Source organism: Arthrobacter sp. B2060, assembly GCF_059090445.1.
In genome coordinates this window covers 1-54,187 of sequence record NZ_JBNHFR010000014.1, presented here as the reverse complement: position 1 = coordinate 54,187, position 54,187 = coordinate 1, and the positions used below count along the sequence as shown (strand labels likewise).

General features: G+C 64.7%; 59 protein-coding genes (1 of these 59 cut by a window edge). 34 read left to right on the top strand and 25 right to left on the bottom strand.

What is annotated here, in order from left to right; all coding sequences use genetic code 11:
- The 3 genes from AC5RUM_RS19810 to AC5RUM_RS19800 form a co-directional block, all read right to left on the bottom strand.
- Positions 1-149: the 5' end (the start) of a winged helix DNA-binding domain-containing protein gene (locus tag AC5RUM_RS19810; RefSeq protein ID WP_494036549.1), read on the bottom strand. The gene continues 1,042 nt to the left of window position 1, outside the view; the window shows 149 of its 1,191 coding nt (coding positions 1-149); the start codon lies at positions 147-149; its stop codon lies off the left edge, out of view.
- Between the two features lie 395 nt (positions 150-544).
- Complete coding sequence (locus tag AC5RUM_RS19805; RefSeq protein WP_494036548.1) at positions 545-889, bottom strand: DoxX family protein; 345 nt, start codon at positions 887-889, stop codon at positions 545-547.
- Between the two features lie 153 nt (positions 890-1,042).
- Positions 1,043-2,086 (bottom strand): Atu2307/SP_0267 family LLM class monooxygenase, encoded by a 1,044-nt coding sequence (locus tag AC5RUM_RS19800; RefSeq protein WP_494036547.1) that lies wholly within the window; start codon positions 2,084-2,086, stop codon positions 1,043-1,045.
- 97 nt (positions 2,087-2,183) lie between these two features.
- Here AC5RUM_RS19800 and AC5RUM_RS19795 point away from each other — a divergent pair, with 97 nt between their 5' ends.
- From AC5RUM_RS19795 to AC5RUM_RS19785, 3 genes are all read left to right on the top strand, one after another.
- Positions 2,184-2,900 carry a TetR/AcrR family transcriptional regulator gene (locus AC5RUM_RS19795; RefSeq protein ID WP_494036546.1) on the top strand — a complete coding sequence of 239 codons (717 nt, stop codon included), beginning with the start codon at positions 2,184-2,186 and terminating at the stop codon, positions 2,898-2,900.
- A 164-nt stretch (positions 2,901-3,064) separates the two neighbouring features.
- Complete coding sequence (locus AC5RUM_RS19790; RefSeq protein ID WP_494036545.1) at positions 3,065-3,406, top strand: hypothetical protein; 342 nt, start codon at positions 3,065-3,067, stop codon at positions 3,404-3,406.
- A 204-nt stretch (positions 3,407-3,610) separates the two neighbouring features.
- Positions 3,611-4,027, top strand: a complete 417-nt coding sequence (locus tag AC5RUM_RS19785; protein WP_494036544.1) for an OsmC family protein — start codon at positions 3,611-3,613, stop codon at positions 4,025-4,027.
- On the opposite strand, the gene AC5RUM_RS19780 is transcribed toward AC5RUM_RS19785, so the two are convergent.
- A complete protein-coding gene (locus AC5RUM_RS19780; protein WP_494036543.1) occupies positions 4,024-4,494 on the bottom strand; it encodes an NUDIX hydrolase in 471 nt (156 codons plus the stop codon). The two genes, AC5RUM_RS19785 and AC5RUM_RS19780, sit on opposite strands and share 4 nt — an antisense overlap.
- Before the next feature lie 139 nt (positions 4,495-4,633).
- Here AC5RUM_RS19780 and AC5RUM_RS19775 point away from each other — a divergent pair, with 139 nt between their 5' ends.
- Positions 4,634-5,035, top strand: coding sequence for a VOC family protein (locus tag AC5RUM_RS19775; RefSeq protein ID WP_494036542.1), 402 nt, complete (start codon positions 4,634-4,636; stop codon positions 5,033-5,035).
- Positions 5,036-5,052: 17 nt separating this feature from the next.
- On the opposite strand, the gene AC5RUM_RS19770 is transcribed toward AC5RUM_RS19775, so the two are convergent.
- The 3 genes from AC5RUM_RS19770 to AC5RUM_RS19760 all read right to left on the bottom strand — a co-directional run bounded on the left by AC5RUM_RS19770 (position 5,053) and on the right by AC5RUM_RS19760 (position 8,074).
- Entirely contained in the window at positions 5,053-5,535 is a 483-nt protein-coding gene (locus AC5RUM_RS19770) for a TspO/MBR family protein (RefSeq protein WP_494036541.1), read from the bottom strand.
- 92 nt (positions 5,536-5,627) lie between these two features.
- Positions 5,628-7,253 (bottom strand): 5-oxoprolinase subunit B/C family protein, encoded by a 1,626-nt coding sequence (locus AC5RUM_RS19765; protein WP_494036607.1) that lies wholly within the window; start codon positions 7,251-7,253, stop codon positions 5,628-5,630.
- Positions 7,254-7,315: 62 nt separating this feature from the next.
- Positions 7,316-8,074 carry a FadR/GntR family transcriptional regulator gene (locus AC5RUM_RS19760; RefSeq protein ID WP_494036540.1) on the bottom strand — a complete coding sequence of 253 codons (759 nt, stop codon included), beginning with the start codon at positions 8,072-8,074 and terminating at the stop codon, positions 7,316-7,318.
- A 234-nt stretch (positions 8,075-8,308) separates the two neighbouring features.
- Between AC5RUM_RS19760 and AC5RUM_RS19755 the strand changes: the two genes are divergently transcribed.
- The 8 genes from AC5RUM_RS19755 to AC5RUM_RS19720 all read left to right on the top strand — a co-directional run bounded on the left by AC5RUM_RS19755 (position 8,309) and on the right by AC5RUM_RS19720 (position 15,474).
- Complete coding sequence (locus AC5RUM_RS19755) at positions 8,309-9,658, top strand: MFS transporter (protein WP_494036606.1); 1,350 nt, start codon at positions 8,309-8,311, stop codon at positions 9,656-9,658.
- 93 nt (positions 9,659-9,751) lie between these two features.
- Positions 9,752-11,539, top strand: a complete 1,788-nt coding sequence (locus AC5RUM_RS19750) for a dihydroxyacetone kinase family protein (RefSeq protein ID WP_494036539.1) — start codon at positions 9,752-9,754, stop codon at positions 11,537-11,539.
- Entirely contained in the window at positions 11,536-12,006 is a 471-nt protein-coding gene (locus tag AC5RUM_RS19745; protein WP_494036538.1) for a ribose-5-phosphate isomerase, read from the top strand. Before AC5RUM_RS19750 ends, AC5RUM_RS19745 begins: the two co-directional genes overlap by 4 nt.
- The gene (locus AC5RUM_RS19740; RefSeq protein ID WP_494036537.1) at positions 11,990-12,838 is read left to right on the top strand and encodes a triose-phosphate isomerase family protein; all 849 of its coding nucleotides are present in this window, start codon (positions 11,990-11,992) and stop codon (positions 12,836-12,838) included. The genes AC5RUM_RS19745 and AC5RUM_RS19740 overlap by 17 nt, the downstream gene beginning before the upstream one ends.
- Positions 12,835-13,632 (top strand): sugar phosphate isomerase/epimerase family protein, encoded by a 798-nt coding sequence (locus AC5RUM_RS19735; protein WP_494036536.1) that lies wholly within the window; start codon positions 12,835-12,837, stop codon positions 13,630-13,632. The genes AC5RUM_RS19740 and AC5RUM_RS19735 overlap by 4 nt, the downstream gene beginning before the upstream one ends.
- 1 nt (position 13,633) lies before the next feature.
- Positions 13,634-14,494 carry a phosphogluconate dehydrogenase C-terminal domain-containing protein gene (locus tag AC5RUM_RS19730; protein ID WP_494036535.1) on the top strand — a complete coding sequence of 287 codons (861 nt, stop codon included), beginning with the start codon at positions 13,634-13,636 and terminating at the stop codon, positions 14,492-14,494.
- Positions 14,495-14,621: 127 nt separating this feature from the next.
- Entirely contained in the window at positions 14,622-14,963 is a 342-nt protein-coding gene (locus tag AC5RUM_RS19725; RefSeq protein WP_494036534.1) for an ArsR/SmtB family transcription factor, read from the top strand.
- Between the two features lie 13 nt (positions 14,964-14,976).
- On the top strand, positions 14,977-15,474 hold the full coding sequence (locus AC5RUM_RS19720; protein WP_494036533.1) for an SRPBCC family protein: 498 nt from the start codon (positions 14,977-14,979) through the stop codon (positions 15,472-15,474).
- 90 nt (positions 15,475-15,564) lie between these two features.
- On the opposite strand, the gene AC5RUM_RS19715 is transcribed toward AC5RUM_RS19720, so the two are convergent.
- The 7 genes from AC5RUM_RS19715 to AC5RUM_RS19685 all read right to left on the bottom strand — a co-directional run bounded on the left by AC5RUM_RS19715 (position 15,565) and on the right by AC5RUM_RS19685 (position 23,025).
- Entirely contained in the window at positions 15,565-16,902 is a 1,338-nt protein-coding gene (locus AC5RUM_RS19715; RefSeq protein ID WP_494036532.1) for an ATP-binding protein, read from the bottom strand.
- Between the two features lie 373 nt (positions 16,903-17,275).
- Complete coding sequence (locus AC5RUM_RS19710) at positions 17,276-17,479, bottom strand: hypothetical protein (protein ID WP_494036531.1); 204 nt, start codon at positions 17,477-17,479, stop codon at positions 17,276-17,278.
- A 436-nt stretch (positions 17,480-17,915) separates the two neighbouring features.
- Positions 17,916-19,196: a flavin-containing monooxygenase gene (locus AC5RUM_RS19705; RefSeq protein WP_494036530.1), complete on the bottom strand. Its 1,281-nt coding sequence runs from the start codon at positions 19,194-19,196 to the stop codon at positions 17,916-17,918.
- 94 nt (positions 19,197-19,290) lie between these two features.
- Complete coding sequence (locus AC5RUM_RS19700) at positions 19,291-20,709, bottom strand: aspartate ammonia-lyase (RefSeq protein WP_494036529.1); 1,419 nt, start codon at positions 20,707-20,709, stop codon at positions 19,291-19,293.
- Positions 20,710-20,742: 33 nt separating this feature from the next.
- Positions 20,743-21,906 (bottom strand): M20 family metallopeptidase, encoded by a 1,164-nt coding sequence (locus tag AC5RUM_RS19695; protein ID WP_494036528.1) that lies wholly within the window; start codon positions 21,904-21,906, stop codon positions 20,743-20,745.
- Positions 21,896-22,567, bottom strand: coding sequence for a DUF1028 domain-containing protein (locus AC5RUM_RS19690; RefSeq protein ID WP_494036527.1), 672 nt, complete (start codon positions 22,565-22,567; stop codon positions 21,896-21,898). Before AC5RUM_RS19690 ends, AC5RUM_RS19695 begins: the two co-directional genes overlap by 11 nt.
- Positions 22,564-23,025 carry a RidA family protein gene (locus tag AC5RUM_RS19685; protein ID WP_494036526.1) on the bottom strand — a complete coding sequence of 154 codons (462 nt, stop codon included), beginning with the start codon at positions 23,023-23,025 and terminating at the stop codon, positions 22,564-22,566. The genes AC5RUM_RS19690 and AC5RUM_RS19685 overlap by 4 nt, the downstream gene beginning before the upstream one ends.
- Before the next feature lie 108 nt (positions 23,026-23,133).
- Between AC5RUM_RS19685 and AC5RUM_RS19680 the strand changes: the two genes are divergently transcribed.
- Positions 23,134-24,066, top strand: a complete 933-nt coding sequence (locus tag AC5RUM_RS19680; RefSeq protein WP_494036525.1) for a LysR substrate-binding domain-containing protein — start codon at positions 23,134-23,136, stop codon at positions 24,064-24,066.
- A gap of 4 nt (positions 24,067-24,070) precedes the next feature.
- Here AC5RUM_RS19680 and AC5RUM_RS19675 read toward each other — a convergent pair whose 3' ends face one another.
- Positions 24,071-24,676, bottom strand: coding sequence for a TetR/AcrR family transcriptional regulator (locus tag AC5RUM_RS19675; protein WP_494036524.1), 606 nt, complete (start codon positions 24,674-24,676; stop codon positions 24,071-24,073).
- Between the two features lie 102 nt (positions 24,677-24,778).
- Complete coding sequence (locus tag AC5RUM_RS19670) at positions 24,779-26,776, bottom strand: primary-amine oxidase (protein WP_494036523.1); 1,998 nt, start codon at positions 26,774-26,776, stop codon at positions 24,779-24,781.
- Positions 26,777-26,892: 116 nt separating this feature from the next.
- Here AC5RUM_RS19670 and AC5RUM_RS19665 point away from each other — a divergent pair, with 116 nt between their 5' ends.
- From AC5RUM_RS19665 to AC5RUM_RS19645, 5 genes are all read left to right on the top strand, one after another.
- Positions 26,893-27,399, top strand: a complete 507-nt coding sequence (locus tag AC5RUM_RS19665; protein WP_494036522.1) for a hypothetical protein — start codon at positions 26,893-26,895, stop codon at positions 27,397-27,399.
- Positions 27,400-27,453: 54 nt separating this feature from the next.
- Entirely contained in the window at positions 27,454-28,947 is a 1,494-nt protein-coding gene (locus AC5RUM_RS19660) for an aldehyde dehydrogenase family protein (protein ID WP_494036521.1), read from the top strand.
- Between the two features lie 95 nt (positions 28,948-29,042).
- Positions 29,043-30,563 carry an APC family permease gene (locus tag AC5RUM_RS19655; RefSeq protein ID WP_494036520.1) on the top strand — a complete coding sequence of 507 codons (1,521 nt, stop codon included), beginning with the start codon at positions 29,043-29,045 and terminating at the stop codon, positions 30,561-30,563.
- 295 nt (positions 30,564-30,858) lie between these two features.
- The gene (locus AC5RUM_RS19650) at positions 30,859-32,235 is read left to right on the top strand and encodes an MFS transporter (protein ID WP_494036519.1); all 1,377 of its coding nucleotides are present in this window, start codon (positions 30,859-30,861) and stop codon (positions 32,233-32,235) included.
- Between the two features lie 163 nt (positions 32,236-32,398).
- Positions 32,399-33,190: a ZIP family metal transporter gene (locus AC5RUM_RS19645; protein ID WP_494036518.1), complete on the top strand. Its 792-nt coding sequence runs from the start codon at positions 32,399-32,401 to the stop codon at positions 33,188-33,190.
- A gap of 15 nt (positions 33,191-33,205) precedes the next feature.
- Here the strand turns inward: AC5RUM_RS19645 and AC5RUM_RS19640 are convergent, their stop codons facing one another.
- The gene (locus AC5RUM_RS19640; RefSeq protein WP_494036517.1) at positions 33,206-33,916 is read right to left on the bottom strand and encodes a TetR/AcrR family transcriptional regulator C-terminal domain-containing protein; all 711 of its coding nucleotides are present in this window, start codon (positions 33,914-33,916) and stop codon (positions 33,206-33,208) included.
- Positions 33,917-34,019: 103 nt separating this feature from the next.
- On the opposite strand from AC5RUM_RS19640, the gene AC5RUM_RS19635 reads away from it, so the two are divergent.
- A complete protein-coding gene (locus tag AC5RUM_RS19635) occupies positions 34,020-34,694 on the top strand; it encodes a DUF2306 domain-containing protein (protein ID WP_494036516.1) in 675 nt (224 codons plus the stop codon).
- Between the two features lie 348 nt (positions 34,695-35,042).
- Here AC5RUM_RS19635 and AC5RUM_RS19630 read toward each other — a convergent pair whose 3' ends face one another.
- Positions 35,043-35,330 carry a hypothetical protein gene (locus tag AC5RUM_RS19630; protein ID WP_494036515.1) on the bottom strand — a complete coding sequence of 96 codons (288 nt, stop codon included), beginning with the start codon at positions 35,328-35,330 and terminating at the stop codon, positions 35,043-35,045.
- Between the two features lie 583 nt (positions 35,331-35,913).
- On the opposite strand from AC5RUM_RS19630, the gene AC5RUM_RS19625 reads away from it, so the two are divergent.
- Positions 35,914-36,135: a hypothetical protein gene (locus AC5RUM_RS19625; protein ID WP_400580636.1), complete on the top strand. Its 222-nt coding sequence runs from the start codon at positions 35,914-35,916 to the stop codon at positions 36,133-36,135.
- A gap of 21 nt (positions 36,136-36,156) precedes the next feature.
- Here the strand turns inward: AC5RUM_RS19625 and AC5RUM_RS19620 are convergent, their stop codons facing one another.
- A complete protein-coding gene (locus AC5RUM_RS19620) occupies positions 36,157-36,954 on the bottom strand; it encodes a matrixin family metalloprotease (RefSeq protein WP_494036514.1) in 798 nt (265 codons plus the stop codon).
- Positions 36,955-37,413: 459 nt separating this feature from the next.
- Between AC5RUM_RS19620 and AC5RUM_RS19615 the strand changes: the two genes are divergently transcribed.
- Positions 37,414-37,698: a hypothetical protein gene (locus AC5RUM_RS19615; protein ID WP_494036513.1), complete on the top strand. Its 285-nt coding sequence runs from the start codon at positions 37,414-37,416 to the stop codon at positions 37,696-37,698.
- Positions 37,699-37,814: 116 nt separating this feature from the next.
- Complete coding sequence (locus tag AC5RUM_RS19610) at positions 37,815-38,414, top strand: DnaJ family domain-containing protein (protein WP_494036512.1); 600 nt, start codon at positions 37,815-37,817, stop codon at positions 38,412-38,414.
- Here the strand turns inward: AC5RUM_RS19610 and AC5RUM_RS19605 are convergent.
- Positions 38,411-38,740, bottom strand: a complete 330-nt coding sequence (locus AC5RUM_RS19605; RefSeq protein WP_494036511.1) for a DUF6221 family protein — start codon at positions 38,738-38,740, stop codon at positions 38,411-38,413. The genes AC5RUM_RS19610 and AC5RUM_RS19605 overlap by 4 nt on opposite strands.
- A gap of 136 nt (positions 38,741-38,876) precedes the next feature.
- On the opposite strand from AC5RUM_RS19605, the gene AC5RUM_RS19600 reads away from it, so the two are divergent.
- Positions 38,877-39,212 (top strand): hypothetical protein, encoded by a 336-nt coding sequence (locus AC5RUM_RS19600; RefSeq protein ID WP_494036510.1) that lies wholly within the window; start codon positions 38,877-38,879, stop codon positions 39,210-39,212.
- A gap of 150 nt (positions 39,213-39,362) precedes the next feature.
- On the opposite strand, the gene AC5RUM_RS19595 is transcribed toward AC5RUM_RS19600, so the two are convergent.
- Entirely contained in the window at positions 39,363-40,061 is a 699-nt protein-coding gene (locus tag AC5RUM_RS19595; RefSeq protein WP_494036509.1) for an FMN-dependent NADH-azoreductase, read from the bottom strand.
- Positions 40,062-40,319: 258 nt separating this feature from the next.
- Here AC5RUM_RS19595 and AC5RUM_RS19590 point away from each other — a divergent pair, with 258 nt between their 5' ends.
- Complete coding sequence (locus AC5RUM_RS19590; protein WP_494036508.1) at positions 40,320-40,730, top strand: winged helix-turn-helix transcriptional regulator; 411 nt, start codon at positions 40,320-40,322, stop codon at positions 40,728-40,730.
- A gap of 12 nt (positions 40,731-40,742) precedes the next feature.
- Here the strand turns inward: AC5RUM_RS19590 and AC5RUM_RS19585 are convergent, their stop codons facing one another.
- Positions 40,743-40,964 (bottom strand): hypothetical protein, encoded by a 222-nt coding sequence (locus AC5RUM_RS19585; protein ID WP_494036507.1) that lies wholly within the window; start codon positions 40,962-40,964, stop codon positions 40,743-40,745.
- 175 nt (positions 40,965-41,139) lie between these two features.
- Positions 41,140-41,271, bottom strand: a complete 132-nt coding sequence (locus AC5RUM_RS19580) for a hypothetical protein (RefSeq protein WP_494036506.1) — start codon at positions 41,269-41,271, stop codon at positions 41,140-41,142.
- A gap of 149 nt (positions 41,272-41,420) precedes the next feature.
- On the opposite strand from AC5RUM_RS19580, the gene AC5RUM_RS19575 reads away from it, so the two are divergent.
- From AC5RUM_RS19575 to AC5RUM_RS19565, 3 genes are all read left to right on the top strand, one after another.
- Positions 41,421-42,152: a glutamine amidotransferase gene (locus AC5RUM_RS19575; RefSeq protein WP_494036505.1), complete on the top strand. Its 732-nt coding sequence runs from the start codon at positions 41,421-41,423 to the stop codon at positions 42,150-42,152.
- A 312-nt stretch (positions 42,153-42,464) separates the two neighbouring features.
- Positions 42,465-42,863, top strand: coding sequence for a cupin domain-containing protein (locus AC5RUM_RS19570; RefSeq protein ID WP_494036504.1), 399 nt, complete (start codon positions 42,465-42,467; stop codon positions 42,861-42,863).
- Positions 42,864-43,459: 596 nt separating this feature from the next.
- A complete protein-coding gene (locus AC5RUM_RS19565) occupies positions 43,460-45,556 on the top strand; it encodes an Ig-like domain-containing protein (RefSeq protein ID WP_494036605.1) in 2,097 nt (698 codons plus the stop codon).
- A gap of 121 nt (positions 45,557-45,677) precedes the next feature.
- On the opposite strand, the gene AC5RUM_RS19560 is transcribed toward AC5RUM_RS19565, so the two are convergent.
- Both AC5RUM_RS19560 and AC5RUM_RS19555 read right to left on the bottom strand, forming a co-directional pair.
- On the bottom strand, positions 45,678-46,205 hold the full coding sequence (locus AC5RUM_RS19560; RefSeq protein WP_494036503.1) for a hypothetical protein: 528 nt from the start codon (positions 46,203-46,205) through the stop codon (positions 45,678-45,680).
- A 302-nt stretch (positions 46,206-46,507) separates the two neighbouring features.
- Positions 46,508-47,344, bottom strand: coding sequence for an alpha/beta fold hydrolase (locus AC5RUM_RS19555; protein WP_494036502.1), 837 nt, complete (start codon positions 47,342-47,344; stop codon positions 46,508-46,510).
- Positions 47,345-47,454: 110 nt separating this feature from the next.
- Here AC5RUM_RS19555 and AC5RUM_RS19550 point away from each other — a divergent pair, with 110 nt between their 5' ends.
- From AC5RUM_RS19550 to AC5RUM_RS19520, 7 genes are all read left to right on the top strand, one after another.
- Entirely contained in the window at positions 47,455-48,504 is a 1,050-nt protein-coding gene (locus AC5RUM_RS19550; protein WP_494036501.1) for an LLM class flavin-dependent oxidoreductase, read from the top strand.
- Between the two features lie 380 nt (positions 48,505-48,884).
- Entirely contained in the window at positions 48,885-49,580 is a 696-nt protein-coding gene (locus tag AC5RUM_RS19545; RefSeq protein ID WP_494036500.1) for a haloacid dehalogenase type II, read from the top strand.
- A gap of 17 nt (positions 49,581-49,597) precedes the next feature.
- Positions 49,598-50,083 carry a RidA family protein gene (locus AC5RUM_RS19540; protein ID WP_494036499.1) on the top strand — a complete coding sequence of 162 codons (486 nt, stop codon included), beginning with the start codon at positions 49,598-49,600 and terminating at the stop codon, positions 50,081-50,083.
- A gap of 120 nt (positions 50,084-50,203) precedes the next feature.
- Positions 50,204-51,307 (top strand): alanine racemase, encoded by a 1,104-nt coding sequence (locus AC5RUM_RS19535; protein ID WP_494036498.1) that lies wholly within the window; start codon positions 50,204-50,206, stop codon positions 51,305-51,307.
- Positions 51,308-51,391: 84 nt separating this feature from the next.
- Positions 51,392-52,126, top strand: coding sequence for an SDR family NAD(P)-dependent oxidoreductase (locus AC5RUM_RS19530; RefSeq protein WP_494036497.1), 735 nt, complete (start codon positions 51,392-51,394; stop codon positions 52,124-52,126).
- Between the two features lie 36 nt (positions 52,127-52,162).
- Positions 52,163-53,569 (top strand): NAD(P)/FAD-dependent oxidoreductase, encoded by a 1,407-nt coding sequence (locus AC5RUM_RS19525; RefSeq protein WP_494036496.1) that lies wholly within the window; start codon positions 52,163-52,165, stop codon positions 53,567-53,569.
- 47 nt (positions 53,570-53,616) lie between these two features.
- On the top strand, positions 53,617-54,187 hold a 571-nt coding region (locus AC5RUM_RS19520), incomplete at its 3' end, for a transporter substrate-binding domain-containing protein (RefSeq protein WP_494036495.1).

The following is a 54,187-nucleotide window of genomic DNA, read 5'->3' as shown; positions in this document are numbered from 1 at the left end:
AGGGCAAGCAACGCCGACCGGGGCGGGCTGTTCTGAATCCCGCACCGGCCGGCGGCCTCGAGCAGCCCGCCTTCGCCCAGCCGTTCGGCGAGATTATGGGCACCCAGACGAAACGCGATGACGTCGCCCGTCGAAACCCTGCCAGCCACTGGCACATACTATCGCTGCCCGCCGGCCGAACCGAGGGAGGTTCTCTGCAAAAATGGGGAACGCGGACGGATGGCCAGCGGCTCTGGTGCTCCTGGCAAGGTGTAGTCTCCCCTGTCAAATGGGGGGGTGGGCGCGTCCAAAGTCAGAACCTTCGGCGCTTCCCGCCTCCGCTCATGTGCCGGCCGAGGTGCGGAGGAGTATGCGCTTTCCGGCCCAGGAGCGCACGTGCGGCGGCGATCAGTCCCTGCCCGCAGCCGCTTAGCGCGACTCGACAGCTCTGACCTGATGGGGGGAGTGTCCCGCGCGAGTGTCCCACTTCTAAGGAAATGAGACACGTCGATCGCGCTGCAGTTGTTCGTGAGGGAGCGGTAGGGTTCCTCGCGCCGGCGCGAGGTTAGAGCGTCAGGGTCCTGAGAACTACCGCGGCGACGCTGACTCCGAGCATAACGGCAGAACCGGTCACGGCGCGATCCCCGACCCGCAGGTGCGCGACGATCGCCCCGGCGAAGTAAAGAACCGCACCGATGCCAGCTGCGATTCCGATGGGCCACCAGGCGAGACCGACGAGCAGACCGGCCGCTGCTGCGAGTTCGAGTGTGGCGAGCAGTGGTGCCGCTTTGGTCGCTTTCACAAGCTCCAGGACGACCATCTGGTGTGGGTCTTTGCGGATCTTGCCGACTGCGGAGAAAACGAGCAAGGCAGAGAAGAGGACGCTGAGGATGGATGCTGCAATGAACATTGGAGTTACCCGTTCTGACGATGGTGAGTGATTGGTTGTCGGTGGTGATGCAGGCGCACGGATTCGCCTTGTTCTGTGAGATTCCCTGAAGGGGGCCGGTCCTGGTCCCGCTTCGAAGGCTGTGACAGCGGCCGCGAAGCGGGTGGACGATCATCAGGCTGCGGCGACGAGCGATTCGGTGCGAACGATCGGGGCTACTCGGGTGCCCAGCAGTTCGATGGATCGCATGACCTCGTTGTGCGGCATCGTGCCGACGCTGATCTGCATGAGGAAGCGCTCGTTGCCGAAGATGCTCTGCTGGAACAGGATTTTCTCGGCCACTTCCTCGGGGGAACCGACCACGAGCGCTCCCTGCAGGGAGGCACCTGCGCCGTAGTGCTGCTTCGTGGGCAGTGCCGTGAAGGGCGCGTTCAGGAAGGCGCTCATCCCGGACTGGAAGTACGGGTAGCTGAGCTCCATGGCCTGCTTCTTACTGTCGGCGACATAGCCGTGAGCATTGATGCTGACCTTCACCGCGCTTTCCGGGTGACCGGCTTCACGTGCGGTCGCCTGGTAAAGCTCCACGAGAGGAGCGAACCGGCGGACGTCTCCGGCGATGATGCCAAGAGACAAAGGCAACCCAAGCTTCCCGGCGCGTACGGCCGACGAAGGGGACCCACCGACTCCTACCCAGACGGGCAGCTGATCCTGTGCCGGGCGCGGGTATACACCCTGATCCGACAGAGGCGCACGGAGGCGACCTGACCAGGTCACTTTCTCATTAGCGCGGATCTTGAGAAGAAGATCCAGCTTCTCCTCGAAAAGGGTGTCGTAATCGGACAGATCGAATCCGAACAGCGGGAACGACTCGGTGAACGCACCGCGGCCGGCCATGATCTCCGCGCGACCGGCCGACAGCAGATCGAGAGTCGCGAAATCCTGATGTACGCGCACCGGATCGGAGGAACTGAGGACTGTCACGGCACTGGTAAGGCGAATCTTCTCGGTTCGTGCGGCGGCTGCAGCAAGAACAACAGCTGGACTCGCAGCAGCAAAATCCTGACGGTGATGCTCTCCGAGCCCGTATACGTCGAGGCCGACCTGATCGGCCAGCTCAATTTCCTCGACGAGATCCTTCAGGCGTTCCTGAGGACTGATCCTGTTCCCGGTGTTCGGGTCCGCAACGGCCTCTGCAAAGGAATACACGCCCAATTCCATGGTAATCTCCCATTTTTAGTGTTGTGGAGAGGTGTCTCCGGTTAGTGTAATGCGTAGACCCATCTCCGTATTCCCGACGAAGGTGAGGGGTTGCATCATGCCGAGCGAGGATCCGGAAAGCAGGCCGGCACGCTCTCGTGCTCCGCGGAGGGACAGCCTTCGCAACCGCGAAGCGCTCATTGAGGCAGCACGGGTTGCGTTTGCGGCGGAGGGACTCAACGCGTCACTGGACGCCATTGCGGCGTCGGCCGGAGTTGGCGCCGGCACTCTCTACCGACACTTCCCCAGCCGGTCGGATTTGTGGGGCGCCGTCCTGGTCGAACCCTTGAACGAACAGTTGCGCCTTGTCGAAGAGGCCCTGCGGGACGAAGACAGGTGGGCGGGCCTCTCCGGCTACATCATGGCCAGTTGCGCCCTCGAGGCTGACAGCCGCGGCTATCTCAACCTCATGACGACCCGACTCGATGGATCGGACACATTGGTGGCGCTCCGCCGGCGAATTCAGGCACTCATCGAAGAACTCGTTCGCCAAGCACGTGAGGCCGCCGCGGTTCGTTCAGATTTCAGGGCCGAAGATCTCGTCTTCATCATGCTCGCCAACAGTCGCATCGTGGAGGCCACCAGAAATGTGGCCCCCAGCGCGTGGCGGCGCAATGTCGAGCTCTTCCTCGACGGCATTCGGCCAGACAGGGCCACATCCCTCACCGAGCCGCCGATGAAGCCCAGCCAAGTCGCACGCACGATGATGCGCCCGCGACTCCGGGAGCCGCGCCGTTCGGCAGGAACGACGAAGAAGGGCAACGAGAACATCTAAGAAGCTGGCTACCGCTACGAGTGGCAGCGTCTTAGGCATCATGATCAAGCCGCGTCGCGCTGCCCATCCCGGTACGGGCCTATGCTTTCTTAAGGCTTCATCAGTCGCCAGTTCGACGAATAGCCAGAAGGGAACGGAGTAGGGGTAGGCAAAGGAGCGCAACGATGACCAGAACGGGCGGAGATTTCCCAGAAGCGGTGGCATCCCACAGCCACCTGTTTCCAGGCGCCGTGCTGCGTGTGACTCCGCGTGGTTCCCTTGAGGACTTGGTTTCCAACCCATCAGCGCTGACGATCGTATTCTCTGATGGAGCGAAGTCTCATGCGGAAGTCCTTGTTGCCGTGGCCACCACTGTGAACCCGGGTGGGGAAACGGCGTTGATCGTGGATGGATACACGACCACTGCGGGTGCTGTTATTCCCCAAAAGATGTGGCGCCTAGCCGGGCAAATGTTTGACGGCGAGCAACTGACTCTCCGCATTGGGTCCCGGATGCCCCTGCTGTAGCTCGTGGCTCACCGTCGCGTGGCCTGCAGGGCATTTCTCCTCGTGACCGGGGGGTGTATTCTTGCCCGGTCCGAACCGGATCGTGTTGCGGAAGTGAGCACAAGCATGTCGCAGTCGGAAATAGCCCAAGCGATCAGTAGGTCCAGACAGTATCTAAGTGACAGTCCCGATAAGGCGCGCTCCCGCGACTCGAAGGCCACGGCCGTGCTGGAGGAGGGGCTGCGGGTGCGGGTGGACGGTCCCCGAGGCTGGTCCCTGGTGACTGACATGGCACCCGGCGTCGGCGGGAACGGTTCCGCGCCCACCCCCGGCTGGATGCTGCGGTCCGCAAGCGCCGCCTGCCTCGTCTCGCTCATTGCAATGCGGGCGGCGGAGAAGGGAGTGGATCTGTCCCTGCTGGAAGTCGAAGTCGACAGTGAATCTGATAACCGTGGCATGCTGGGACTCGGCGATCAAGTTCCCGCGGGGCCTCTTGGCCTGCGGACAGTGGTCCGTGTGGCGGCCACGGACGCCGACGAGACCGCACTTCGGGACATCGTCCAGTGGGCGGACGAGCATTCTCCCGTTGACGACGCGGTCCGCCGAGCAGTCCCGGTGGAGCTGGTCGTCGTGACTGGCTAAGCGGGCTCCAGGAGTTCAAGGAGCGCGTCCAGGATCGGTACCTGCCCCTTCACCAGCTTCGAGCGCGCTTCGGATGCTGTGAACCACCTGGCGGCATCGATCTCGGGATAGTCTCGAACTACCCCGGACCCTTTGGGCCATTCCAACGAAAACGTGTTGCTCACAATCTGCTCGGGCTCGAAATCCGCCTCGGCCGCGAACGCCGTGATGATCTTGCCTGAGGGCTGCCGGAAAGCGCCAAGCTCCGTGTAGTCGCCGGGCGGTGCAGGGGTGCCCATCTCCTCGAAAAATTCCCGCATGGCGGCTACGAGCGGATTCTCGTCTTCGAGGTACTCGCCCTTCGGAATGGACCAGGCATGGTCGTCCTTGCGGGCCCAGAACGGCCCGCCCATATGGGCTATCCAGACGTCCGGCTCCGATTCCGCCTTTTGCCGGTACAGCAGGATGCCTGCGCTTCGAACCGTCATGTGCCCTCCACCTCCCAAGGCTACCGCTGGGGCAGGCGGTAGCGCAGGCGCCCGGGCCGGAGTACAAGCACTGCACCATTGCGCCCGCGGAGCATCCGCCCTACGGTGAGTGCGTTCTCACCCAGGGCCAGGAGGAGCGATGTCCGGCGAGCCAGCATTCTTTGAGATCGGCGTGGAAGATCCCCAGCGGGGCAAGGCGTTCTACGGGGCATTGTTCGGCTGGGACTTTACGCCCGGCCCCTCCCAGGGAGGAGGATTCATCATCGGCACATCAGGGATCGCCGGCGGCATGCATGGAGGGGACCCCGGTGCTGTGCCCTACCTGTTCTTCCGAGTGGAGGACATGGATGCTGCCCTGGACAAAGTGCGGGCCCTCGGCGGCTCAGTCGATGAGACTGGTCTTGGGGACGAAACGGGTGCCGGGGAGTACGGCAGGTTCATGCTCTGCAAAGACGACCAGGGCTCGACGTTCGGCCTCCACGAGCCGCCCAAACCGCCCCAGCCGCCCGAAACGCCAGAGACGTCCAGGCCGGCAAGCTAACTGCGCCGCCCCACGACTCAGTTGTGCAGGGCTGCGTAAAGGTTCAGGCTTCCCGAGAACACGAGCCATGAAACGTACGGCAGCATCAGCAGCCCGGCAGCCTTGCTGATGGGTCCAAAGCGGAGGACGGTGAGAGTCACTGCCACGGTGAGGGCTCCAAGAATCATCAATGCCAGCCACAGGGCGGCGGTCCCCAGCATCGGGTACATGCCGAAAAACATCGGCGGCCACGCGAGGTTCAGTGCCAACTGGATCGCGTAGAGCCTGAGCGCGCCACCGCGGGGGACCCGCCGCTGCCGCCATACAAGCCAGGCAGCAACGGCCATCGCGGTGTACAGCGTCAACCACGTCATGGTGAACATCCATCCGGGCGGGGTCCACGGCGCCTTCTCGGCCGCGGCGTACCAGCCGTTGGCGTTCATCCTGATCGGCAGGGACCCCAGCATCGACACCGTCCACGACACCGCCAGAAAGCCGAGCAGCGCGGTGGTGTTCCGCACCCAGGGTTGCCTGCCCGGGTGTGGGGAGCCGGGGGCCCCATTTTTGACGTTTGACCGCACTGACCCACTGTGAGCAATTGCGGGCCCCCGCGTCAAACGACGGTTTTGTATTCGGGAGAGATGCGGAAGCGGATGCGTCCGCCGATGGGGACCTGGGCGGCCAGGTCAAGCTGGTGGTCCACCACGACGCCGATGACCGGGTAACCGCCGGTGATGGGATGGTCCGCGAGGAAAAGCACGGGCAGGCCCTCCGGCGGCATCTGGATAGCGCCGGCCACTGTTCCCTCGCTGGGGAGTTCACCGGCACGGCTGCGCTCCAGGGGTTTCCCTTGCAGCCTCATGCCCACCCGGTTGGATTCCGGTTTGACCGTCCAGTCCTGCCCGCACAGTGAATCCAGGGCAGCCTGGTCGAACCAGTCCGCGCGGGGGCCCGGGACGATGTCCAGCACGGTGACCCCGCGCGGGTAGTCGGGCTGAACCTCCGGGCTGCCCACGACGCCGGATTCAGTTTCAGCGCCGACGGGCAGCAGCTGTCCGGCGGCCAGGGGCGGGGGCCCGATTCCGGACATGGTGTCCGTGGAACGGCTGCCGAGCACCGGCTCGGAGGCGACGCCGCCACGAACGGCGAGGTAGCTCCGGAAGCCTGCTTCCGGAATCCCAATACTGAGGATTTCGCCGTCAAGGAGGGCGAAGGGCGCGGCCACCGGAACAGCGCGCCGCTGTTCGGCTTCTCCGGAGTCTGCGTCCGACGGCGTGAGGATTGAAAGCTCCGACGGCGCGCCGGCAACGGCCAGGACCTGGTCGCCGACGGCCTGCACTTTGAGTCCGCCGGACACGGTCTCGATGGCAGCTGCCGACGGGCTGTTTCCCACGAGTCGGTTGGCCCTGCGGAGCGAGGCCCGGTCGAGTGCCCCGGCCGCGGAGACACCCAAAGCGGAATGGCCCTGCCGGCCCAGGTCCTCGATCAGGCTCTGGATTCCCGGGGAAAGGACACGGAGCCCGGAGCTGGCCTGCGTGGCCGGCTGCTCCCCGCCAGGTGCAGCGGCGGGCTCCGGCGCCATCTGGACGACGTCGCGGACCGCGCGGAACCGCACCCGGTGGCCCGGGCTTGCCAGAGCGGGTTCGGGACGATGGAGGTCCCACATGCGGGCTCCGGTGCGGCCGATCAGCTGCCAGCCCCCGGGGGACCTGCGCGGATACACGGCGGAGTAGTTTCCGGCCAACGCGACCGACCCAGCGGGGACAGCGGTGCGCGGGGAACTCCGGCGGGGGACCTCGAGCGACGTGTTCTCTCCCACCATGTAGCCGAAGCCGGGGGCGAATCCGGCGAACGCCACGGTCCAGGTTTGGCCGCAGTGGGCGGCGATTACGCCCTCAACGCCGAGGCCGGTCAGTTTCCCGACTTCGGCGAGATCGTCGCCGTCGTACACCGTATCAATGACCACCAGCCCGCCGTCCTGCGGCGCCGGGGCCGAGAGGTCCAATTCCAGGAGGATCCTGCCAATGCGGCGGGCGGCTGCCGGCGACTCTGCCCTGACCATGACGGTTTCGGCCGCAGCCAGGACGTCCTGCTGTCCCGGAAGCGGCGACTCAAGGAGAGCGGCCTGCAGTGCGAGCACGTCCTGCAGTCCGGAAAGCTCCGCGAGTACTGTGCGAGTTCCCACCGGACGCACCGAGCGGACCCGGCCCGGGCGGTTCGTCGAGGCCGGATGGACCATCTGCGTGGGTTGGGCCGCCGAAGCGTCCGGAGTTTCACGTTCGGTCATTGCCATGGTTCGGGCTATTCGCCGGCCTCAAGGCGGTCGGCGTCGTAGCCCGCCAGCAGGCGTCTGGCCGCCGTGTTCATGTGGGAGCGCATGGCCGCTGTGACGGCGGCGTCATCCCGGGACTTCAGTGCCTGGAAGATTTCCGTGTGTTCAGCCAGTGCCGCGGCCGCGTGCCCTTCGTCCGTCAGGGCACGGTCCACCCAGATCCGCAGCAGCGAGCGGATGCTTTGCAGCAGTTCCTCGAGGACCTGGTTGCCTGAGCCGGCCGCAATTTCGCGGTGGAAGGCGGCATCCGCCTCTACGAAAGCCTTCAGGTCATCGAGATTTTGCCCCATGGTGTCCAGGTTGGCCTGCATGCGGTCCAATGCCTCATCGGTGATCCGCTGCGCCGCCAACTGGACTGCCTGCACCTCAAGCCCGCCGCGGAGTTCCACCAGTTCCCGGGTCCGGGGAGCACCCAGCATCATGCCCCAGCTGAGCGTGCGGGGGAGCAGTTCCGAGACGCCGTCGCGAAGGTATGTTCCGGAGCCGGGCCGGACAACCACAATCCCGAGGATCTCGAGGGCGGCCAGGGCCTCGCGGACGGCGGAACGGCCCACGCCCAACGATGCGGCCAGTGTGCGCTCGGCCGGCAGGCGCGTTCCTGGGGCGATCTCGCCGCTGGTGAAGTATGCCAGCAGCCGTTCCGCCACCTCGGACACCACCGAACCCTGCTCCATGGAGCCGAGGGCGGCACTGATTTTGGCCGTCGAAGCGGCGGAGTTTGCTGACACAGTCAAAGCGTAGCAACCGGAGCGGTGGCGCAAAGGCGCGCAGTCGGCTTAGAAGCGAATATGTCAACCGGTTGACCAATTTTGGAATTGGACCTATGGTGTTAATCACGCGCCTAGCCCGGAACCCGGCCAGCTTCCCGCAACTAGGCACCGAGACACATCCCACAGCATCCAGCGCAGGAAGCTCCCGGGAGCCAACATCTAGGAGTCAATGTGGACACCACCACCCAATCAGTGGTCGAAAGATCTGCAATCAGGAAAGTGGCAATCCGGCTGGTGCCGTTTGTCGCCCTCATGTTCTTCATCAACTATCTGGACCGCACGGCCATCTCGTTTGCCGGCCCCAACGGCATGAACACCGACCTGGCGCTGTCCGCGGCACAGTTCGGATTCGCGTCCGGTGTCTTCTTCATCGGCTACATCCTGCTGGAAGTCCCCAGCAACCTCGCCCTGCATAAGTTCGGCGCACGGCGCTGGCTCGCCCGCATCATGGTCAGCTGGGGCATCGTCTCCCTGCTGTTCACCTGGGTGGGCAACGTGGAGCAGCTCTACATCCTCCGTTTCATCCTCGGCGTGGCCGAAGCCGGCTTCTTCCCCGGCGCCATCCTGTTCCTCAGCCTCTGGGTTCCGTCCAAGCACCGCAGCAAGATCCTGGCTCTCTTCTACCTTGCCCAGCCGCTGACCACGGTCATCGGTGCTCCGCTGGCTGGCCTCCTCATCCAGCAGGAAGGCGTCTTCTTCGGCCTTGAAGGCTGGCGGTTCATGTTCTTCGGAGTGGCCATTCCCGCCATCGTGGTCGGCATCATTGCCTGGTTCTACCTCGCCGATTCTCCCGCCAAGGCCAAGTGGCTGACCGCGGAGGAGAAGACCTGGCTGACCGGCGCCCTGGAGACGGAAAAGAAGGCAACCGCTGCCAGCAACAAGCACGTCAGCGTCCGCACAGTCTTCGGCAACGGCAGGGTCTGGATGCTTTCCGCCATCTACTTCGGCTTCATCTACGGACTGTACGCCCTCGGCTTCTTCCTGCCCACCATCATCGCGGGCTTCGAAGGCCTCTACGGCACCAAGTTCGATGTGTTCCAGAAGGGCCTGATCACCGCGATCCCGTACCTGCCTGCAGCATTCGCCCTGTACTTCTGGTCCAAGGACGCCACCAAGCGCGGCGTCAAGACCTGGCACATCGCATTGCCGGCCCTCATTGGCGGCCTGAGCATCCCGCTGGCACTGTTCGCCGGTTCGCCGGCGGCCACCATCGCCGTCATCACCATCACGGCTATGTCCATCTTCGCCGCACTGCCGAACTTCTGGACGGTCCCCACCCAGTTCCTCACCGGCGCGGCGGCAGCGGCCGGCATCGCCCTGATCAACACCGTGGGCAACCTGGCCGGCTTCAGCGCCGGGTACATCACCGGCTGGCTCAAGGACTTGACCGGCGCCTACACAGTGCCCATGTTCGTCGTCGGCGGATTCATGCTCCTCTCCTGCATCCTCATGGTGGCGCTCAGCCGCTCCGGCAAGGTCAGCGAGGGCGTGCCCGCCGAGGCCCTTGACCCTGCGGGTGCAGGGCACCACTCGGAGCCCTGACAGACCCGGGGGGGGCGTCCTTCTCCTGGAAGGACGCCCCTGCAAACCCCATCCCCAAACCGACTTCCCCTTCGTTAGGCCCAGGAGCTTCCCATGACCCGCCTGTTCAATGAACCCGCAGCGTTTGCTGACGAGATGATCGAGGGCTTCGTTGCCTCGCACGGCCGGTGGGTGCGGCGCGTCCCGGGCGGCGTGGCCCGCAGCACGAAGAGCACCCCCGGCACCGTGGCGCTGGTGATCGGCGGCGGCTCCGGGCACTATCCGGCGTTCGCCGGGCTGGTGGGCCAGGGCATGGCGCACGGCGCCGCGATGGGCAACCTGTTCGCGTCCCCCTCCGCCCAGCAGGTCTATAGCGTGGCCAAGTCCGCCAACAATGGGGCGGGCGTGCTGCTCGGTTACGGCAACTATGCCGGGGACGTCCTGCACTTCACCCAGGCCCAGGAGCGCCTGCGCAAGGAGGGCATCGACTGCCGCAGCATCGCCGTCACCGACGACGTCTCCTCCGCCCCATTGGAAGAGCGTGCCAAGCGCCGCGGCATCGCCGGGGACCTGACGGTCTTCAAGGTCGCGGCCGCTGCCGCCGAGGCCGGCTACGGCATGGACCGCACAGTCGAAATCGCCGAACGCGCGAACGACCGTACCCGTTCCTTCGGCGTCGCGTTTAGCGGCTGCACGCTTCCCGGGGCCGAAAGCCCGCTGTTTTCCGTCCCGGAGGGCCGGATGGCCGTGGGCATGGGCATCCATGGCGAGCCGGGCATCGGCGAAACGGACATTCCGACGGCGGACGAGCTCGCCGAGCTGCTCGTGGGCAAGCTTCTCACCGAGGTGCCCGACGGCCTTGACCTCAGCGGCGCTAGGGTGGTGCCGATCCTGAACGGCCTGGGCAGCGTGAAGTACGAAGAGCTCTTCGTTGTGTACCGCCGGGTCGCCCAGCTCCTGGCCGAAGCCGGACTGGAAGCCGTGGACCCGCAGGTGGGAGAGCTCGTTACCAGCTTTGACATGGCCGGAACCTCGCTGACGTTGTTCTGGCTGGACGACGAACTCGAAACCCTCTGGAACGCACCCGCGGATGCCCCCGCGTTCCGCCGCGGCGCGGTCACCGCCCAGAAGCTTGATGCCCAGGAGCTCGACGCCGCTGAACTGGCCTCAGGCGTCGTGGAGGCCGCAGCGATTCCGGTCGCCACCGACGACTCCCGCGGTGCGGCCCGCCGGGTCCTGGCAGCCCTCGGCGCGGCGAAGGCCGTGATCGATGCCAACGTTGAGGAACTCGGCCGGATCGATGCGATCGCCGGGGACGGGGACCACGGCATCGGCATGGAACGCGGCGTCCGGGCCGCCGTCGAGGCCGCTACCGACGCCGTCGGCCGCGGAGCCGGAGCCGCCACTACCTTGCACCTGGCAGCGGATGCCTGGGCAGACCGGGCCGGCGGCACCTCCGGTGCCCTGTGGGGCATGGCGCTGCGGGCGGTCGGCGACGCGATCGGGGACAGCAACGCGCCCGACGCCGGTGCTGTCGCCACCGGTGTTGCCGGCGCCGCGTCCGCGATCATGGACTTCGGCAAGGCCAAGCCCGGCGACAAGACCCTCGTCGATGTGCTGGTTCCGTTCCGCGACGCCCTCGCCGCCGGAGCGAACGCCGGGCAGTCCCTCACTGATGCCTGGGGCGCCGCGGCCACCGTAGCGCAGCAGGCCGCCGACGACACAGCCAACCTGCTGCCGTTGATGGGCAGGGCCCGCCCGCACGCCGAGAAGAGCCTCGGCACCCCGGACGCCGGCGCCGTATCCATGGCGCTGATCGTCCGCGCGATCCACACCACTTTCCTCGAGGCGAAAGCCGCAGCAACCACCGACGAGAACACAACAGTCAAGGAGAACGCATGAGCGCCAAACTGCGCCTGGTCATCGGAGCCGACGACGCCGGTTTCGAGTACAAGGAAGCCCTGAAGGCTGACCTGGAGGCCTCCGATCTGGTTGAGTCCGTGACCGACGTCGGGGTGGACGCCACGAGCCACACCCCGTACCCGTCCGTGGCCATCGCCGCCGCCGAACTTGTCGCCGCCGGCAAGGCCGACCGCGCCCTGCTGGTCTGCGGCACGGGCCTGGGCGTGGCGATCGCCGCGAACAAGGTCCCCGGCGTCCGCGCCGTCACCGCGCACGACAGCTTCTCCGTCGAGCGCTCCATCCTGAGCAACAACGCCCAGGTGCTCACCTTCGGCCAGCGCGTCGTAGGCCTGGAACTCGCCCGCCGGCTCGCCAAGGAATGGCTCACCTACACCTTTGACGAGTCTTCGGCCTCCGCCGAAAAGGTCACGCTGATTAAGGATTACGAAGGTGTCACTTCCTGCTAATTCCCTCACCACGGGTGAGGCAGGAACAGTCCGGCCGCGGGCCATCATCGGCGTCAGCCTGAAGATGTACTTCGGCTACGGGCGCACCCTGGAGTGGTGCCGAGAGGTGGCCGGCATCGCCGCCGCGCATCCGGCCGTCCGCAGCGACGGCGTCGAACTGTTCGCCCTGCCTGCCCACCCGGTCCTGCCCGAAGCGGCAAGGATCCTCTCCGCCGCCGGGGCCGGCGCCGGCGCCCAGGACATCTTCTGGGAGGACGAAGGCGCCTTCACCGGCGAAGTCAGCGGCAAAATGGTGGCCGAAACCGGCGGCCGCTACGCCGAGGTGGGCCACGCCGAACGGCGCCGCATCTTCGGCGAGGACGACGACGTGATCGGGCTGAAAACCGCAGCGGCCTACCGCAACGGCCTCACCCCCGTCCTGTGCGTCGGCGAACCCGCCCGCGGCACGGCATCGGACGCCATCAGGTACTGCATCCGGGAAATCGACGGTGTGCTGAACCGGGCCGGGAGCCTGGCAGGCACCGGTCGCACCATCGTGGCCTACGAACCGCAGTGGGCCATCGGGGCACCCGAACCTGCCTCTCCGGAGTTCATCAGCGAGGTCATTACCGGACTGGACGCGCACCTGCGCACCCGTGCTGCAGGCACTGACACAGGCCAGGAGGACAGCCGGGTCATTTACGGCGGCAGCGCCGGCCCCGGCCTGATCACGCGGCTCGGCCCCGCCGTCGCCGGTCTGTTCCTGGGCCGCTTCGCGCATAACCCGGCAGCGGTCAGGGACATCCTGGACGAGACCGCCGAACGGCTGGGCCTCATGGAGGCAGCAGCATGAGCCGAATTGGCCTGAGCAGCTACGCGTTCTTCTGGCAGCTTTCGGACAAGGTCAGCAAGCCGCTCACCATCCACCAGGCACTGGAACGGACAGCGGCGATGGGCGTGGATCTCTTCCAGATCTGCGACTACGCCCCGCTCGAGGGGATGACCGATGCCGAGCTCAAGGAGGTCCGCGCCACCGCGGACTCGCAAGGGATCTGCCTGGAGCTCGGCACCAAGGGCATCCGCCCGGAGCACCTGCGGAAATTCCTGCGCATCGCCGGGATCCTGGGCGCACCGCTGCTGCGGACCATGTTCAACGTCCCCGGGCACACGCCCACCGCGGAGGAGTCCGTGGCGATTTTCAAGGACGTGCTGCCGGAGTTCGAGGCAGCCGGGGTGAAGATCGCGGTGGAAACCTACGAACAGGTCCCCACCGCCCGGATCCTTGAGGTCATCCGCCGTGTGGACAGCCCGCATCTCGGGATCTGCAGCGACCCCGCCAACACCGTCGCGGCACTGGAGATGCCCCGTGAGGTGATTGACGCCGTCGCGCCCTACGTCCTGAACATGCACATCAAAGACTTTGCGTTCAGCCGCAAGGAGGGATGGGTCGGATTCACATACTCCGGCGCGCCCCTCGGCGAAGGACTTCTCGACTACGACCACATGGTCCGGAAGATCCAGCCCCAACAAAGAAGCATCAACCAGATCGTCGAACACTGGCTGCCGTGGCAGGACACCGAGGACGAAACCATCCGCCTCGAAAACCAGTGGACCCAACAAAGCATCGATTTCCTAAGGAGCAAATGAAATGTCAGCAGAAAACTTGACCGTCGCCGTCATCGGAGCCGGAGGCAAAATGGGGATGCGCGTTTCCCGGAACCTCCAGAAGTCCAGCCACACCGTCTTCTACAGCGAAAACTCACCGGCCGGCCAGGACCGGGTCCGCGCCGAGGGCCGTGAGATCACTGCCACCGACGACGCCATCAAGGGCGCCGACGTCGTGATCCTCGCCGTCCCGGACACCGTCCTGGGCATCGTCTCCGAAGGCGTGGTCCCGCAGATGAAGTCCGGCGCGATCCTGCTCACCCTCGATCCGGCCGCCGCCTACGCCGGCCTGTTGGCCAAGCGCGACGACGTGGTCCAGGCCGTGGCCCACCCGTGCCACCCGTCCGTGTTCCTGGAGCGCACCACCAAGGAAGAATGGGCCGACACCTTCGGCGGCCAGGGTGCCCCGCAGAACGTGGTGGCCGCGATCGATGAGGACGCCCCGGAAGCAACCAAGGCCGCGGCCGAGGCCACTATCCGCGTCATCTACGCTCCGGTCATCGACGTCCACTGGGTCACCGTGAAGCAGCTCGCCATCCTCGAACCCACCCTGGTGGAGACCGTGGCCTGCATGATCGGCACGCTGCTCAACGAGGCTCTCCACGAGACCGTTCACACCGCCGGCGTGCCCGAGGAAGCAGCCAAGGCGATGCTGTTCGGCCACGTGCAGATCGCGCTCACCAACGCCCTGCGCGGTTCCAACCCGTTCTCGGAGGCATGTGAAATCGCCATCCAGTACGGCAAGGACACCATCATCAAGGACGACTGGAAGAAGATCTTCGACGACTCCGAGCTCGACGGCGTCATCGCCAAGATGCTCAAGCTGGACGCCGTCAAGCGCTAGGCTGCGGCTCACCCAACAACTGGCAAGAGGCCGACGGCGGGGGTTCCCGCCGTCGGCCTCTTGCCGTTGCGGGGCGGAAGGGAATTGCCATTGACACCCTCCCCCTCCCGTCATATCCTGCAACCAAATGGTTGTAGATCAGATGGGCGATGCCGAACTTGACCGCCTCTTCCAGGCGTTCGCCGACGCCACCCGCCGGGACATCATGCGCCGGGTGGTTGTGGGCGAATACTCGGTGTCCGGCCTCGCCTCCCTCTACGCCATGAGCTTCGCCGCCGTTCAGAAGCACGTGGCGGTGTTGGAGCGCGCGTCCCTCGTCACGAAGGAAAAGCGCGGAAGGGAGCAGATCGTGCGGGGCAATCACGAAGGCCTGCAGAAAGCCCGGCGGCTGCTTGATGAATACGAGGCGATCTGGCGGCAGCGCGCCGGGCGGATCGCCGACATCCTCGCTGAAGAAGCTGAAGAATAGGAAGGGTCCGGCAATGACCGTTATCAGTTCCACGAAGAATCCCGAGACGCTGAGCTTCACCCTCGTGGCCGAGTTCGATGCCGATGTCGAGCGGGTCTGGCAGATCTGGGAAGACCCGAGGCAGCTTGAGCGCTGGTGGGGCCCGCCCACCTGGCCGGCTACGTTCAGCAAGCATGAGTTCACCCCGGGCGGAGAGGCCAGTTACTACATGACCGGCCCCGAAGGTGAGAAAGCCGGCGGCTGGTGGCGCATCACTAGCATTGACGCCCCCAACCGCCTCGAGTTCGACGACGGTTTCGCCGACGACAACGGCGCGCCGGACGAGGCCATGGGCACAACCCATGCGACGGTCACGCTGGAGGATATCGGCGGCCGCACGCGAATGACCGTCCGGTCCACGTTCGAGTCCGAGGAACAGATGAACAAGATGGTGGAGATGGGTATGGAGGAGGGCATGCACGAAGCTGCCGGCCAGATCGACGGCATCCTCGCCGAGCACTCCCGCGCCTGAGCCGTAACGGCTGCAGCAACGCACAACGCAAGAGAACGACGGCGGGAAGGTCCCGCCGTCGTTCTCTATCTCCGGTCTTTGGCTACCCGGTCAGACCCGTGCAATGCGTTCGATGTCTTCCAGGAAGTCCCTGACGACCGGTTCGGTGACCGTGGCGCGGGTCCCTTCGATGGCCTGTAAGTAGGCGCTGGTCGTGAGGATCTGGTCCTCCGGTATCGGGTGGGGCGCCTGCACCGCGTGCTCGAGGGCCTGCTGGGAAGCTTTCCTGGCCGCAAACTCGATATCCGCTGGAGAGAACCGCTCACTGGCGAGGGCCAGCGCGTCCAGGTCGATCTGCGGGGACACGGCTGGCGGGATGTAGCGGTTCCAGATGGCCCTGCGGGCATCCAGGTCCGGCGGGCCGATTGGAATGACGTAGTCGAAGCGGCCGTGGCGGAGGAAGGCCTTGTCGAGTGAGCGGATGAAGTTGGTGGCGCAGATCAGCAGGCGGCCTTCCTTTTCCCTGAATGCCGGGATGATCTTCAGCAGTTCGTTGGTGACCCCCTGGAGCGCAGACGATGCTTCCCCCGTGCGGGCGGCGGCTATTTCTTCGACCTCATCGATGAACACGACGGCGTGCTCGAGGCGGCTGATCTCGAGGAATATCTGCCGCAGGGCACCGGCGAGACCCTGGGGATCGGAGGCGAGCCGGGAGGGGAAGACTTCGACAAACGGCCAGTCGAGGCGGGAGGCCACTGCCTTGGCGAAGGTGGTTTTGCCCGTGCCCGGAGGCCCGAACAGGACCACGGAGCGCGGCGGGGTCACGCCCAGGGACTTGGCGAGTTCCGTGCGCGCCAGCGGCAGGATCAGCCGCTGTTCGATCAGCGCTTTTTCGCGCTGCATGCCGGCCAGCGCCTCCCAGAGCCCGTGGGGGAGGAGGCGGCCACCCAGCTGGCTCAACGGCCCCATCTCGCGGGGTTGCAGCGGGATGGTTCGCTCAAAGTAGTGGAGGTCCTCCTCCACTCTGTACTCGCTGTTGCGGAAGGCGCGGACCCTGGTTTCCGAAGCCGGCAGGAGCGCCGAGATCCGCCGGATGCCCTGGCTGGTTAGGCGGTCTTCCATTCCGGCGAGCAGGGCGCTCCCGAGCCCCTGGTCCCGCCACTCCCGGTCCTGTGCGAGCAGGACCATCCAGGCGCGGCCATCGTGGATTCTGCACGCGGCTGCCCCAACCACACGTCCCTCCCGTACGGCGACGACCCCCACGCCGTTGGAGCACGCATCGATGATCTCGGAGAGGCTGTAGACAGGGTGTGCGCCGGGTGTCCTGGAATCCTGCCAGACGCCGATGAGCTGGTCGAGATCGTCCGAGTGAAAGTCGCGGACGCTCCAGGGGTGGACGGCGGGCCTTCCGGCGGTTGTCGCGGTCTCCGTGGCTGTTGTGGCTGTCATCTCAGTCAGTCTCAGGGCAAGCGCAGAAGAAGCATTCCTCCCCGGTGCTGCAGTCAAAGTCCTCCAGCGGGAGGACTGCATCGGCCGGGCGCCGCTCCTGCACGTCAGAGGTTTGCGGGTAAGTCAGAGCCGTCATGGGTCCGTCGCCTTCTTGTCGGGGTGGCGGCGCGCCGAAGCTGCGCCAGCCTTCACGTCGTTGTGAGTCCTGTCCAGTATGGAAGGGAAATTACATAAGGAAAAGCGATCATATCTGAAGGTTAAAGATTGAAGAAACCAATGACTGGCGTGACGTTGTGCCGCGCTTTGGCCGACTCCGCGGAACGCGAAAGAACGACGGCGGGAAACTCCCGCCGTCGTTCTCTGCTGTTGCGTTCTAGCGCGTAACGTCCTCGAAGGTCGGGGCGCTGCGGTTCAGGCTGACCGTGAAGGTGTTGGGCCCGCTGCAGGTCACGGCAATGCTGTGCTTGGGGGCGTTCGCCCTGGCAGACAGGTCCTGCACGACGGTGTCCAGTGTGTGGTCGATTGCGGACCGGTCCCAGATCTTCAGCGTTACGGACTCAGTGGTTTCGAACGTCATTATTCGGTGCCTCATTCGTGTATCGGTCAATGGGCTTTGCGTCGGCGCGAAGCCCGGAACGGTCAATCCGTGAACGATCGGAGACCTTGTGAAGCTCAGGCGAGCTCACTGGTTTGGCCTCGTTGCGTCCACCAGGTTGGGTAAAGCTGTGCTTCTCAGCCACTGAATATCTACGCGTCAGCATGAACCTCAGGGCCCCGCCGGACGGGAAATCCTGTGCCCGGCTGTCCGTTCCATGATGCCCGGCGCGGCACCGGCGTCTCAAGCTGACAGCGCGTGAGACTGCTCACAGGCCGGGTTTCTGTCCATGCCTACACCAGGACATCGATTGTGTCAGTGGCGGCCTTCGGAAGCTGACGGCGCAAGGGGACCATGCCGCCATGGCATGGTCCCCTTACCGGGTACTGCAGTTGATCTGGCCTCGTGGGTTCCGGTATCAGACGGAGGCTGCGCTCGCCACGAGGGTGGCCTGCTCGTTGTGGTCGAGGTAGCTCCGCTGGATCGCGATTTGGTCAGCGACATACTTGGCGTCATGCCACACGCCCCAGATGAAGCTCGATCCGCGGCGCGACTGCCAAGGAAGTCCGAGGAAGTAGACGCCAGGCTCGGCGGAAACTCCGCGTTGCTGTCGCGGCCTGCCGTTCTCGTCGAACGCGTCGACCTGCAGCCAGCTGTAGTCGACGGCGAAGCCGGTCGCCCAGACGATCGAGGCAACTCCGGCTTCCGCGAGGTCGAGTGTGAGGATGGGGTCCGTCATGCACTCCGGGTCGGACAGGAGAGTGCGGGCATCGGGCTCCTCGGGGAGATCGAGGCCGTTGCGTTCGATGTAAGCGTCGGCTTCGTCGAGCAGCCCGAGATAGTGAGCGTCGCCGTTCGCGATGTTCTCACGGAGATCCTGGGCAAATCGCATGGTTCCGCTGTCGAACGAAACGGTCCGGCCGACGAGTTTGATGCCGTTCTCGGCGAGGGCACGGAAGTCGACCGTGTGGCCGCCGTCGGCTCCGCTCACCGCTATCGTCACGTGCTCCGCGCCCAGGGGAGGAGTGGAAGCGTCCCACTTGCCGAGCACTCCGAGCCACCAGCAGAAGTCCCGTCCGCGATAGCTCCGCGGAGGTCGGTCATGCGGTCCGACGGAGAGGTAGACCTGCCGGCCGGACCGCTGGATTTCGGCGGCAATCTGCACGCCCGAGGATCCGGCCCCAACAACCAGGACGGCGCCCTCCGGCAGCTGTCCGGGGTTGCGGTAGTTGCTGGAGTGGATTTGCACGGGCCCGGCAGCCTCGGGAACAACGGCCGGGATCACAGGCCGCTGGAACGGCCCGGTCGCGGCCACGACGTAGCGTGCGGTGAACTCGCCGTCCGATGTCTTCACGTGGAAGCCGGGTGCGCCGGCGTTGCGGCGCACGGACCTCACCTCTACACCGCAGCGGATGGGAGCGCCGATTTTCTCTGCATAGGCGACGAAGTAGTCCGCCACCTGCTCCTTCGAAGCGAAAGCGCCGGGTTCCAGGTCGGTGAACTCCAGGCCCGGAAAGCGGTCATGCCAGACCGGCCCGTTCGCCACCAGGGAATCCCACCGCTCCGAGCGCCACCGCTCGGCGATGCGGTGACGCTCCAGAACGAGATGCGGTATGCCGCGCTCGCTCAGATGTTCACTCATCGCAACCCCGGCTTGGCCTGCGCCTACGACGAGGACCTCAACCTCTTGGCTTGACATGGCAATCTCCTCTGTTTGGGCAAATTGTGGTTTTGCTTCAATAAAAAAGTCAGATGCGTTTGAGCGTTTGTCGCTCAAGTTCGCCGCGTACGTCTCAGGCCAGGCCCGCCAGGCTGCTGGGTGAGAGGGCCTGCCTCAATTTCTGCTCGTCCAGCAGGCCGTGTTCCGTCACGAGGGCGGCGATTGTTCGGTGGCTGGCGAGGGCCTCTTTGGCCAATTCTGCTGCCGCCGCATATCCGATCAGTGGCGCAAGACCGGTGACAACACTGATGGATTCGAGCATGCGCTCCTGGAGCATGGCAGTGTTTGCCTTGATGCCATCGACGCAGTGTGTGCGTAGTTGGCGGCACGCCGCGGTGAGCCAGGCGAGTGATTCGAGAAGGGCGTCAGCGATGACGGGCTCGAAGGCGTTGAGCTGGAGCTGCCCGGCCTCCACAGCCATCGTTACTGTTGCGTCGGCGCCCACCACCCGGAAAGCAATCTGATTGACCATCTCCGGGATAACCGGGTTGACCTTTCCTGGCATGATGGACGATCCCGCCTGGACTGCCGGGAGAAAAATTTCGCCAAAACCAGTCTGCGGGCCCGAAGAGAGCAGACGCAGATCGTTGCAGATTTTGGATAGTTTCACGGCGGCCCGTTTCAGCACACCGGAAACCAGCATGAATACCCCGGTGTCGCTGGTGGCTTCCACCAGGTCCGTGGCGGAGACCAGCTGCAGGCCGGTGAGGGTGTTGAGTTCCTCAATAACGGCCTCACGGTAGCCGGGCGGGGCGGTGATCCCGGTGCCAATGGCCGTGGCGCCGAGGTTGGTCTCTCGCAGGTGGGGCAGAAGCTCCAGAAGCCGGTCCCTGTCCTCCCTGAGAGTTTCGGCGAAGGCCCCGAACTCCTGGCCCAGGGTCATGGGCACAGCATCCTGCAGCTGGGTTCTTCCGACCTTGATGATCCCTGTAAATTCCTCGGCCTTTGCGGCGAAGGCATTGCTGAGCCGCTCATGCTCGGCGCAGAGTATGGTCAGCTCCCGATGCAGGGCAATCTTGATGGCCGTTGGATAGGTGTCGTTGGTCGACTGGCTGCGGTTCACGTCGTCGATGGGGTGCAGAGCCGAATACTCGCCCTTGGTGCGGCCCATCAGTTCGAGCCCGCGATTGGCGACCACTTCGTTCGCATTCATGTTGGTGCTGGTCCCGGCGCCGCCCTGAATTCTGTCTACAACGAAGTGGTTGTCAAGGAACCCGTCCATGACTTCGCGGGCCGCCGCTTGAATGGCCGCCGACCGGACCGGCTCCAGGAGCCCCAGCTTTTCGTTGGTTTTGGCGGCCGCGCACTTTATGGCACCAAATCCCCATAGAAGAGAACGCATGCTACCGATGGTGCGTCCGCTCACGGGAAAGTTTTCTACGGCACGCATGGTGCTGATGCCCCAGTAGGCGTTGGCGGGGACTTCCCGGTCCCCGAGGCTGTCATGCTCCAGCCGGACGCTGTCCAGCGGCGGTGACTCTTGGCTTGTCATGGTCTCTTCCTGGGTGGATACGAAAAATACGGGCTACGCCAGATAGTCCAAGGCGGTGAGGGCAAGCGCGGCCGCGCCGTCATGGATGGCAAGATTTGCTGCTTCCCCTACGCAGTGCGCCGCGAAGCTGGGTTGGTGGTTGGCTGCCGGGAAGCAGCCCAGGCCGATGTAGGGGTGGATGGCCGGGACCACCTGGGAGACGTTGCCCATGTCAGTTGAGGCCCGGTTCATGGTGGCCTGTTCGGGAGGGGCATTGAAGTCCCTTCCAAGTGACCGGGCATGCTGCGTGTAAAGCTCGAGGGCCCGCAGGTCAGTCCGGAACTCTGAGTAGGGTTCGGACTCCGGAGTGATCGACAGCTCGCAGCCGGATGCGAGGGCACCGGCTTCAAAACACCGGTAGACACGTTCTTCCAGTGGTCCGAGCTCTGCAAGGGTTTCGGCCCTGACATACCAGCGGCCCTCGGTTTTCTCCGGAATCGCATTCGGTGCCTCCCCGCCGCGTGTCTGGATACCGTGGACACGGGTGCCGGAGGGCAGTTGCTGTCGAAGCAGGCCGAGTGCCACCTGGGCGACGACGAACGCATCGTTGGCGTTGACGCCCTGCTCGGGGTAGGCAGCCGCGTGTGCCGACTTGCCCTGGAACTCCACATGGCTATGGGCGACTGCATAGGGCCGGGCTTCTGCGGAGTCCACTGGGCTGGGGTGAGCCATCAGGGCCAGGTCCAGCCCTTGGAAGGCGCCACGTTTGAGCATCTCGATCTTGCCGCCTCCGCCTTCCTCGGCGGGGGTTCCGTACAGCTCGACGGTGAGGTCCCGCTCCTCGGCGAAGTTGGCCAGGGCAGCGGCGGCGCCGCAGGAGATGGCGGTGATGATGTTGTGGCCGCACGCGTGCCCCAGGCCTGGAAGTGCGTCGTATTCGGCCATTAGTCCGACTCGTCGCCGCCCGTTGCCGAACACGGCGCGTATTGCCGTGGGGAATCCGAGGTACTCCTTTTCGACCTGGAAGCCGAGGCTGGACAGGTACTCCGCGGTCCATTGGGCCGCGAGGTGTTCCTGCCAGCCGAGTTCGGGGTTTGCGTGGAGTTGCTCCGAAAGCCGGATCAGCGGCGGGTGCTGGGAGGCCACGGCCTCGAGCACCCGGGCGCGCTGTTCGCTTTTGACGGACGGGTCCTGTGTCACTGCCCGTTCAGCGGTCATCGCCCGGCACCCCATAGGCGACGGAAGATGCGGGATCGAGTCCGCGGACCACGTAGTCCTGGCGCTGCGGCAGCCACACGTCCAGCAGCCGCTGAAGTTCGGCGATTGGCTCTTCGTGCCAGTCAACGCGCAGATCAGTGTCCCTCCAGCCAAGACCGGAGACGACAGAGATGCCCGCGGACATCACCGGTCCTGCCTCGCCGCCGGCGGCTTCGGCGGCCCTCAACGCGGCCAGCAGCCGCTCTTCCAACTCGCCGGCGGCGGCGTCGAAACCATCGCATAGGGCCTGTGCGACCGCAGGGCTTGCCAGCATGTTGCCGGCGGCCACGCTGTTCGGGCCCCGGCCCTCGCCGAAGACGCCGAGCGTGTGGGCTCCGCTGAACACGGCGGAGCCGCCGGTGGCGTCAAGGACTACCAGTTGCCGGTAGTCCACGGCGGGTGCTTCGTGGACCACGGCGTCGAGTGCCTCCTGTGCTGAGTAGCCTGCCTGCAGACGATCCAGGAGGGCGGTGCCCAGCCGGGGGTCGGTGATGTTCTGAGAGCTCACGGCGCCGACGCCGTCGCGCAGATGGGCGCAACGGGCGGCAACTGCGGGCGAGGAAGACGAGACGGCAAGGCCGAACCGGCCGTGTCCATCGGTGGCGGCGATGCTGAATGTCACGCTGTGCCCCCAACCGTCGGGAGAACAGCAGCCCTCGGGAGAATAGCAGGTGCCGAGAGAACGGCAGTGGCGTCGATTTCAACCAGCCACTCAGGGCGGGCAAGGGCTTGCACGACGATTCCGGTGGAAACCGGAAAGACGCCCTTGAGCCAGCGGCCCATGGTGCGGTAGACGGTTTCACGGTAGCGCGGATCGATGATGTAAACGGTGACTTTTACGATGTCTTCCAGGCTGCTGCCGGCTTCCTTCAGAAGCAGGTCAATGTTGGCCATGGCCTTTTCCGTCTGGGCCTCGACGTCGCCGATCCCGATCGATTCCCGAGTGTCCAGATCCTGACCGATCTGACCCCGGAGATAGACGACTCCGTTCGCCACAACAGCCTGACAAAGGTCGTTATCCAGGTTCTGTTCCGGGTACGTCTCCTTCGTGTTGAAGGGCCGGATGCGCTGGTGCTTCATGGTTTCTCCTGTTGCGGATCAATGGATCGAGTTGTTCTTGTTTCAGCTTCCCGTGGACCCTGAAATCTGTCCAACAGTCGTTTCCGACTTGTTGCATCAGAAGAACTGATGAAGAGTATGCTGGCGTGCATGGATGTCACGCTCACCCAATTGCGCTATTTCGTGGAAGCGGCGGCCCAGCTGTCCATGACGGGAGCGGCGCTGCGCCTGAATGTGGCGCAGTCCGCAGTCTCAGCGGCGGTGTCCCAGCTGGAGCGGAGTGTCGGTTCCCAGTTCTTCATCCGGCAGCGGTCCAAGGGGCTGCTGCTTACCCCCGCCGGAGAGCTGTTCCTTCGTGATGCCCAGGCCGTGCTTGGACATCTGGAGGAGGCGCTGGATCATGCCCGGGGCGAACAGCGCAGCGTAGAGGGACGGGTGCGGTTGGTCTGCTTCAGCACGCTGGCACCGTTTATGCTGCCCGGGCTCTTGGGGCGGCTGAGCACCGATCACCCGCGGCTTGAGGTTGAGGTCACGGAGGCCGACGCCGCAGGCTGTTCAGCAGCTTTGCTCAGCGGCCAGGCGGACTTGGCCCTGTGTTATGATCTGGGACTTCCGGAGGGGATCGCGGTCACCGCGGTAGACAGTGTCCGCCCGTACCTGGCATTGCCGCCGGGGCATAAACTGGCGGCACGGGGCGAGGTGGCACTGTCCGAGATGCGTGAGGAGCCCTTCGTGTTGCTGGATCTGCCGCATTCCCGCGAGCTGATGCTTTCCATCCTGCACGGTGCGGGGCTGCAACCGGACGTGCGGTTCCGCTCCGCCAGCTACGAAACAGTGCGCACGTTCGTAGCCAACGGCCACGGCTATTCGATATTGCACCAGCGCCCGCGGCACGGGCTGACGTACGACGGCGGGCATGTCGCCGCCGTCGCCATCAAGGACCGCGTCCCGGAACTGAGTATCGTGCTGGCCCGGCTGCGCACGCAGCGCGCGACGGCGCGGATGCGGGCGGTCGCCCAGAGCGTGCGTCACCAAAGGGCGGCGGCTAGCCAGCAGCAGTAGCTGGTTAACGCGAATTCGCCGGGGCCAGGCGCGTCAATGCCCGTTCCATCAGGTGGCGTTGCCGGGATCCGGTGACGGCGTCCGGGTCCAGCATTGAGGTCACATGCAGGCCCATCATGATGTTCAGCAGCTCATCGGCAACTGTGTCCGGATCTGCCAATGGTGCGCATTCGCCGTCGTGCTCTGCCTCGGCGAGGAACGCCATAATCAGGCCGCGCCATTGGAGCAGTGCGTCCCGCCCCACGGCGCGCAGGGAATCCTCCGTCTGTGCGCGCTGCCAGAAGGAAACCGCCACGCGGGCCTCCACTACCGTGAGCGGGTCGGCTGGAATGATCTCCAGGCAGAGGCCTTGCAGCGCGGAAAGACCCCGGCGGCCTTGCGTGCCGGCGGCGATCCGCTCGTTGGTGCGCTCGCAGATCAGCTCGTACGACGCCAGCAGCAGGGCATCCTTGTTGGGGAAGTAGTGGGCCAGGACGCCCGGCGCCGCATAACCGCATTCCCGGGCGATGTCGCGCATGCTGGCGTTCTCGATGCCCTGCTCCGCGATAATGCGCCATGTGGTCTCGATGATCGAACGGCGTCGCTCCTGGTGGTCCACCAATCTGGGCATGACGCTCGCTCCTTCGTTCGCTTGCGGGTGCACATCGCGCGGCCGTGTGCACCCTACCACCGCGGGAACGCATCTGCGCGCGCCCCCGCGGTGCGGAACGTGTCAGTGCCCGCAAGCGCCCGGCTCGGAATGCCGGGCGGCGGTGCCACCGGGTGCGGTGTCCGCGGCCGTGTTTCCGGATGCGCAGTGTTCTGAAGCGGACGGCGGCACGTTCAGTGTGGGGTTCGCGTCGAAGAAGCCGTGCGGCTTCAGGGTGAAACCGGTGGTGTCCACGGGCATAATCGGCCAGTCTTCAGGGCGCGGGAAGTGGGTCAAGCCGAAGGAGTGCCACACCACAAGGTCCTGGCCGTCGATGTCGCGGTCCTGCGCCACGTAGGCTGGAAGTCCGGCGCCGCCCGGGTGCTGGTTGACGAAGTCTCCTGCCGCGTAGAGCTCCTCCTCCGCATGCCGGGTGACCCAGAGGTGGTGCCGGGCGAACGCAGCCCGCGAGGCGATCGAGGAATCATCCGCCATGGCCAACGTGGGATTGCCTTCCGGGTAGAGCGTGTAGCCGACAGGCTGGCCGAGCTGGTTCAGCGAGTCCGGGTTACTGATGTGCCACACGCGCCCCTTGCTGCCGTCGGCATCGCGCACTGCCTCGGATTCACGGGCCAGCAACGTGCGCTTCTGGGTGAAGGCGTTGCCGTGGGGGTTCCCAGGCCCTTTGGGAAGCCGCACCAGGTCCAGTTCCTCCACGCGGTTCGCAGCGCCGTCGATCATCATGTCCAGCCGGGCGCTGAAGAGGTGCTGATGGTATGGCGCTCCGAGGCCGGGGGCGATCTCCGAGGCGAACGGGTACTCCTTGTCCGGGAGTGCGGCCGTGAAGACGATGCCGGTTGCCTTTGCCTCGAACTCGATGGTGCCGTCCAGGTAGAGGTACCAGTAGAAGCCGTAGTCGTAGTTGCCCACGGTGGTGAAGAAGGACACCACCAGGCGGCGGTTTCGGCGCACCTCGTTGGAGCGCGCCCAATCATCGGTGTGTTTCCAGAGGATCCCTGCGTCTTCCTCATGAATACAGATGCCGTTTTCAATGGTGCGCGGGTTCCCGAAATCATCGGCCACCACTGGTGACATGTAGGTGATGTCGCCCAGGCAGTCGCAGCCGAGCCTGAGTGAGTTCGCGTCCCGGCCCACCAAGTATTCGCCCGAGTCGAAGTAGTTCTGCCAGCTCCGGTAAGGGGAGGGGTCGCCGTAGGGAACGACCATTTCAGAAATCGACGCGCGGTGGACCACCGGGCGCCTCCGTCCATTGTGGGTGTGATGGAGTTGCTGGAGCACCAGTCCCTCGCGGGCATCGAAGCCCACGCGGAGGTCCCAGCCCGCCCAGCAAAGGTGGTTGCCCTCCAGCGTGAAGCTGGGGCCCTCGGGCTGTGTAATCTCGATCGGTTTCAGGTCCGTACGGAGCCCGCCGCGGACCGCGGCCTCGGTGTAATTTCCGTTGACGTCCGGGATTGGCACGGGGCCGTCGTCGATCAGGTGGTTGACGCGGCGGTTTTCCACATCCACAAATGCCACCAGGCCATCGATCGGGTGCGCCCACGGGTGGTCACCTGGATGGTCCTGGCGGAAGCCGAGGCCGCGAAGGAGGCGCTTGCCTTCCTCGTTCCCGTACTCGAACACGCCCGCTGACAGCGGTGCCACACGGACCTGCTTCGCGGTCAGTCCGCGGGAGGCGAGGGCAGCTGTCCACTGCGGATCCTCGGCAAGGATGTCCTCGATGATGTCGAACTCTTCCAGCAGGACGGGCAGTTGGCCGTCGACGGCGGGATTCAGCTCGCGCTGGTCAAGGACGATCCCCGCGGTCAGGGAAAGGCGGAGGTCCAGGGAGCGGGAGAGTGCCGCGTCCCAAAGCATTGCCCGGACCACACGGGCGGCACCGACGGCCTGCCCGTGAAGGGCGGTCTTCGGCGGCTCAACGAGGCCGAGGTAGGCAAAGCGGGTGGTCTCGGCCACGAGTCCGGCGTCCGCCAGGATCCGGCGGGCCTCGTGGATTTCCCGGGCCGAAAGCTGCTCAAGCGGGTGCTGCACCTGCGTGGCCAAGGGGGTGGTCTGAAGGGTCATGGCACTTCCTGAAGTCGAATTTTGATGGTACAACTGTTCAACCAACGTTTCGATGTTACTCATCTCACAGGCCCGGCGTAAAGTCCACGTCTCAGCGCCGGGCAGCCAGGAGGACCATGGACCCGCAAACCCGGCAGCGCCTTGTGCGCCCGGCAACAGCCCGCATTCCGGCCGGCCTCGTCAACACGGCAGCGGCGGCCAGCGCCACGGCCCATGCGGTGGCGGCGGCTATCGCACCAGCCGGAGCCATGGCGTGGTGGATGGCCGCGATGAGCGCCGTCTGCCTTGCCTGCGCCGCTCCGACGGTGGCGGGGCGATGCAGTGCCGCTCCGACGGCGGTGGGGCGGCGCTGTGCCGGAAGGGCCGCCGGGCACCTGCTGACCATGAGTGCCGCCATGATCCTCATCCACCTGGTCCTGCTCACCACACCGGAAGCCGGAGTCCATCATGGACCGGCCGGCGGTACCGGAGAAGCCGCCGTGGCCACGCACGACGCGGCGATGCTCGCACTCATTGGAGCGGAGCTCGTGTGCCTTATGGCGGCCTCCGCGGCACTGCGCCTGACTCGAAGCAACAGGTCAGCAAACCCCCGCATGGCAGCCCCTGCCGCCGTAGGGCACTGACACCACGAACTGATCACGCATCACCTACACGGAACCCGAGCTGAGGAGCCTTCCTTGAACAGCACCACCACACTTTCCCTTGACTGGCATGGCAGGGCCGATGCCTTGGCCATCGACGGCAGGGCCTTCGTCGACGGGCGCCGCGTAACTGCCAGCGGCCAGCTCTCCCGTGCCACGTTGAGTCCAATTGATGGCCGCATCCTGGCGGAATTGGCCGCGTGCCGTCCCGTCGACGTCGACACGGCGGTAGCGGCCGCGCGGCGCGCCTTTCCATCCTGGTCCCGCAAGGGTGCCGCAGGGCGCAAGGAGACGCTGCTTGAACTGGCCGCACTCATGGAGCGTCACGCCGACGAACTGGCGCTCCTGGAAACGATGGACAGCGGCAGGCCCATCCTGCAGACCACCACTGTTGACGTTCCGGGGGCCATCTCCACCCTGCGCTGGTATGCGGAGGCCGCGGACAAGCAAAGCGGTGAACTGCCGGCCGTCCCGCCGGGGGCCACTGCCCTGGTGACGCGTGAACCACTGGGGGTAGTGGCCGCCATCGTGCCATGGAACTTCCCCCTTGAGATTGCCGTCTGGAAGCTTGCTCCTGCGCTTGCCGCCGGAAACACCATGGTGCTCAAGCCGGCCGAGCAAACGTCGCTGAGCATCCTGCGAGTGGCTGAATTGGCCGCCGAGGCGGGACTTCCCGACGGCGTCCTGAACGTTGTCACCGGCGCGGGGCGGGAGGTTGGCACTGCCCTGGCCCATCACATGGATGTCGACGCCCTGGCCTTCACCGGCTCCACTGCCGTCTCGCGGACCCTGCTCGAGGCGTCGGGCCGGAGCAACCTCAAGCGGCTGAGCCTTGAGGCGGGCGGCAAGAGTTCCAACATCATTTTTGCCGATGCGGCGGACCTTGCAACGGCGGCTGCCAAGGCCGCATTCGGGGCCTTCTACAACCAGGGACAGGTATGCTCGGCCAACTCGCGCATCCTGGTCCAGCGTGAGGTTCATGATGAGTTCGCTGCGCTGCTGGCCGACGCCGCAGCCGGCTATTTGCCCGCTGATCCGCTCGCTGGCCTGGAGGGCAACGGTGCGCTGATCAGCAGTGCACACGCAGACGACGTCGAAGGCTGGATTACGCGCGGCCGCGCCGAAGGTGAGGTTCTTTTCGGGGGAGAGCGCCGGGAGATTCAAGGCTCCAACGCCTACCTGGAGCCCACCCTGCTGGGCGGTCTCCCGGCGGATCATGACGTCCACCGCGAGGAGATCTTCGGGCCAGTGGCGGTGCTGCACGCCTTCGACACGGAGGCTGAAGCAGTGTCACTGGCTAACGCCACCGACTACGGACTGGCGGCGTCCCTCTGGACCTCGGACCTGTCCAGGGCCCATCGGGTGGCCGCTGAGCTGCTCGCCGGGACTGTATCGGTGAACACCGTGGACGCTTTGGGCAACACCACTCCCTTCGGCGGCTTCAAGCAGTCCGGTTTCGGCCGCGACCTCTCCCTGCACGCTTTCGACAACTACACCGCCCCAAAGACCACCTGGATCCAGTTCGGATAGCGAATCCATCCAGGAACCTCCGGCGGCTCAAACCAAGCCGCCATTCCCACCCTTCCCGCGCAGTAGCAAACTTAAGCAGTAGCAAAGGACCGATCATGGATCAGCCAATAGCCTCAACGCGCCTTGCCCAAGAGCAAAGCCAGCATCTGCAGAAATCCCTCGGCCGCTTCGACATCCTCCTGCTGGTGGTGGCCGCGGTCATCTCCGTCGAGGTCCTGGGCCAGGTCTCCGGCTTCGGCGGAGAGACCTTCACATGGACCCTCATCCTGGCCGTCACCTTCATGGTGCCCTACGGCCTCATCTTCGCGGAGACCGGTGGCGCATTCACCGAGGAAGGAGGCGTTTACGTCTGGACCAAGATGGCTTTCGGCCGCGTGGTAGCCGCCATCACGTCGCTCTTCACCTGGGTGACGCAGCCCGTCTGGGTAGGCGGTGCCATGGCCTTCGTGGCGGTGGAGACGTGGTCCGAGTATGTCGGCCACGTGGACGCCGGCAGCGTGGGTGACTACATCTTCAAACTGCTCTTCATCTGGATAACGGTGACTTCAGCCATCGTCAGCCTGAAGCACGGCAAGTGGCTGCCGTCGCTGGGGGCAATCCTGAAAGTCGCCTTCCTGACCTTCTTCATTATCGTCACCTTGGTCTACGGAGTGCAGCATGGCTTCAACGGCCTGGACCTTGGCTTCTTCTCACCCACACTGGCCGGCTTCCTCGGTGTCACACCGCTGTTGCTGTTCTCCTTCCTCGGCTTCGAGTCCGGCAACAGTGCCGCAGGGGAAATGAAGAACCCTGCCAAGGACGTCCCCATCTCCGTGGCACGCTCCTCGATGATCGCAGCGGCAAGCTACCTCCTGCCGATCCTGGCCATCCTGCTGGTGGTCCCCTTGGACCAGATCACCGGCATCGGCGGACTGTTCGGTGCAATTGCCACCGTCTACACCGTGTTCGGCCCCGCCGCTGAGGCGATGCTGGCAGTCTCCGCAGTCGTCTTCTGCTTCGTGCTCGTATCCCAAGGCGCCGCCTGGATGATCATCAGCGACCGCATGCAGGCCATGGCCGCGGCCGACGGTTCCTTCTTCGGCGGCTTCTTCGGCCGTTTCCACCCCAAGCTGGGGACGCCGATCCGCGTCAATACACTCTCAGGGGTGGTGGCCACGCTCTTCATGCTCGCGGCCATGCAGCTCAGCGGCACCAGCAGCGCACTGTTCGGGGTGGTCCTGTCCATCGCCATTTCCACTTTCCTCCTCAGCTACCTCCTGGCGATCCCCGCCGCAGTCAGGCTGCGGAGCAAGTACCCGGCCACCGACCGCCCCTTCAAGGTTCCGGTCTCCGACACCGGCTTCCGCGTCTTGGGTGTCATTTGCTTCATCTGGATCCTGATCGGCTCCTGGGTGGCTATCTTTCCCGGAACGTTGGAGGTCCTCTTCGGTTTGGAGTACGACTTTGAGGCAATCTGGGGCGTCTCGCAGTTCACCTTTGAGGCCTTCGCCCTCGGCACCCTCGGGTGCATCCTTGCCCTGGGGATCGTGGGCTATGTACGCGGCAGGAAAGTTCGTGAAGCTGGGGCGCCGGGCGAGGTCCCGGAAGACGCTGAAGCATTCCTGCCAGGCATCTGATCTTCCTCACGCGAGACCCGCGAGATGCTCGCTTTAGCGGCGGTGTTTTCCGGGATGTTGTCGGCCGACATATCCCGGAAAACAGCGCCGCAGGTTGGACGGTTCATCGCCCAAACTGATGTACTTCCTGCAATCTAACTATTAGACAGATCAATCAGCCCATCGCAGACTTGTTCATATACCGGCAGATGCCGTGATCAGTATCACTTCCCTGGCAGCAGGAACGGCCGCAGGATCAGACCCAGCAGCTTCGTTGCCCTACCCGGGAACAGGATCGTTTCCTCTAGGAGGAACCATGAACACCAATCAAGTTGCGGGGCAAGTCAGCCAGAAAGGCCTGCGGACGAGCGTTGCTGCGGGTTCCATCGGCGTGTTCGTCCACTGGTTTGAGTGGGCCATCTACGCCTACCTCGCCTCAACAATCGCTGTCGTCTTTTTCCCGAAGCAAGACACCACGGCCGCCTTGCTCTCCGTCTTCGCAGTCTTCGCCATCAGCTTCGGTGTCCGCCCCCTCGGCGCCCTGATCTTCGGAACCCTTGGCGACCGGATCGGGCGAAAGAAGACCCTGTCCATCGTCATCCTGTCCATGAGTGCCGCCACTCTCGTCGTCGGACTGTTGCCGACGTACGATGCGATCGGCCTCTGGGCCCCCGTTCTGCTCGTAGCCGCACGGGTGGTGCAGGGTTTGGCCGCGGGCGGTGAATTTGGCAGCGCGGCAGCGTTCCTGGCGGAGTATTCGCCCCGCAAGCACCGCGGATTCGGTGTCAGTTGGCTGGAATTCGGCAGCCTCCTCGGTTTCTTGGCAGCCTCACTCGTGGTCTTCGTGCTGACCAGTGTCATGGATGCAACTACCATCCAAAATGGCGGCTGGCGCATTCCGTTCCTCATCGCCGTGCCACTGGGCATAGTGGGCTTCTACATCCGCACCAAGATCGAGGACACCCCGGAGTTCAAGGCCCTGGAAGAGAATGACAACATTCCCCAAAGCCCTGTGAAGGAGGTGGTCACGCGGCACTGGAAGCAGCTGCTGCAGATGAGCGGCCTCGAGATCATGATGCACGTGACGTTCTACGTCGTCCTCGTCTACCTTCTGACCTATCAGGAATCGGTCCTCGGCTTTGACGCCGGAACGGCGGCACTGCTCTCCACCGCGGCCTCGGTCGCAGGCCTAATCCTCGTTCCTCTGACCGGAGCGCTTTCCGACCGGATCGGCCGCAGGCCACTGCTGATCACCGCAGCCATCGCACTTATTGTCCTGGCGTACCCGCTGTTCCTGGTCATGCAGTCCGGAGCGACGTGGGCCGGCGCAGTAAGCACCATCGGGCTTGGCATCATTCTGGCCATCATCCTCGGTGTCCACGCGGCCGCCGCGGCGGAGCTCTTCCCAACCCGCACACGTCAAACCGGGCTGTCCATTGCCTACAGCATCACGGCGGCCATCTTCGCCGGTACCGTCCCGTACGTCCTGACCTGGCTCATAGCCCAGACCGGGAACCAGATGATGCCGGCCTTCTACCTCATGCTCGTCGGTCTGATCGGACTGGCGGCGGTGCTCACTATGAAGGAAACCAACGGCATCGACCTCCTCAGCCAAGAGGACACCAAGCCGGCCGCCGTCCCCGCGACCGGCGCAAATGGAATCCCGGCCGCCCACAACGGCACCATCCACTGATCCGGCGACTCCGCCAGGCGGGTCCACAGGCAGCACTGCGCTGCCCGTGGGCCCGCTTGCTGCGCGGAAGGGCAGCCACCGGAAGCCCTGACTACCCTTGCCGGCTGAGGTCCTGCTGCAGCCAGCTCTTCCCCTCTGTGATGGCCGCTCCTAAGCTGTCCGTGTGGGGATGTCGCTGCTTTTCGGCGTGGTGGCTTCGAGCGCCCTGATCGTGGGCGCTCTCATTGGTGTCCGTTTTGAACTGCCGAAGCGGCTCCTTGCGATCCTCCTCTCCTTCGCTGCCGGGGCGCTGATCACCGCACTGAGTTTCGAGCTCTTCGAGGATGCGTACCAGCGGGGCGGGATTATGCGGGCCGCGCTGGGGCTGCTGGCGGGTGCCGCCGTGTTCACTGCCTTGAGTGCGCTGCTTGACCGCTGGGCGCAGCCGGGAACCCAGGCCATACCTGCCGATGAATTCCGGGGAAGCCCCAAGCTGGACACCAATGCAGCCGCCTCCGAGAAGCCGCCGAGCGCAGTGTCCACGCGCGGCGCAGCCGGCATGGCGCTGCTGGCCGCCGTAACGCTTGATGGAGTTCCGGAGAATATCGCCCTGGGCGTATCGCTGGGCGAGGGGACAGGCGGGCTGGCGCTGCTTGCCGCAATCTTCGTCTCCAATTTTCCGGAGGCGCTGGTGGGCGCATCGTCCATGCGGAACCAGGGCCGGTCCGGCGGAGCCATCATAGGGCTGTGGACCGTCTGCGCCGTGCTGCTCGTGGCGGCCGTGGTGCTGGGCGCGGGGCCCCTGTCCGGCACCGATCCGGAGACCATTTCCCTCCCGCTGGCCTTCGCCGCAGGGGCCGTCATTGCCTCGCTCGCCGACACGCTGATGCCCGAGGCCTATGAGCATGGCGGGCCCGCCGTGGCCCTCAGCACCGCGGCCGGTTTTGTGCTCTCGTTCGTGCTCTCCCTCGCCTGATCCCGGATCCACAGCCTAGGCGCGTCTCGAGGTCCAGCCCTGCCTTTTCAGCCGCTCGAAACCCTCAAGGAGGAGGTCGAGGGCGAACTCGAACTCAAACTGGTCGTCACAACCCGTCCCGACCACCGAGCCCTCATCGTGTGCCGCAGTCGTGGCGATTGCCGCTATGTTCGGATACCGTGCCGCCATCTGCCGGAACATGGCGGCACGCGCTCCGGCAGGTACATCGGCTTCAACGGTCCGGCCGTCAGGGTGGTCGAACAGTTCCTGTGTGAATCCCCACATTCGGCTGCCGAGGGCGTGCATGACATGGTGGGTCAGATCGGCCGAGAAGCCACCGGCCAGGAACATTCCGACGAACGAGTCCATATACCCAAGGACTGCCGGGGTCTTGTTGGTGCGGGATTCGAGCACCGGACGGGCCCAGGGGTGCCGCAGGAGCGCACGCCTCGCCGAAAGCACCCGCAGCCGGACGGCGTTCTTCCAGTCTGCCCCGCCGGCTGGAGGATCAATCTCGCCGACGATGGCTTCGACCATCCCGTCGAGAAGCTCTTCCTTGTTCGCGACGTGCTTGTAGAGCGCCATCGGCACGACGCCGAGCTCCTGGGCGAGCCGCCTCATGCTTAGCGACTCGATTCCGGCGTCATCCGCAAGCGCCACCGCCGCAGTGAGGACACGCCCCCTGTTCAAGGGCGCCCGCCGCATCACCTCACGCCGCTGAGTCATGATCAGCCCTCCCGGTCATCTCCCCTTGACAAGTGTACAGCGTACACCTACCTTCGAAGCATCGGAGGTGTACGCCGTACACCCGCAAGTCGAAGGACTCACCATGCCAGCGGTAACCGCCACCCCCGCCATTCCCGTCCGGCGCTCCCGGGCCCAGTGGCCCGTTCCCGCGGGCCTCATCGTTGTGAGCCTCATCCCGGTAATCTTCGGGACCCTGCGCCTTGCCCAGCTGACGGGCGGCGCGGAGGTCACCCCTGACAACGCCAGGTTCTTCGACTCTCCACTGCCTGTGCTGATCCACATCCCTGCGGCCATCGTGTACAGCCTGCTCGGGGCATTCCAGTTCGTTCCGGCGCTTCGCCGGGGGAGGCGTGGCAGGTTCAGCTGGCACCGCATCGCCGGCCGCATACTGGTGCCGGCCGGCCTGCTCGTCGCACTCTCAGGGCTGTGGATGGCGGTCTTCTACGACCTTCCGGCAGGCGACGGACCCGTTCTCCTCATCCTCCGGCTGGTCTTCGGTTCCGCCATGGTGGTGAGTATCGTTCTGGGGATGCTCGCCGTGCTGCGCCGGGACTTTGCCCGGCACAGTGCATGGATGGCCCGCGGCTACGCCATCGGAATCGCCGCGGGAACCCAGGCGCTGGTGTCCATCCCCTGGCTTCTTCTGATCGGCCCACCTGACGAACCGACAAGGGCGGCGCTTTTGGGGTCGGCCTGGGTTATCAACCTTGCCGTGGCTGAGTATTTCATTCGCCGGCGCTCGCAGAGGCTCGCTTGAGTCCGCTCGCGAGGACACGCGGAAGCGTACGACGGCGGGAGGTTCCCGCCGTCGTGCTCTTGCGGTTGGGGTGAGCATCTGGATACAAAACCGAAACGTTCAGTCGCTGCCATGAAACATGGCCCCGCTACGCTAATTCACACATTCAAAAATGTGAGTCGCTGGACGCATCGAAAGGAAAAAGCCATGCTTTGGAATACCTTGGGGCAGTCTTTCAGTTCCCGGCAGAATGACGGAAATTCCCAAATTGGCGGGGCCGATTCCGCCGTTGATTTCCCGCAAGGTCAACTGACCTCCGCTGCCTGGGAAGGCTGGTGGCACAACTCCGCGCAGGTCTGACGCGGGAAGTCAGTGCGGCAACAGTCGAGTGGGACCGTGGGATCGCGCCCAGAAATCCTGCAGGGATTTCCTGATGTGCCGCCCCAGCCTTTTCAGTGGCCTTATCGCTGCCACGGTGAAAAGGAAGCCGAATAGACGCAATATTCCGGCCATCACCAGCAGGATTGCGAAGACAAAAATGGCCGGCAGGAACATGATGAATACGCCAGCCATCGTAAAGATGTAAGTAAGGGCAAAACCAACAATCGACGCCTGATCCATCTGGAATCCCATCAACAGCCACGGTCGTGGCTCCATGGTGTGCCGCAGACTCCCTCTGCTGGCTTGGGTAGCGCGGTCCCCGACCGTTTGCACGGCCGGGGACCACTTTGCGGGAGGGGCCGCGCGCTGCTGCTGCAAAATGCGCTACAAGGCGCTGTGGCGTAGCGGAAGCTAACCGCCCCTAGAGGCAGCGTTAGCGTGTTCCGGCATCCCGTCCCGGTCTGTTAAGGCGTGGATCTGTTGTCGGTGATTCTCCTTCGCCTGGAAACAATCCTGTGAAGCTTTGCGTGGCCCCTGATCATCAACATCACACACCTCCTGTGATCACCATCGATCCGATGCATGCCCGCTGATACAAGTTTTTATAGCACCGCCGGGAGCGGCCGACAAGGGTGAACGCCGGAGCCCTCACCGTTGCCCCGCCAGCCCCCTAACGGCCCCGGCGCCCGGGCACGTGCCTGAGCGTCCAGACATGGGACGCACCACTGTCTTGAACCCGAAGAGTACAAGCATGGTTACGTAGTCTGCGGCTCAGCACTCCCGTTCCGGTTATTATTTGGGTAATTTCCGGTGCCCAGTAGGCTTGGGCACCTAACAAACGGAGTCCGGGAAGGCGGAGATGAGTAGATTGAACAGGGCTGCTGGGAGGGTTCACGCTCGGGAGGCTTTGAACCGTGCGGAGCAGCAACTCCGATCCGGCGGACGGGCTGCGAGGACCGCGTGGCTGGTCCTCGGTATTCTGGCCGCCGCGGTGACGGCATCGGTCATTGTGTGGCAGGTCCTGGACCGCAGCGAAGAACCAGACGTGCCGGACGAGGAAGCCCGGACAGAGCACATGTAGGGGCTTACCCGCCGGCCCCGGTCACAGCTCGGGAACGCACGGCCCGCGGCCCAGCAGGGCCAGGCCTTCTCGGTCGCCGTCCGCGAATTCCGTGACGTCCGTACCCTCCGGATTCATCAACTGGGTCGGATCATCCACGTGGTCGAGTCCCACAACGTGGGCCAGTTCGTGCATGATGACGGCGCGTGCATACTCGGAACCATCCGGCCACCGCAGCATCTCGGCGAAATCAGGCGCATCAAGCTCCACCTGGCCGGCGACGAGGACGTAGGGGCGATCGGGAGCGTAGGCATATGCACTGCCCCCGAGCCCGTCCACGTCACCGGCCAGATCCGGGCTCTCCTGCGGCGTGGACCAGGCGATCAGGACGGGAGCCCACCGTTTGCCGTACAGGTCCGGCTGGTACGGCTCGCGTTCAGGACTGGGGGCCTCGGTGGTGGTGCCGTCGTACACGAAACGCAGGCCGGTGGCGGCTGAAACCTCGGCAACGGCCTCCCGAATCAGCGAGTCTGACCCGGATGGGGCGTTGTCCGGCCGGACCACATAGTGGACGGGACGGCAGGGATCGTAGGCAGCGTAGGCCTGGCCTGCATTCGGCGACTCTTGCAGCTTATAGGCACCCGAACCGGTGCTGGCAGGCGGATGCCCCAGCGGAATGTCCGCGGCCTCAACGCCGGCAGGTGGCACCGGATCCCCCAGGAGGTAGGGGAGCACGGCCGGAAGCACATAGCGGTCAAACAGCGCGGGGGTGAAGTACAGGCCCGCGAGCAGAACCAGGCTGGCGCCGATGGCAAGATACCGGCGCCAGGGGCGGATCACTCCTGCGCCAGTCCCTCCTGCGCCAGTCCCTCCAGGGTGGGGAACCGGCGGGGCATACACGTTTTGCCCGGGGACTTCGTATGGGGCAGAGTCTGGACGCTGCATCTGTTCTAGTGCCTGCCGGCGTCAAGGCGCGGCCGGAACTGCCGGTTATCAAGCATGGTTCCCCCAATGGAATGTGGTCGGCGCCCAGTGCGCTGAGCCACTCTAACGCCGGCTGCTCAGGGAATCCGCAGGGACGCCGCAGGATTATCGAAGTTCCGCGGGGTTCCGGCGAATCTGAGGCAAGAGGACGACGGCGGGCGGCACCCCGCCGTCGTCCGTTCGCCGGGCGGCACCCCGCCGAAGGGGCTCTGCGTCCCCGGGTCCACGGACCTACGTGGGCAGGTAGCCGCCCGCCTGAATAATCACGTACCCGCTACGGGTTACGGGGCTGGGCGGCAACCCTACTGTGTAGGCATGAGGTGGTCGAGCGCCTGCAGGAACACGATGGTGGATCTGCACGCGCCGGGCTGGGAGGCCGCCACCGAAACTGCCGGAGGGATCGATCCGACCATGAAAAATCCGAGGGCCGAGGTTCCAGCCACCCTTGACGATGCCGACGCCGAAAACAATGTCGTTCCGCCCGCACCATCGGCGCCCACTGCAGGCGGTCCGTCGGGCAAAAACAGGCAGATGCCCGGCGACGTGACGGGCGCCCCGCTGGTCCGGGAGGCAATCGGAAACTGGCCTGATCCCATGTAGGGAGACGGGCACCGCCGGCGGCGGGTCGTCTGCCCCGAATGCCGTTGAAAGGCGCGCGGCACGTCGGAATACTGGAAGCCAGGGCAAAAACTCCGGGCCGAAGGCGGTGGATAACTATGGGCGACGGGGGAGCCGGCGACTTCACTCGAAGGATGGAACGGCTGGCTGAGCTGCGTGCCTTTCGCGGTGCCGGAATCACCGCCGAGGAAGAGGCCGAGCTGAATGCCGCCGAGGAGGAGGAACGGCAAAAACGGAAGAAGGTCTCCGATGCTGCCAGGGTTGAATACCTTATTCGGGACGCCATGGCCCAGGGCAAGTTCGACAATCTGAAGTACGCCGGCAAACCGATTCCCGGCCTGGGCGAGGGCTACGATCCGGACTGGTGGGTCAAGGGCCTGATCCAGCGTGAGCACCTCACTGGGATTGGCCCCAAGGCAATTCTCCTCAGAACCGAAGACGCGGAGCTGGACGCACGGCTGGATTCCCAGTTCTCGGAGAAACAGGTGCGCGACATCGTTGAAGACTTCAACGCGCGCGTCATTGATGCACGGCGCCAGCTTCAGGGCGGCCCGCCGGTTGTCACTAAAACCCGTGATCCGGACGTCGAAGTCCAGCGCTGGCAGGAGCGGAGGCGTGCTGCCGCCCTAGCGACACCGCCGGGGCCAGAACCAGCCAAGCGGCCATGGTGGCGGCGTCTGTGGACGGGTTCCTCCTAGGCCTGGCCGCTGGCCAGCCAGTCCGGCTCGAAGTCAGGATGCTCAGCATAGGGCAGCGCCAGGGCGTTCAGGGACAGAGTGGTCCATTCCAGGGCCTCAGGGATCCATTGCGTTCCCTCCCCGTAGGGGTTGCTGAGCAGCGTGGCGAGCGCTGTCTGCCGGGCGGCCTCGACGATGCTGATGATCCTGCGCTTCGCCGCGCACTCCATCAGCAGGCGCTGCTCGTACCACTGCCCCGATTTCGAAAGGGTCTTGTCACTGAGAAGCTTCCGGGCCGCGGCCTCATCCTCGGTGATGCGCGCGGACAGGAATTCGACAATGTCCACAGTCCGAGCGTACGCCCCGCCGGTAAGGTGGCGCCCCTCTGGTTAATCGGTGATTGGGGGCTTACAACCGGGCTCTCACGGGCTACGGTTTCACTGGGGGACAATTCCTTCCGCAAACGCGAGCAAAGGAGTTCCAATGGGTGGCGTGTGGCTTCGCACGATCAGCCACAGTTTGGTCCGGGCAGACCAAATTACCGAAATCGCGTCCGCCCGTGGGTCCGTCCACGAGGAATCGGGCTACTCGTTGAAGGTAGTGGTCGATGGAAAGGGCCACGTGCTGATCGACAACAGCGACCTCCCGGGTACCTTGGCGCAACGGCTCGACCACGCCCAGCAAATGCAGGATGCGCTGCTGACGGCAATAGATGCGGCTGGCGCCATCGGCCCGGCGATGGTGATCAGCCATGAGCCGGACGGAGAGCGCTGGACGCTCTCGGCGGCGGCTGACCTGGCAGGTGAACCCGCGTCTTAGGGCGCGCCGCAGGGCCGTGCCGGTCACCTTACGGATCGGGCCGGTGGACCGGCAGTCTTCCCGCGCGGCGACTGCTGCGCGGGAGGACTGCCTGGTCGCGTATCAGACTTGTCCGCCTACCAGTCCCGGTCGCCTACCAGGCCGGTTCGTTTACCCGGCCTGGGCGCCTGCCAGCTGCAGATCCCCGGCTCTGGCCTCTCCTGTTCTGAGGTGGACGGCGAAGTTTCCGGCCAGCTCCCTCAGCTCAGCTTCAACGGCACGACGAGCACCGTCGGGGTCGGTGTTCGTGGCGCTTGGTGCCATGCGCACGTGCGTGTTGTCCGTGATGCCCACGAAGTTCAGCCAGTCGGTGAAGAACGGGCTGCTGAAATCGGAACCGAATGCAGGTGGCAACCCCGGGGCGTACACGCCGCTCGTGTGAATGGCCACGGCCTTTTTCTCCTCGAGGAGGCCAAAGTAGCCGGCGCCGGGATCGAAGCCGAAACTCCATCCTGGTTGCGTGACGATGTCGATCCACTGCTTGAGTGCGTATGGCACGCCGGCGTTCCACATGGGGATGCTGAAAACGTAGGCCTCTGCGGCGGCGAACTGGTCAAACACGGCACGTGCATCTTCCCAAGCCTGGATTTGCTCCGGCGTCTGGTCGTGGCCGGAGAAAACAGCCATTTTGGCGGCAGCAGCGGCCTGGCCGAAGGCAGGGAGGGCACCGGGGTCGAACAGATTGAGCGTTTCAACGTCAAAGCCGTCGCCGGCGGAGTCCTGCACGGCGGCGATAAAGTGGCGGGCCAGCCGCAGTGAGTCGCTGCGGGATCCGCGCGGGGATGCATTGACGTGGAGAATCGTGGCCATAGCGCTTGTCCTTCTTTGGCACGCCCCTGCTGCATCCGGACTCCTTGGGCGTCCGCTCCAGGGGCGTGCTGGGGTAGTGGGTGGTTTTCTGCCGGTTTCAGTCTTTCGAGGAGCCGGCGGGGCGCGGAAGAACGCACTTCGACCTGCCTAAGGAACCCCGGGGTACCTGCCCGGTGGTTACGGGCGTAAGGATGTCAGCAGCGAAGAGTGAACTACGCTGGTGCCTCGAGCAGCAGCACGGGAAGTTGGGGGCAGGCCATGACTCTTACAGCGGAGCAGAAGCGCAGCAGGGCGCAGCAGAACTACAACGGCGAACTTGGGCTGTGCCCGGCACGCCAGCTCCTGGAAACTATCAGCAGCAAATGGGTCACCCTGGTGATGCTTGCCTTGGCGGATGGGCCATTGCGGCACAGCGAACTGCGCCGGCAGGTTTCCGGGGCCAGCCAGAAAATGCTGACATCCACGCTGCGTTCACTGGAACGCGACGGACTGGTGTCCCGTACCGTGACACCGTCAGTTCCAGTCCGCACGGACTATGAGCTGACGCCCGTGGGGCACTCTCTGCTGGCTGTGCTTGACAGGCTGAAGGGCTGGGCCGAGAACAACATGGACGGCGTGGCGCACGCGCGCCTGGCTTACGACCGCAGCATGCTTACACGCGCGGAATGACGCCCTTGGGCGTCACTGTGTGAGGCCGCCGGCGTCCTCCGGACCCACGAAGTTGCAGGAGCCCTGATGCCGTTCAGGCAGGATGCAGATGCGTCCCGTGGCAAGATGGACGTTGCCGCAACGGCCTGACCGCGCCACGTCCTCGCGGACATGAACGCTTCTCAGATCGGGCCGCTCATCGCCGCGCACCGCTTGGCGGACGGTTTCAGATGTGTCGTTTTCGTGACTGTTCATGCCTCGTGACTCCTCGTCGAGTGGCTGCCCCCAGTAGCAAGGCCAGTCATTTGGACCCTGAGACTAAATTCTCGTCCCCGCAAATTAACGGTGGGTTACGGCCATGTTAGATCCGTAGTGGCAGGCTGTCAGCCCATCAGAAGCATCAGGAAATCCCGACGCATTTCTAGAGGGGCTAGTCCGATGAATCCGCGCCCTCTGCCGGGTCCTGCGAGTGCATGCGGATGTCGGTAGGATCGGCGGTCTCATCCCCTTCGGCAGGTGCCTCGCTGTGAATCCGCTGCATTTCTTCCAGGTTCTCACTCATGATTGGCGCTCCTTCTGCTGCCGTTCCGTGCCGCGAACATCACCTTTGTGTTCATCTAGCCCCTGCCAGCCGCGGACTGTCAAGGACTGCCCATCGCTCTGGCCATGGCAACGGTTGTGAAGCTGGCCTCGCGCTGCTGAAGTAGAGCCATGAAACCCTTTCTGCTGCTCGCATCCCGCGCCGAAGACCCCGCGGCGGAAGACGAGTACGAGGCGTACCTGCGCTACGGGGGCCTGGATGCCAGCCAACTGCGAAGGATCAGGATGGAGCAGGGGCCGCTTCCGGAGATTGCGCTCGATGACTATTCCGGAGTCATCGTCGGCGGCAGCCCGTTCACGTCGAGTGATCCTCCCGAAAAGAAGTCTGATGCCCAGCACCGGGTGGAGCGCGAACTGTCCGCGCTGCTGGACCGGATCGTGGCGGCGGACTTCCCGTTTCTTGGCGCTTGCTACGGCGTCGGCACGCTTGGCCGTCACCAGGGTGCGGTGATCGACCGGACCTACGGGGAGCAGCTGGGCGGCGTGACCATCAGTCTGAGTCCGGAAGGCCTGCAGGATCCTCTGCTCGCCGGCATGCCAGCCGAGTTTACGGCGTTCACAGGCCACAAGGAAGCGTGTACCGTGCTGCCCCCGCACGCCGTGCTGCTGGCGAGCTCGGCGGCCTGCCCGGTGCACATGTTCCGGATCAAGCAGAATCTCTACGCCACCCAGTTCCACCCCGAGCTGGACGCCGAAGGCCTTGTCACCAGGATCGACATCTACCGCCACGCCGGGTACTTTCCGCCGGAGTCCGCCGAGGAACTGATGGCCGCGGCCAGGACGTTCACCGCGACGGAGCCCATGAAGATCCTGCGGAACTTCGTCAAGATCTACGGCCGGTAGCCGCTGACGGAAGCCGACGACGGCGGGTGCTTCCCGCCGTCGCCGGCTCCCCTTCAGGCCTTGTGTGTTCGTTTGCGCTTTGCCGCTTGCGTCGCGCTGCGGGAGGGCTTTTTTGCCCATTGACTTCGTACCCGTTCGGACTACGGTTGTACTACTTCAACATGGATCTGTTGAACACATACGTGCGCTGAGGGGGGAATCGCACACTGTGACCTGTTGCAGCAAGGGCGCGGCATCCACAGTCCCTCAGCTTGTCTCCGTTCCGGAGCTCCCACAATTCAAGGTCTCACCCTAGTCCCCAGGCAGCGTCCCATGACAGCTAATTTCGTTACAGCTTTCTCCGTAAAATCCTTCGATGTTCCGGATAAGAAGAGGTATCCGGACAAGGCGGAGGTGGATCTCGTGAGCGTGAACGATTACTCCGTCGCCCGGCTGATCCTCGCCCCCGGCTGGCAATGGTCCGTGAGCTCCAAGCCGACGGAACAGACGGAATTTTGCGAGCACAACCACCTCGGATTCTGCATCTCCGGAACATTGGAGATCGCCACGCCGGACGGTCTCAGGACCACCATCCGTGCCAACGACACCTACGCGATTCCGCCGGGCCATGACGAACGGGTGGTGGGTTCCGAGCCTTTCGTCGCCGTGGAATTCCTGGGTGCGGCATCATTCGGCCGACCGGCGAGCCGCGGACAGCACGCGCGGATGTGAACGCCAGTCTATATGTGAAGGTGGGCCTTTAGGCAGGTCCAGCACGGTCCAGCGCCCTCCAGCACGCCCCAAAGAGCGGGGGCTGCCGGCCCCAAGGTTTTCCCACCGTGCAGCGCTTAGAGTCGGTTTTGTAGCAACCGGCTGTATCTGTTGGGGGTGGGCCGGAAACGGACTGCTCGGCCTGTTGGGGGGCCGTGCAGTCCGTGCTGCGTTGCTCCGTGCCCTGCTAACGCATGAACTTCCAGACCCTATGGCCGTCGGCCTCACGGACGGCATGCGCCTGGCCCTCTACGCCACCTTCAAACGTAACAACTGCTTTAGCCGGCAGGAGCAGGCCGCGGGGCGGACAGCCTGCGGCGGCCAAAGCGCAGGATTCACCCTGATTTTCCCCGGTTGGATCGCAGGATTCCGAGGATCACCGAAGCTTTGAGGCACCTCTGGCCGCCATCACGAAGCGCGAAAATACACTGGAACTACCAGCCTTTTGGTTCTCTCCCACCGGACCCACTCCTCCAAGGAAGCCCAAAATTCGTACTTCGCTCTCTGCCCGCCCTGCCCTGGCCACTCTGCTCCTGACGGCTCTCGCTGTGAGCGCCATGGGGACCTCCGCCGGAGCCGCCGCCGCACCGCAGGCCGGCTCCACCTCGAACTCCGACGCCGCTGATCAGTCCGGCACCGTCCGCTACCTGGTGCGTTACGAGGCCGGGACGGACGTCGCACGGGAGGCCCGGAACCTGCGCTCGCGGAACATCGCCGTCCGCCGCACGTTCTCGCAGGCGCTGCACGGCGCGGTGGTGACCGCGACGTCGGCCCAGGCCGCGGAACTCAAGCGCTCCGCGCAGGTGGCGGCGGTCGAAATCGATGCCCCCGTGAAGGCCGCCGAAACCCAGCTGGCGGCGCCGTGGGGGCTGGACCGCATCGACCAGCGCGCCCTGCCCCTCTCCGGTTCCTACACCTCTGCCGCTGCGGGCGCCGGCGTGAATGCCTATGTGGTCGATTCCGGCGTCCTGGCTTCCCACACGGAATTCGGAGGCCGGGTCGCTGCGGGTTGGAGCGCCGTCGCTGACGGCCGCGGAACCGGGGACTGCAACGGCCACGGAACGCACGTGGCAGGCACCGTCGCGGGAAAAACCTATGGCGTTGCCAAGGCCGCCACGGTCATCCCCGTGCGCGTGCTGGACTGCGCAGGCTCCGGCTTCAACTCGGACGTCATCGCGGGGCTCGAATGGGTTGCCTCCCACCATCAGGCCGGAACACCGGCCGTGGCGAACCTGAGCCTTGGCAGCATCGCCAGTGCCATGGTGGACGCGGCGGTGCAGGGTCTGATCAATGATGGAGTGACGGTGGCCGCTGCGGCGGGCAATTCCGCCGTCGACTCCTGCAACAGCTCGCCGGCACGGGTTCCCGCTGCGCTGACGGTGGCCGCGAGTGACGCCTCGGACCGCCAGGCGACTTTTTCCAACTTTGGCGCGTGCGTTGACCTGTATGCGCCTGGTGTGGCCGTCAAATCCGCAGGAATCGCGTCGACCACCGCCACAGCCTCCATGAACGGGACGTCCATGGCCGCTCCGCACGTGGCCGGCGCGGCGGCAGCCGTCCTGTCGCGCACCCCGGAACTGAGCCCGGCAGCCGTGGCCACCCGACTCCTGACCGGCGCAACGCCCGCAGTTATCGCGGCTGCCGGTGCAGGCACTCCGAACCGACTGCTGTACCTCGATCCGTCCGCAGGTGCGCTCACAGCGCCCACAGTCTCGGGCCGTACGCCTGCGGCCGGTGCAACCGGAACCACCGTTGCGAGTGCAGTGACTGCCACCTTCAGCAGGGCGGTTCAGGGCGTCAGCGGCTCCACGTTCGTTCTCAAAAACCAGGCCGGTGTGGTGGTTCCTGCCGCCGTCACCTATGACTCGACACTCCTGACGGCCACGCTGCGTCCGTCGTCAGTTCTGGCCGCATCGCAGATGTACACCGCCACGCTGACGGGCGGCGCCTCCGCCATCCGCGATGCAGCGGGCACACCGCTGGTCACCGAGAGCTGGGCCTTCACCACAGCGGCTGCCCCCACTGTCACGGCACGGACTCCCGGTGCCGGCAGCACCGGCGTTGCCGCCGGAAGCAATGTTACGGCCACCTTCAGCACGGCCGTCCAAGGGGTTGGCAGCAGCAGCTTCCTGCTGAAAAGCCCCAGCGGCCAGGTCATCCCCGCGGCCGTCACGTTCAGCGCAACCGCCCGTACGGCGACTCTGAATCCGGCAGCAAACCTTCTGAACGACACGAAATACACGGCCACCCTCATCGGCGGGGCGGCATCAATCCGGGACGCCGCAGGCACTCCGCTGACGGGTACCAGCTGGACCTTCACCACGGGCCCGGCTCCTGTCATCACGGGCATGACACCCCGGCCCGGAGCATCCCTGGTCCGGCGGGCCAACAACATCGCGGTGACGTTCAGTGAAGCCGTCCAGGGTGCGAGCACGGGTTCGATCTCTGTCAGGAACACCGCCACCGGCGCAACGGTGGCCGCGACGGTGTCCCGTTACGGAACCACCAACCAGTGGATCCTGAACCCGTCGGCCTCGCTGGCGGCCAAAACCAGCTACACAGTCACGGTCACGGGAGGCCCGGCCGCCATCCGCGACCTTGCCGGCAACAGCCTGGCGTCGTACAGCTGGACCTTCACAACCGGGTCGCTCTAGCGCCAGGACCTGAGAACGCAGACTCAAACCACAGGACGACGGCGGCACTGCAGTGCCGCCGTCGTTCTTGTTTATGGGTCGTTCTTGTTTATTGCTGGGATGGCCTATTCGGAACCCGGTTTTACTTGTAGCCGCGGAACTTGACGTCTACATGCTTGCTTTCATCGGAGTGGTACTTCCAAGAGCCCTTGCCGTTCTTGTCTTTGTAGACGATCTTGACGATGTGGTAAACGGTGATCTGCTTCTTGTTCTTCTCCGGGAATACCTTGTCGACCTCAACCTTTATGTCTTTGTTCTTGGGGACCCATACCCAGCCCTTGCTGTGCGGCCGAATCTGCTTGCCGTCCCCCTTCTTCGTTTCCTTGAACAGTTTCTGGTCAAAGTAAACGTGCGTGCCCTTGTCGCAGCTGATCCTGAACTTGAAGACGACCTTGACGGCCTTGCCGTAGTCCCTTGACCCTTTCTTTTCGTCCACCTCAGGCGCTTTGGCCTTGACGGTACACCTGTCGTCTTTCTTAGGATATTCCGCCGCGCTGGCCGGACCAGCGAGGACAATGGGGCCGGCAACAAGTCCGAGGGAAACAGTGGAAACCAACGCGAGCCGGGCTGCCAGTGGCCGCCGCTGCCGGGTTGGAGAAGTGATGGTCATAGTCTTGCTCCTGCTTAGCGATGCGCGTGTTATCTGGGTCGGGCAGCACTAGCCGATCACGTGGCGCGTGGAGACCTATCAACCACTTCTGCCGCATTATGATCGTCCACCTGCTTCAGCAGGCGGGCTTGGAGCCGGATTCATTTTCAAGGCAAGTCCTTGGATCCGGTCATTCCAAAGTTTACCCCCGTAAGTGAAGGTGAGCGATTGTTTTTGGCGAATTGTAACCATTAGAAGTTGCCTGGGGAGGCGCGGACCGACGGCGGGAAGGAACTCCGCCGTCGGTCCGTCTGACTGGTGCGCTATTTGTTCAGGAAGCTGAGCAGTGCCTCATTGACCTCAGTGGCGTGCGTCCAAAGCAAGCCATGCGGAGCGCCGTCGATCTCCAGATACTCGGCCTCCGGAAGCGCTTTGGTGAACTCCCGGCCGGTGGCATCAATGGGCAGGATGTTGTCCGCAGTGCCGTGCACGATCAGCGAGGGAACATCGATTTTGGGGATGTCCGCACGGAAGTCGGTGAGCCAGGTGGGCTGGGCGGCCACCGAGGCGAAGGCGCCCGCGCCGGCGGCAAGATTCCAGCTTGCCCTGACAGACTCCTCACTGAGGCGTGGCGTTCCCAGGAACGTATCGGTGTTGTAGAAGTTCTTGAAGAACTCCGTGAAGAAGGCGTAGCGGTCCGCCGTGACCGCCTCGGTCAGACCGTCGAACACTGACTGCGGGACTCCGGTGGGGTTGTCCTCGGCCTGCAGGAGGTAGGGCTCCAGGGAGCCAAGGAAGACAGCCTTGGTTACCCGCGCCGAGCCGAAGGTTGAGAGGTAGCGGGCAACCTCGCCGGTGCCCATGGAGAAGCCGACCAGCACGGCGTCGCTGAGGTCGAGGCTGTTGAGGATGGTGTTGAGGTCCGCGGCGAACGTGTCGTAGTCGTAGCCGGTGGTGGGCTTGCTGGATTTCCCGAACCCGCGACGGTCATAAGTGATGACCCGGTACCCAGCCTCAAGCAGGGCGGAAGTCTGCTTCTCCCAGGAGGATCCGTCCAGCGGGTAGCCGTGGATCAGAACAACAGCCTGGCCGGTCCCGTGGTCTTCGTAGTAGAGCTCGATTTCGGTGCTGTTTTCCTGTCCAACGGTGATGTAAGCCATGTCAGCATTCCCTTCGGTCTCGTGAGAACGGATGTCCTCAAGCGGTGATACCAACCTATCCGTCTTGTTCCCGGAGGAATGGCCGTGCCCGTGGGAACGTTGGAGGAGGCATGAAACGTATCGGCTTCCTGTCATTTGGTCACTGGGGACCCGCCCAGGGATCCCGTACGCGAACAGCACGCGACGCCCTGCTCCAGGGGATTGACCTGGCGGTCGCTGCCGAAGAGCTGGGCGTTGATGGAGCATTCTTCCGGGTGCACCACTTCGCGCGCCAGCAGGCGTCGCCGTTCCCGCTGCTCGCGGCCATAGCCGCCCGCACCAGCCGGATCGAATTGGGCACCGCCGTGGTGGACATGCGGTACGAAAATCCGCTGTACATGGCGGAGGAGGCCGCGGCCACGGACCTCATCAGCGGCGGACGATTGCAGCTCGGCATCAGCCGGGGATCACCCGAGCCGGCGCGGAATGGTGCCGCTGCGTTCGGCTATGTCCCGCGCGAGGGGGAGACAGACGCGGACATGGCGCGCCGTCACGCAGCGGAGTTCCGGAGGGCCGTGGACGGTGCCGGAGTAGTGGAAGCGGATCCGCGGTACGCCGGTGGTGCAACTGGTCTGCTGCCGATCCAGCCGAGGTCCGAAGGGCTGGGCGAGCGGATCTGGTGGGGCGCCGGGACCCGCGCCACCGCTGTCTGGGCAGCTGAACTCGGGATGAACCTGATGAGCTCCACGCTGCTGACAGAGGACACAGGGGTGCCCTTTGACGAACTGCAGGCCGAGCAGATCGCGATGTTCCGTGACGCGTGGGCAGCCGCCGGCCACCGGCGCGACCCGCGTGTTTCGGTCAGCCGGAGCGTCCTTCCCCTCGCCGACGAGGAGGACCGCCGCTACTTCGGGCTCAGTGCACTGCGCGAGGGCCGGGACCAGGTGGGCGCGCTGGACGGCGTCTTGGCCCGCTTCGGAAAAAGCTACGTCGGCGAGCCGGACGCCATCGCCGCTGACTTGGCAGCGGACGCCGCCGTGCAGTCCGCGGACACCCTGCTTCTCACCGTCCCGAACCAACTGGGCGTCGCGTACAACACGAAAATGTTGGAGACCATCGCCGCCCACGTGGCCCCGGCCCTGGGGTGGCAGCCGAAAGGGGCCAGCGTGCGGCGCGGCTAGGGCGAGCCAGGCCGCTTTCACGCGGGGGAGTTGGTCCGTCCAGTTGGACCGGCCCGAGGTTCCGGATGGCCGCAGCTGAGCCATCGCCCCGGGAATTGGCCGTTGACATTCAGCAGCCGCCAAGTGTATCGTCGACAATCGACAAGGATTCTCAAAGTCAAATCCAGAACCGGAATGGAGCGAGATTTTCGCGCCTCTCATTCTGGGAACAGCTCTCAAAAAAACTGTTGACAATCGACTGCCGCTGATTTAGATTCAGAAAGAATCAAAAAGCGGCGGATCGGAACATTCCCAACCTCGAGCGAGGCAGCGGAATTGTCCCAAGATGTCGTCGACAATCGACAAGCGACAACCACACCAACCGACAACTGGAGGAAACAATGGCATTCGAATTCGAAACCAAGCCGAAGTTCGCTACGTTCGACATGAACGGAACGCTGATTAAGTTCGCTATCAACGATGCGATTCGTGAGGTCTTGGGCGACAGGCTGCCGGCCGAGGTGGCCGATGAGTATCTGCGGGCCTGCAAGGCGTACCGGATCGACGAGTGCACGGGCGAGTACAAGCCGTTCCACCAGATTGTCGCCGACTCCATGGAACGCGCCTCGCGTCGGCTCGGTCTGGAGTTCCGTGCGGCCGACGCACGGGCGGTTTACGAGATTGTCCCCTCTTTTGGCCCGTACCCGGGTGTCACTGAGGCGTTGAACCGCCTCGCTGAGGAAGTCCCGCTGGTCATCATCACGAACAGCGACACCGCGCATGCTGTGCGCCTCGCAGCGAACCTCAAGGCCCCGTTCGAGGTCATCATCAGCGCAGAGCAGATGGGCATGTACAAGCCGCGCCTCGGTGCGTTTGAGTACATGTTCGACAAGCTTGGCGTGACACCGGATGAGATCGTGCACGTCTCCGCGAGCCCGATGTACGACCACCGCCCCGCGGCCATCATGGGCATCAAGAACAAGGTGTATGTCGACCGCGGCTTCGAGCACGACGAGCACTGGCTCGGCTACGAGCGGATCACCGACATCGCCGACCTCCCCGTCCTCTTCGGCCTGCCGCGTCCCGCTGCCTCCTAAGGGAGACCTGGGTACAGATGAGTCTGCCACTACCTCAAACCGTAAAGGGTGCCTCGGCTTCAGATCGTCTCGAGGCCCTGGGTCTGGATCTGCCGGTCCTCGCTGATAATGCGTACTACGTGGATCACCGGGCGGTGGACTCCAGTATCCATATCTCGGGCCAGCTGCCGTTCAAGGACGGCGTTCTGCTGGGCACCGGGGTTGTGGGCCGGGATGTCGAGCTGGAGACGGCGCAGGAGCTCGCGCGCCATTGCGCGTTGAACTGCCTCGCTGCCGCTGTGCAGGCGGTGGGGGATCTGGACCGGGTCCGGATCGTGCAGATGCTGGTCTTCGTGGCCAGTGGTCCGGATTTCGGTCTGCAGTCAAAGGTCGCCAACGCGGCCAGTGAGCTGCTCATCGAGGTGTTGGGTGAGAACGGGCGGCACGCCCGGACCGCGATCGGTGTCGCCGGGCTGCCGCTGAACACTCCGGTAGAGATCCAGATGATCTGCACGGCCGTTTAGGAACGGGCACGACGGCGTGTTGTGCGGGACCCGCTGATGCGGGTCCCGCACGTTCAGCATTCGAGGAAGCTGGCACCGCTGCCCTCGATCATTCATAGACAGAATCATGAGGAGTACAGCGTGAACCGCATTCAATCAGCACTCGAGGCTCTCATCGAGCGGATTGATACCCCCGCGCCGATCGTGCTGGCCGATGTGATGCAGGAGAACATCGACCGCATGCAGGCGTTCGCCGCCCGGCGCAACCTCGACGTCAGGCCACACGTTAAGACGCACAAGTGCGTGGAGATCGGCCGGCGCCAGGTCAAGGCCGGAGCGGTCGGAATCACTGCAGGCAACGTGGGTGAGGCCGAGGTCTTCGCGGCGGCCGGATTCGATGACATCTTCATCGCCTACCCGGTCTGGGCTGCCGGGACGAAAGGGCCGCGGATCCGCAAGCTGGCCGAAACCACCCGGCTGCGGGTCGGCGTCGATAACGTCGCGGCGATCAATGCCCTCGCCGACGCAATGGGGGACGAACCCGGGCTGCTGCAGGTCGTGATTGAGGTCGACTGCGGTGCCCGCCGTTCCGGCGCTGCCCCCGAGGCCGCGGGCGACCTGGCCCTGGCCGCCAGCAAGCGCGGCGTGGTGCCGGTGGGCGTCTTTACCTATCCGGGTCACGGCAGCGCCGGTCCGGACGCCCGCAAGCGTGCCGCGGAGGACCAGGATGCCGCGCTCACCACCGCGGTGCGCAGCCTCACCGCTGCCGGGATCACCCCGGAGGTGGTCAGCGCCGGTTCCACACCCACCGTGGAGTTCGCCACCAACAGCGTCATCACCGAGATCCGGCCCGGCGAGTACGTGTTCAACGATCTGAACAACACCAGGCTCGGCGCCTGCACCGAGGATCAGATCGCGCTGTTCGTCGCCGGCACCGTGGTCAGCGACTGGGTCCCCGATCAGGTCATCCTCGATATCGGCACCAAAGCCCTCGGCCGCGAAGGCAACCCCGAGATCGGCTACGGCGCCATCGCCGGCACCACGGCCGTCCTGTCCAAACTCAACGAGTACCACGGATTCCTCCCCCTGCCGGCCGGGTTCCGCCCCGGCATCGGGACCGTGCTTCCGGTGGTCCCCAACCACGTCTGCCCCGTGGTGGTCAATTTCGAGGAATACATCGTCAGCGACAGCACGGGCACGACGCTGGAACGCTGGCCGGTCGACGCCCGCGGATTCCTCAACTGACCGGGTGGAACTGACCGCGCGGGGACGGGACGTCCGTCCCCCGGCCTCAACCCCAAGAACCAACCCCACAATGGAGTGACTGAGATGAGACTTGATAAGACCACGGCCCTGGTCACCGGTGCCAACAGCGGAATCGGGCAGGCAGTATGTTCGCACTTCCGCAACGAAGGCGCCCGTCTGCTGCTCACCGGCCGCAGGGAGCAACTGGGCAGCGCCCAGCCCGACGACGTATATGTCCCGGGCGACCTTAACGACGAGGCGTTCGTCGAAAGCCTGGCCCGGCAGGCCGCCGAATCCTTCGGCACCGTGGACGTCGTCGTCCTCAACCACGGCCTGCAGGTCAGCGGCCCGCTGACGGAGATGGCCTACGAGGATGCGAAGAACGTGCTGCACAGCAACCTGCTCAGCTCGTTCCTGGTGATGAAGCACTTCGCGCCGCTGATGCCCGCTACGGGTGGCTCGTTCGTCCTCGTCAGTTCACGGCTGGGCATGGTCGGCAAGCCCGATGAAGTCCTGTACTCCGCGGCCAAGGGCGGCTTGATCATGCTCGCGAAGGGCGCGGCGATCGAATGGGCGTCACGCAACATTCGTGTCAACGTCGTCGCGCCAGGGTTGACCGTCACCCCGGTCATTGAAGCGTCGTTCCAGCGCAGGGAGGACCCCGAGGCCTACCGCGCCCAGCGCGAGGGCCAGATCCCGCTCCAGCGCCTGGCCACCCCCGAAGAGATCGCCGACGCCATCCTCTTCATGGCGTCCCCGGAATCGTCCTACATCACCGGAGCGGTCCTGCCCGTCGACGGCGGATACACCGCCGCCTGAACACCTCAACGCTTCACAGACAACGAAGGACAACTCATGACAGCCCTTGCGGCAACACCCCGAAACGGAGAGCTCGGCTTCTGGATGGCCGGACTCGCAGCCACCAGGCCCACCTACCCCCGCTTCACCGGACAGGACACTGTAGACCTGGCAATTATCGGCGGCGGCTACACGGGCCTGTGGGCCGCGTACTTCGCCAAGAAACTAGAACCCTCACTCAAGGTCGCGGTTTTTGAAGCAGAACAGATCGGCTACGGCGCCTCCGGACGAAACGGCGGCTGGCTCTCAGCGATGCCCCCAGGAAACCGGGCCACCTTCGCCCGCGCATCCGGCGGAGGGATCGACGCGAGCCGGGCCTTGCAGCAGGAGTTCGTCGCCGGCGTCGATTCCGTCCTGGACATTCTCCAGGCCGAGGGCATTAACGCGGATCAGAACAAGGGCGGCGCCCTCGTCGCTGCCCACACCAAGGCGGGGCTGGACCGGCTCGTGACCCGGCGTGACACCGACTGGAAGTACGGGCTGACCGAAGACGACGTCCATTTGCTCGACCGGGACCAATTCCAAAGCCAGATCAACATTTCCACCGTCCACGGCGGACTCTTCTACAAACACTGCGCGCGGATAAATCCGGCCAAACTTGTCTACGGTCTCGCGTCCACCCTGACCTCGATGGGGGTGAGCATCTACGAAGGCAGCCGGGTAGGCAGCATCGACGACAAGACCCTCACCCTGGCCAACGGGCGGGTGACCGCGGCCAAAACGTTCATCTGCACGGAAGGGTATTCCGGAGAACTGCTGGGCAGCAGGACCCTGATACCCATCAATTCCTCCATGATCGTGACCAAACCGCTGTCCGAGGAGGCGTGGCAGCAGATCGGCTGGAACGGGCCGCAGTGCCTTAACGACTCCGCACACACCTTCATCTATTCGCAGCGAACAGCGGACGGCCGCATCGCCATCGGCGGCCGCGGAGCGCCCTACCGCTACGGCTCAGGCACAGGAGGCGCCGGTTCAACACCCCAGTCCACCATTGACCTGATCTCTACCAAGCTCCGCTCCTTCTTCCCCGGTATCCCCTTCGAAGTGGACCACGCCTGGTCAGGAGTCCTCGGAGTTACCCGTGACTGGAACGGCGGCGTGCACTGGGACCAGGCATCCGGAATCGGATCGTCCACCGGCTACGCCGGACACGGCGTCACGGCAGCCTACGTCGGCGGCAGGACACTCGCGGAGCTGGCTTTCGAGAAGGATACAGAACGCACGACACTTCCCTGGGTCGGCTACCGCTCACGGAAGTGGGAACCGGAACCCCTCCGCTGGCTCGGTGTCCACGGCATGTACCGGCTCTTCGGACTTGCCGACCAATGGGAAGAACGCAGGGACTCCACCAAGACCTCGCTCCTAGCCAAATTCGGCAGCAGACTCGCCGGACTTCACGAATAGCCCATAACCAAGACTTTCACCTGAACCCCCTTTAGAAGGGAAGCACCATGAAGACCATCAACAAAGTCCAGACTGCGGCCGCCGGGCTTGCTGTCCTGCTTGCCCTCACCGCCTGTGGCGGTACGGCAACGGACACCCAGGGAACGGACATTCCCAAGACGCAAAACACCCGTGACATCTCCGATGGTGTCCAGCCGGATGCGGCCGCGGTGGCGTTGCTGCCGCAGTCCATCAAGGCCAAGGGCGAAATCACTGTGGCGATGGATTTGAGCTCCCCGCCGATGACCTTCCTCGCCGAGGACAACACCACCCCGATTGGCGTGAACCCGGACCTCGCCCGGCTCGTGGCCAAGAAGCTGGGGCTGAAGCTGAAGTTCGAGAACACGGCGTTTGACACGATCATTCCCGGCATCGACGGCGGCCGCTACGACTTCACGGCCACCACAATGTCCGCCACCGAAGAGCGGCTGAAGGTCCTGGACATGATCAACTACCTCAAGGGCGGCTCGGCCGTCGCTGTCCCGCACGGCAACCCGAACAATCTGACCAACGACACGCTCTGTGGCAAGAACATTGGCGTGACCAAGGGCTCCACCCAGCAGTTGAAGCACCTGCCGA

What these genes read in the sequence shown, in the direction of transcription:
- AC5RUM_RS19530 (WP_494036497.1), top strand. Translation starts at nt 51,392, where the DNA reads ATGAGACTTGATAAGACCACGGCCCTGGTCACCGGTGCCAACAGCGGA.
- AC5RUM_RS19595 (WP_494036509.1), bottom strand. Translation starts at nt 40,061, where the DNA reads ATGGCCACGATTCTCCACGTCAATGCATCCCCGCGCGGATCCCGCAGC.
- AC5RUM_RS19525 (WP_494036496.1), top strand. Translation starts at nt 52,163, where the DNA reads ATGACAGCCCTTGCGGCAACACCCCGAAACGGAGAGCTCGGCTTCTGG.
- AC5RUM_RS19575 (WP_494036505.1), top strand. Translation starts at nt 41,421, where the DNA reads ATGAAACCCTTTCTGCTGCTCGCATCCCGCGCCGAAGACCCCGCGGCG.
- AC5RUM_RS19720 (WP_494036533.1), top strand. Translation starts at nt 14,977, where the DNA reads ATGACCGTTATCAGTTCCACGAAGAATCCCGAGACGCTGAGCTTCACC.
- AC5RUM_RS19560 (WP_494036503.1), bottom strand. Translation starts at nt 46,205, where the DNA reads ATGACCATCACTTCTCCAACCCGGCAGCGGCGGCCACTGGCAGCCCGG.
- AC5RUM_RS19790 (WP_494036545.1), top strand. Translation starts at nt 3,065, where the DNA reads ATGACCAGAACGGGCGGAGATTTCCCAGAAGCGGTGGCATCCCACAGC.
- AC5RUM_RS19730 (WP_494036535.1), top strand. Translation starts at nt 13,634, where the DNA reads ATGTCAGCAGAAAACTTGACCGTCGCCGTCATCGGAGCCGGAGGCAAA.
- AC5RUM_RS19615 (WP_494036513.1), top strand. Translation starts at nt 37,414, where the DNA reads ATGAGGTGGTCGAGCGCCTGCAGGAACACGATGGTGGATCTGCACGCG.
- AC5RUM_RS19635 (WP_494036516.1), top strand. Translation starts at nt 34,020, where the DNA reads ATGCCAGCGGTAACCGCCACCCCCGCCATTCCCGTCCGGCGCTCCCGG.
- AC5RUM_RS19750 (WP_494036539.1), top strand. Translation starts at nt 9,752, where the DNA reads ATGACCCGCCTGTTCAATGAACCCGCAGCGTTTGCTGACGAGATGATC.
- AC5RUM_RS19665 (WP_494036522.1), top strand. Translation starts at nt 26,893, where the DNA reads ATGGACCCGCAAACCCGGCAGCGCCTTGTGCGCCCGGCAACAGCCCGC.
- AC5RUM_RS19600 (WP_494036510.1), top strand. Translation starts at nt 38,877, where the DNA reads ATGGGTGGCGTGTGGCTTCGCACGATCAGCCACAGTTTGGTCCGGGCA.
- AC5RUM_RS19585 (WP_494036507.1), bottom strand. Translation starts at nt 40,964, where the DNA reads ATGAACAGTCACGAAAACGACACATCTGAAACCGTCCGCCAAGCGGTG.
- AC5RUM_RS19550 (WP_494036501.1), top strand. Translation starts at nt 47,455, where the DNA reads ATGAAACGTATCGGCTTCCTGTCATTTGGTCACTGGGGACCCGCCCAG.
- AC5RUM_RS19555 (WP_494036502.1), bottom strand. Translation starts at nt 47,344, where the DNA reads ATGGCTTACATCACCGTTGGACAGGAAAACAGCACCGAAATCGAGCTC.
- AC5RUM_RS19590 (WP_494036508.1), top strand. Translation starts at nt 40,320, where the DNA reads ATGACTCTTACAGCGGAGCAGAAGCGCAGCAGGGCGCAGCAGAACTAC.
- AC5RUM_RS19610 (WP_494036512.1), top strand. Translation starts at nt 37,815, where the DNA reads ATGGGCGACGGGGGAGCCGGCGACTTCACTCGAAGGATGGAACGGCTG.
- AC5RUM_RS19630 (WP_494036515.1), bottom strand. Translation starts at nt 35,330, where the DNA reads ATGGAGCCACGACCGTGGCTGTTGATGGGATTCCAGATGGATCAGGCG.
- AC5RUM_RS19655 (WP_494036520.1), top strand. Translation starts at nt 29,043, where the DNA reads ATGGATCAGCCAATAGCCTCAACGCGCCTTGCCCAAGAGCAAAGCCAG.
- AC5RUM_RS19705 (WP_494036530.1), bottom strand. Translation starts at nt 19,196, where the DNA reads ATGTCAAGCCAAGAGGTTGAGGTCCTCGTCGTAGGCGCAGGCCAAGCC.
- AC5RUM_RS19780 (WP_494036543.1), bottom strand. Translation starts at nt 4,494, where the DNA reads ATGACGGTTCGAAGCGCAGGCATCCTGCTGTACCGGCAAAAGGCGGAA.
- AC5RUM_RS19540 (WP_494036499.1), top strand. Translation starts at nt 49,598, where the DNA reads ATGAGTCTGCCACTACCTCAAACCGTAAAGGGTGCCTCGGCTTCAGAT.
- AC5RUM_RS19625 (WP_400580636.1), top strand. Translation starts at nt 35,914, where the DNA reads ATGAGTAGATTGAACAGGGCTGCTGGGAGGGTTCACGCTCGGGAGGCT.
- AC5RUM_RS19650 (WP_494036519.1), top strand. Translation starts at nt 30,859, where the DNA reads ATGAACACCAATCAAGTTGCGGGGCAAGTCAGCCAGAAAGGCCTGCGG.
- AC5RUM_RS19745 (WP_494036538.1), top strand. Translation starts at nt 11,536, where the DNA reads ATGAGCGCCAAACTGCGCCTGGTCATCGGAGCCGACGACGCCGGTTTC.
- AC5RUM_RS19570 (WP_494036504.1), top strand. Translation starts at nt 42,465, where the DNA reads ATGACAGCTAATTTCGTTACAGCTTTCTCCGTAAAATCCTTCGATGTT.
- AC5RUM_RS19565 (WP_494036605.1), top strand. Translation starts at nt 43,460, where the DNA reads ATGGGGACCTCCGCCGGAGCCGCCGCCGCACCGCAGGCCGGCTCCACC.
- AC5RUM_RS19775 (WP_494036542.1), top strand. Translation starts at nt 4,634, where the DNA reads ATGTCCGGCGAGCCAGCATTCTTTGAGATCGGCGTGGAAGATCCCCAG.
- AC5RUM_RS19670 (WP_494036523.1), bottom strand. Translation starts at nt 26,776, where the DNA reads ATGACCCTTCAGACCACCCCCTTGGCCACGCAGGTGCAGCACCCGCTT.
- AC5RUM_RS19695 (WP_494036528.1), bottom strand. Translation starts at nt 21,906, where the DNA reads ATGACCGCTGAACGGGCAGTGACACAGGACCCGTCCGTCAAAAGCGAA.
- AC5RUM_RS19800 (WP_494036547.1), bottom strand. Translation starts at nt 2,086, where the DNA reads ATGGAATTGGGCGTGTATTCCTTTGCAGAGGCCGTTGCGGACCCGAAC.
- AC5RUM_RS19715 (WP_494036532.1), bottom strand. Translation starts at nt 16,902, where the DNA reads ATGACAGCCACAACAGCCACGGAGACCGCGACAACCGCCGGAAGGCCC.
- AC5RUM_RS19795 (WP_494036546.1), top strand. Translation starts at nt 2,184, where the DNA reads ATGCCGAGCGAGGATCCGGAAAGCAGGCCGGCACGCTCTCGTGCTCCG.
- AC5RUM_RS19580 (WP_494036506.1), bottom strand. Translation starts at nt 41,271, where the DNA reads ATGAGTGAGAACCTGGAAGAAATGCAGCGGATTCACAGCGAGGCACCT.
- AC5RUM_RS19680 (WP_494036525.1), top strand. Translation starts at nt 23,134, where the DNA reads ATGAAGAGTATGCTGGCGTGCATGGATGTCACGCTCACCCAATTGCGC.
- AC5RUM_RS19725 (WP_494036534.1), top strand. Translation starts at nt 14,622, where the DNA reads ATGGTTGTAGATCAGATGGGCGATGCCGAACTTGACCGCCTCTTCCAG.
- AC5RUM_RS19545 (WP_494036500.1), top strand. Translation starts at nt 48,885, where the DNA reads ATGGCATTCGAATTCGAAACCAAGCCGAAGTTCGCTACGTTCGACATG.
- AC5RUM_RS19710 (WP_494036531.1), bottom strand. Translation starts at nt 17,479, where the DNA reads ATGACGTTCGAAACCACTGAGTCCGTAACGCTGAAGATCTGGGACCGG.
- AC5RUM_RS19640 (WP_494036517.1), bottom strand. Translation starts at nt 33,916, where the DNA reads ATGACTCAGCGGCGTGAGGTGATGCGGCGGGCGCCCTTGAACAGGGGG.
- AC5RUM_RS19765 (WP_494036607.1), bottom strand. Translation starts at nt 7,253, where the DNA reads ATGGTCCATCCGGCCTCGACGAACCGCCCGGGCCGGGTCCGCTCGGTG.
- AC5RUM_RS19805 (WP_494036548.1), bottom strand. Translation starts at nt 889, where the DNA reads ATGTTCATTGCAGCATCCATCCTCAGCGTCCTCTTCTCTGCCTTGCTC.
- AC5RUM_RS19685 (WP_494036526.1), bottom strand. Translation starts at nt 23,025, where the DNA reads ATGAAGCACCAGCGCATCCGGCCCTTCAACACGAAGGAGACGTACCCG.
- AC5RUM_RS19675 (WP_494036524.1), bottom strand. Translation starts at nt 24,676, where the DNA reads ATGCCCAGATTGGTGGACCACCAGGAGCGACGCCGTTCGATCATCGAG.
- AC5RUM_RS19700 (WP_494036529.1), bottom strand. Translation starts at nt 20,709, where the DNA reads ATGACAAGCCAAGAGTCACCGCCGCTGGACAGCGTCCGGCTGGAGCAT.
- AC5RUM_RS19735 (WP_494036536.1), top strand. Translation starts at nt 12,835, where the DNA reads ATGAGCCGAATTGGCCTGAGCAGCTACGCGTTCTTCTGGCAGCTTTCG.